Raw genomic sequence first — 56,194 nt, forward strand, 5'->3', positions numbered from 1 at the left:
TCCGCAATGCGGCGCCGTTCAGTTTTTTCAATGCGATGGGGAAGGCCCCGGCGCTGGTCGCGATCGGCATCATGGCCAACAGTGACGGCCGCATGAAGGACACGGCACGAAATATTCTCGACACCGGTGAATTCGTCGTCAATCTTGTGCCGCGGCTTGCTGCCGAGGCGATGAATCTGACGTCTGTCGATGCACCGGCCGATGTCGACGAATTGACGCTTGCGAAACTCGACACGCGACCCTCGCTCAAGGTGCGGCCAGCGCGGATCGCAATCAGTCCAGTTGCATTCGAATGCCGGCTTCATACTCCAATTCAATTTCCCAGCCAGCTGCTGGTGATCGGGGAGGTGGTGCAGGCGCACGTTGACGACAGCGTGATGCTCGACGCGTCGAGGCTCTATGTCGATACGCCAGCTATTTACCTGATAGGACGCATGCACGGGCGGGGAATTTACGCGACAACCGATTCCACGTTTGAAATGCCGCGTCCGGCACCATTCGTCGATCCACTGGAAACAGAAAAGGCGCGAGAGTGATTTCACTCCCGCGCCTCGAATAAATCGCGCCTTTTCCGGCCAATCGCCTCAGGCTCGATGGGGGATATCACGCGTCGATTCGAACAGGAACCATACGCGGCGTTCGGCTTCATCGATCCAGTTTTCGAGGAGGCTCGCGGTCGCCACGTCGCCATGTTCGTCGCAAAGATCATGGAGCTGGCGCAGTTCGTCGGCAAGCTGAAGATTATCGTCGCGAAGCTCAGCGAGCATGTCGTTCGGCGTTACAAAGTCGGCATCGTTATCCAGAATGCGCTTCTGGCTGTTGATCTGGCCGATCGAACGGATCGTCGTGCCACCAAGTTTGCGAGCGCGCTCAGCGATGTCATCTGTTGCCGCAAAGATCTGCTCGCTCTGCTCGTCGAGCAGCAGGTGATAATCGCGGAAATTCGGGCCCGACATGTGCCAGTGGAAGTTCTTCGTCTTGATGTAGAGCGCGAAGAAGTCCGCCAGAAGCGCCGACAATGCTCCCGAGATGTCTTTGATGGCGTTGTCGGAGAAGTGCGAAGGGGTATCGAGGGCAGCCTTGCGCCGGGACTTGGCAGTATCCGCTTTCATGTCTCTATGTTCCTTCATTTACGTTGCGGGGGGTGAACCTGACGGCAGTCGATCAGAAAGATCGAACCGCTGCTTTGATTGAAGTCATTGGGCGGCCTCCTCAGTAATGGTCTTGAGCAAGGACGCGATTTTCCCGACCGTGGTCTGTGCCACAAGAGTTAGCGCGTACCGGCTCGCGAGCCAATCTATACGCGGGTATGAAATCCAAGTTTTGGCGGTTTCGTCCTGCCAGACCAAAACCTTCAATGGCAGTTCCAGACCTATTGCCTGGTTGTCCTGCATCAGCAGCGTGCCGGTGGAAGGATTTCCGAAAAAGAGCACTTCAGTCGGGCGAAGTTCAAGGCCGACCTTGGCGGCGGCAGCAGCATGGTCGACCCGTGCCATGAGCGTCATGCCGTGGCCGGCGACCGCAGCGGCAAGCCGATCCGCTGTTTCTTTCGCGGGGTGGGAACTCGGGAGCGTGATCAGTCCTTCGACCATCATCCTGCAACGCTTCTTTCGACCCGCCGGACGGGCGCCACTGTTAACGCCGGGCGAGGTGTATTGTCCACCTTGTCCCGCCTAAATTCGTGCATTTAGAAAAATTGCGACAAATGCCACGGCTTAGGCCGGTATTCGATGACGGACACAAGGGCGTCGGTTATTCGTGTCAGGGCTTCAATATGGTTGCGAGGCGAGGATGACGCTACGCTATTTCACTTTACCGGCTGTGCCGACGATCTTGAGTGTTACCGCCGGTTATGTCGACACCGCGAGCTTTCTCGCATTGCATGGTCTTTTCACCTCGCACGTCACCGGCAACTTCGTGACGCTCGGCGCGTCATTGGTTCATGGCGCCTCGGATACCACAGCGAAGATTTTGGCACTTCCGCTCTTTTGTGTCGCCGTGTTCGCAACGCGCATTGCGCGGTTTCAAGTCGAGCAAAGCGGACTGCCGATTCTCGGCATCTGGCTCGCGACGCAGTTGGTACTAATGGCGATCGCCGGCGCACTCGCGTTGTGCTACGGGCCGTTCCCCGACGCGGACACCGCCCCGGCGATCTCTGTCGGCCTCATCCTGGTCGTCGCGATGGCCATCCAGAATGCGTTCCACCGCATTCATCTTTCCCAGTTTCCGCCGACGACCATCATGACCGGGACGACGACGCAGGCGATGCTTGATCTCGCCGATCTCTTTCACGGCGTTCCGGAGAATGAAAAGCTCGCGTTGCAGGCCAGGGTGACCAACCTCCTCAACGGCATCCTCGCTTTTGCTACTGGGTGCGCCGCGGCGGCGTTCATATATGCGTTCACAGCACAATGGGTGTTCGCCGGCGCGCCGATTCTGGCTGCGGCCACGATTGGCTTTTATATTCGCGAGAAAATGGCAGCGTCTAAACTGCAATAGAGTTTTGACGGGTTGCGGGAAGGTATCGCGGCCTATTCGTCCAGCATCGCCGAACGGACGGCTCGGATGATTTCCTCCGAGACAGGCGATCCCTTGGTCGATCGGGATAGCACGACCGCGCCGACCAGCATTGCAATTTGAGCAAGCGCGTCGTCGCGTGCCGCAGCCTTCTTTTTTCTCGACAGGAGTGGCGTCAGCCGCTCGACCATAGTGTTAAACCCAGCGACGAACGCCGATCGTATCTGACCTTTGGGATCCTCGCGCGCAATGTCCCCGCACATTGCGGCGGCAGGGCAGCCGAGACCGATCGCATCGCGATGGCTACGTGTCGTGTAACGTTTTATGAATTCCGTTCGCGCCGCTTTCTTGTCGACACCATTGCGTTCGTCGATGCCATCGTAAATGCCGCGCCGATCCTGGAACGCTCGTTCGCAGGCTTCCGCCACGAGCGCTTCCTTGGAATCAAAATGGCCGTAAAAGCCGCCGTGGGTCAGACCAGCCTCGGCCATCACAGCCGGAACGCTGACGCCGTCGATGCCGTGCTCAAGAAACAATTTCGATGCAGCGTTGAGGACATCTTCGCGATGTTGATCGGCTTCCTTGCGCGATACTCGCGGCATTCTCGTTCTCCTTTGGCCTAGGCTTGCGGCGGCACAACGTTTCGGTGCGCCATGACCAAGCAGGTCTCCGTCCCGTGAGCGACGAGGTTTTGGTCCGCGTCGAAGATTTTTCCCTCAGCACTCGCAATTCGGCCACCGAAACAGAGCAGGACGCCTTCGCAGCGCAGAGTGCCCGTGGATGCGAAGACAGGTCGTGCAAAATTGGCTTTGAGTTCCAGCGTCGTAAGCGTTTGTCCGGCAGGCAACATCGATTGAATAGCACATGCCATCGCCGTGTCGAGAAGCGTAGTGATCCATCCGCCGTGAACAGTGCCCATCGGATTATAGAATTGCTCAGACGGCGTTCCTTCGAAGACGACCCGGCCGGGGGAGACCTCGGTCGGCCGAATATCCGTGGTGGCGCTGAAAGGTGGCGCCACGAGCGTTCCATCTCGCATTGCAGCAATAAAATCGAGACCTGACATCGTTGCGGCGACCTCGGAAGGAACCAACCCGGTTACGATCGACTCTGCTGCTTTCATCCAATCATTCTCCGAGCGCGGACATTGAGGTGCGTCAACGCATGTCGTTGCGCAATCGTCCGGTTCTTCTTGCATTACGTACATCATATATTATGTCGGTCATCATAAATAGCCAAGGGCGGAGACTTTCATCATGGCCAGCGACCCAATTGTCATCGTGTCCGCAGTCCGAACCCCGTTGGGACGATTTTTGGGCGACCTTGCCCCGTTGCAGGCTTCGGAGCTCGGCGCTCACGCCATCCGGGCGGCTCTCGACCGCGCCCACCTTCCGCCGGAAAAGGTTGACGAGATTTTGTTCGGTAACGTGCTTATGGCCGGGCAAGGCCAGGCGCCTGCGCGTCAAGCAGCGCGCGCCGCAGGACTGCCGGACGCAACCGGCGCAACGACGATCAACAAGGTTTGCGGGTCGGGCATGAAAGCCACCTTCCTCGGCCACGACCTCTTAGCGGCGGGCTCGGCCGACGTCGTCGTTTCAGGCGGGATGGAATCCATGTCGAACGCGCCATATCTGCTGCCGAAAGCGCGGTCCGGGTTGCGCGCCGGTCATGCACAGGTGCTGGATCACATGCTGCTCGACGGTCTTGAGGACGCTTACGAAAAAGGCCGGAGCATGGGTGACTTCGGAGAAGCCACCGCAGAAGCATATCAATTCACGCGTGCCGATCAGGATGCATTCGCGATCGAAACACTGACCCGGGCTCGCGACGCAATTCAGTCGGGCGCTTTCAAGGCTGAGATCGCGCCGATCACGATCCTGTCGAAAGAGGGCGAAAAGGTCATTTCGAACGACGAAAACCCCCTCAAAGTTTCTCCTGACAAGGTGCCGAAGCTCAAGCCTGCGTTTCGGCCGAACGGAACGATCACGGCAGCAAGTTCTTCGGCAAATGCGGATGGCGCCGCGGCATTGGTGCTGACGCGTCGCTCGATCGCGGACCGAGAAGGTTTGCCGATTTTAGCGGAGATCCGCTCTCATGCGACGCATAGTCAGGAACCCGCGTGGTTCACGACAGCTCCGATCCCGGCGATCCGCAAGGTGCTCGCCAAAGCTGGCTGGGAGGCTCGCGACGTCGATCTTTACGAGATCAACGAAGCATTTGCAGCGGTCGCCATGGCCGCGCAGAAGGATCTTTCGATCCCGCGCGACAAGCTCAACGTCAATGGCGGCGCGTGTGCGCTCGGACATCCGATCGGCGCGACCGGCGCGCGGCTGATCGTGACGCTTCTTTACGCCATGGAGCGTCGAGGCGTGACGAAGGGCATTGCCTCGGCCTGTATCGGCGGAGGCGAAGCAACGGCGATCGCGATCGAGCGGACCGCTCACTAACGAGCCGTCCGCCCCGGTCGCGGCGAGGCCTTATCAAACGAGGCCAAGCCGCGACTGCAGTCTGTCGGTCGACGCCCGGAGCAAACGGTCGGTGACAATGCCGATAAAGGCGATTGCAAAGCCCGCGGTCAGGCCTCGGCCTGCATCTGCCTTCGCAAGTGCAATGAATACTTCCTGGCCGAGATCGCGCGTGCCGATCATGGCGCAGATGATGACCATGCTGAGCGCCAAGAGAACCGTCTGATTGATGCCGAGCATGATTTCCGGCAGCGCCAAAGGCAGCTGCACGCGCCAGAACATCTGGCGGGGCGTGCACCCCGAAACGGTCGCGGCTTCGATCAAGCTTTCGGGGATTTGCCGGATGCCATGGTTCGTATAGCGGATTGCCGGCACAATTGCGAAAAGGACCGTGGCAATCATGGCCGTCACGTCGCCGACGCGGAACAGCATGACGACCGGGATGATGAAGCAGAAGGACGGCAGGGTCTGCAACGTATCGAGGAGCGGTGTAATGAAAGCTGCGAAACGATCGCTGCGAGATGCGACGATACCAAGCGCGATGCCGAAGAGTGCTGCGATGATCGCCGACACTCCGCAGAGATAAAGCGTCGCCATCGATTTTTCCCAAAGCCCGGTGACGGCGCAGAACGATGTCATCAGGACCGTGAGTATCGCGAGGCGCGCTCCCGACAATCGATATCCGGCTAGCCCGACGAGAAGCACCATTCCGAGCCACGGAAAATCGACGAGAAAATCGCGGATCGGATTCAGGATATAGAGAAGCAGAAACGTCCGGAAGGCTTCGATGGCGTCGAAGAAGTGAATGTTGACCCAATCGACCGCTTCCTTCCAAAGCGGTGCCGTCGAGACCTTAATCGCGGCAGGAACAGCGGCGAAGGCAGGGACGAATGTGGCCAAGGCCGTCGTCACCGCCACAATGCCGAGGCCTAGCAGAAGCATCGGATTGCGCTGCGCGAAAGTCAGATCGTGATTGTGCGTCGCAGGCCGCTGGCGGGCTGCCGCCTGGCTCAGTCGATCGAGCACAATTGCGAGCGCGACGATCGCGAGACCCGCCTCCATGCCTTGTCCGATCTTCAATGCGCGCAGAGCGAGAAGCACATCGTAGCCGAGGCCGCCGGCGCCGATCATCGATGAGATGATGACCATGTTGAGCGCGAGCATGATCACCTGATTGACGCCGACCATGAGGGTCGCGCGTCCCGACGGCAACAACACCCGCCACAGCTTCTGGCGCGGCGTGCAGCCAACCATTTCGCCGAAGTCGTCAATCTCGTGTGGCACGCGCTTCAGCGCCAAAACCGTGGCGCGGACCATCGGCGGCATCGCGAACACAGCGGTTGCGAGCATGCCCGAGACCGGGCTGTTGCCGAACAGGAGCAGCATCGGAATAAGGTATGCGAACGTCGGCATCGTCTGCATCAAATCGAGCATCGGTTCGATGACTGATCGGTCGATGCTGGGCTTGCGGAACGCCAGAACGCCAAGGCCCAATCCGATGATCACGCAAAGCGGCACGCTGATCGCAATAAGCGCAAGCGTCAGCATCGCACTCGTCCACTGTCCGAAGAGCGCGATGTAGAGCATGCATCCGGCGGCAAGAGCCGAGAGCCGCCAGCCTCCAAATCGGTAGCCGGCGATTGCAAATGCTGCGCAAATACCGACCCACGACAGGCGCGGCAGCGTTACGGCATCGGGTCCAAAGCCGAACCTCCAACCCTTTGCAAGCAAGTTGATCGCCCATTGCAAAGGCACATTGAAGACGGCGGTAATGCCGCGCGTCAGCCACGTGAAATTAGACTTGAGCCACGCCATCGCGGCGGAGATCCAATCCGATATCGGAACAATTGCGCTCGAGGGATATTTCGCGGCCCAAGGCGCGACGCTCGGGATCAGATATAGGATTGCAACGATCGCAATTGCGCCGATCCACATGAGGGTCGGAGCGGAAACAGATGGGGTTCGTGCCGGCATACGCGTGTCCGCGACGGTCATGCGCGAGCCTCGCGCGAAGGATCGCGGTCGGCGAGAAGATCGATGACGTCGTCGGGCGTTACCTCTCCCAACGGTTTGCCGTCCGCGGCAGTGACCAGGAAGTTCTTGCGCGTGCCGACGATGCGGGCGGAAAACGTCGACACCTTGTCCGTTGCCAATACGGAGCCGCCGTAATCGGCAGATGGCGAAGTCGGCCGCATCAATCGCGCTGCCGACATGACCTTGGACCGCTGCACGTCGCGCGTAAACTCGGCGACATACTCGGTTGCGGGATGAAGAACGAGTTCCTCCGGCGTTCCGATCTGGATGATTTCTCCATCTTTCATGATGGCAACGCGGTCCGCCAAGCGGATGGCTTCATCGAAGTCATGCGTGATGAAGACGATGGTTTTCTTGAGAACGCTTTGAAGACGGAGCAGCTCGGCCTGCATCTCGCGGCGGATCAGCGGGTCGAGCGCGGAAAAGGGTTCATCGAGGAACCAGATCTCCGGTTCGACAGCGAGGCTGCGCGCGATGCCCACGCGCTGCTGCTGGCCGCCGGACAACTCGCGCGGATAAAACTGCTCGCGGCCGCCGAGACCGACGAGTTCGATGACCTTGCGAGCGCGCGCTTCACGCGTCTTGCGCTCGACGCCCTGTACCGACAGGGGGAAAGCAATGTTCTCCAGCACCGTCAAATGCGGAAGGAGCGCGAAATGCTGGAAGACCATTCCCATTCTGTGGCGCCGGATCTCGATCAACTCATCGGGCGAGGCTTTCAAAAGGTCGATGCCATCGAGTTCGATTGTTCCCCACGTCGGCTCGATCAGACGAGAAAGACAGCGAACAAGGGTCGACTTACCGGAGCCAGACAAGCCCATGACGATAAAATTCTCGCCGCGCTTCACTTCGAGAGACGCGTGCCGCACAGCTCCGACGAGCTTGGCTTTGCTCAGTTCTTCAGAGCTCGGCGCGCCGTTGTGCTTCGACATGAAGTGCTTGGCGCCGTCGCCGAAGACTTTCCAGACGTCTTTGCATAGCAGCTTGACCTGGCGATCGTCTTTGACAGGTTTGGCTTCATCGCGCAGAGGCGCTTGGGTATTCATCCTTGGTCGCTCCATTGCGCTATCGCGCGTCATGGACTGAAAATAAGCGGGAGCCGATAGCCATGGCGATGGCCGATCGGCTCCCGTCGAGTCTCACGTCATGATGCAAAGAAGGGCCAGCAAGTTTGCTATTTCGCCCATTCTTTCCATTTTGCTTCGTTGGCGTCGACCCAAGCGGCGGCAACGTCTTCGATCGACTTGCCTTCGAGATCAATTTGGCCGGACATCTTGTTCAGCTCGTCCGTGTCAATGGTGTAATTCTTCGCCACGTTGTACGCGACGGGCCACTTATCCTTGAGGCCCTTCCAAGAGTACTTCCAGATTTCGCCGTGCGGCTTGCCGCAATCGTATTTCTTGTCCGGATTCACGCCCCACTTGGGATCAGTGTAGCAAGCAGGCTCGTATTCGGGGAACTGGATCCATTCGCCCTTGTACTTGGCTGGCGCCCAGTGAGGCGAGTAGATCCAGAGAAGGATCGGTGCTTTGCGCTGATAAGCCGAATCCAGCTCGGCAAACATGGCGCCATCGGTGCCAGCGTGGACGACAACGAAGGGCAGACCGAGAGCTTCAACGCGCTCGTCGTCGAAACCTTCCCAAGTCACCGGGCCGCCGAGATACCGGCCTTTAGGCGCGGTGTCGGGCGTCGAGAAGGCTTCCGCGCACTTCGGATCCTTGAGCGCTTTCCAATCCGGCAAGCCAGGGCACTTTTCCTTCATGTATTCGGGAAACCACCATTCTTCCTTGGCTTTCGGGCCCAGCGCACCGAGCCGTTCCGTCTGGCCGGTGGCGTCGGAAGCCTTCATCGCTTCGCGCGCGGTCGTGTCCCAGTATTCGACGCCGATATCGATATCGCCGTTCGTCAGTCCGGTCGTCAGGCTCGAGAGATAGTCGGCCGTCGGGTATTCGACGTTGTATCCAAGCTTCGTCAGAATGCCGCCGAGGATCTTGGCGTTGAGGTTGACGCTCGTCCAATCGAACAGCGCGATCTTGATGGGATCGGTAAATTCTGGGGCGCCCGCCATGGCTTGGCTGAAAGTTGCGAGCGAGAGCATTGCCGCGCAAGTTCCACCGGCCAAAACTCGTTTGACGGCATCGTACATTGATAAGCCTCCAAGCCAACTTTGTTGAGGTCGACGTATCGAAATCGCTACGTCGAAACTTTCCTGTGAGTGATAATTTTTGAATTATGCTGCGAGTTCACGAAATCATTCAAGGCCAAATTCGCGGCAATTGGCGCAAATATAAGCAGCATCTTGGCGAACAATTGTTTCGCAATAACGCAAATGCGAGATCGCTTCGACGCTGCAAAGTTCTCGTCAGGCCCGGATAGCGCGCATGAAATTGCGATAGAAGCTTTCGGCGCCGGTCGCGAAATTCGCGGCAAATGGCTTCGCGGCTGCGGCCATGCGCGGCAGTGCACCATGGCCGTGCGTCCGCTCCAATGCCTCAGCATAAGCGGGTATTTTCCCCCAGTCGTCGATCGTGCTGTCTTCGACCTCGACATGGTATTGCATGCTCCAGGCAGTCTTGCCGACGCGCATCGCCTGACAGGGACAGATATCGGACTTCGCGAGGATGACAGCGTCGTCAGGCGGCTGCGCGACGCGAACGGAATGCCATTGCACCGCCTTGAACTCCGTCGGTAGCGTGGCAAACACCGGATCATTCTTGGCGGCCGGCGTCAATTCGACGTCGAGAATTCCAATTTCCGGCGGGCGCTGAGGACCGCAGGTCCCGCCCAATGCATCAGCGAGCAACTGATGACCGAGACAGAGCCCGACAAAGGGTCTTTCGAGATCGCGAACCCAGTGGCGGATCGCTCGCTTTTCATCGACGAGCCACGGATGGCCTTCGATGTCCCAGACATCCATCGGGCCGCCCATGACCCAAAGCGCATCGTAATTATCGAGCGGTGGTATCGCTTCGCCCGCGTCGAGTTCGACAGCGTCCCACGATATGCCATCGGCAGCGAAGAACTTGCGAAAGATGCCCGGATGTTCGCTTGCAACGTGCTGAAATACTAGAAAGCGCACGTCCTCCCCCTTTCGTGCTTGCCCAAAGACGCCTCACCATACCGGGAAGAAAAAAAGTTTCCCAGAAGCGGGGCGATTTTTGTGCCGGTTGGAGGCTGAGCTATATCGCTTCGTGAGATTCGATCGCTAGCGCTCGGAAACGAACTTGGCGCCTCAATTTCCTCAGAAAACGCGGATTTCATCAATAGATTCAGTTGTGTCGTACAACTGTCATGTCCTTCGGTGATGGTGCCGGCAGGCGCTCTTCGGACCATCGTTGGGCTCCCCGGCCGGTTCGTTTTTTCCGATAGGAAGAGCGGATCGTCGCGACCGCGATCGTCGAAGCGGCCCCGCCGCCGAGCGGCGTTCAAACAAAAATTCGGAGGTCCTATGCTTGATGACGTCCGCTCCGAAAATCCGCCTTGCGATCCGCTGAGTTCGCGCGCCGCATTTCCCGATACGCGCATCGGCCAGTTCCGGCAGATCCTGCTGTGGCCGGTGGAGCTTGTCCCGCTTCACCCAGAGGCCGCCGATCATAACTTTGCAGCCGTTCTCTCGAGCCTTGGAGCGGACAATCCGTGGAAGGTCGTCGACGATGAATTCACCGGCGATCCAAAGAATTTCCAGGAGCGGCACTACAATGAGTTTGTCACGTTCCTGCCGCCGGTACAGCGGTTTCTCTACGGCAGCAATCCGAGCAAGACCGTCGGCTCGGTCTCGTCCGAAAGCCCGGTGACGACTTTCCGGCGCACCGATATCGCAACATTGCGCGTCGTTCTTACGCCCGGCGCCAAGGCTATCGACCTCAAAGTCGAGCATATCGATCTCTATTTCTTCTTCGAAATCGACGTCGTGATCTTGGCGCTGGAGATCTCAACCAACGACATCGGCCTCGCCGATGTGCAGGATGTGATGTTCCGTCTGGGCCGAACGCACCCGGCATACTGGGAGAAGGGCACGGACGTCGCCGGTCATTGTCCGGCAAAGGTCGAATTCCTCTCGGAACAAAGCGTCGTCGTCGTCGCGTCAGATTACGAGGACCGCGACAGGTTTCTCACGCACGTCTGTGCGAAACGGGCGGCGCGTGTGGCGGCACATTGGCAATATCTGCTCTTTCCATTGGTTCCGCATCATTCCGATCTTCCAGGCATGCTGCGCTACAAGCAGCTCGAATATTACCGGATGCCGCAGATGGCCTTCATCGCCGTGCAGCCCGACAGCGAACTGACGCGCGCTGACTATGTCCGGCTTGCCTTTGCGTCAGGGCCGGGCAGCTGCCAGGAACTTCCATTTTCCGATCGCCATCTGGAAGATTTCGAGAAGCGCTATTGCTACGATCGATATTTCGGAAAACATAACGAAATCGAGTGGCCGCAGAGCCGTTACATGTCGTGCGGGCATGCGCTCGTCGTGACAGGAAGCGCCGAAAATCCTTTCTTCGTCGACCCCAATCATGGATGTCTCAACAGTTTCCGGCACGAGCACTTCCTCGTGTTCCTGATCGCGCATTTCCACAAGGCTTCGCTTTTGATGTTCTCCGATCGCCTGACGGCCGCCATGAGCCGGCTCGACGCGCACAGCAAAAGTGCCAGCATTGCGTTCCGCATGGCATCGCGGCGCGCCTTGCAGACATTTTTGCGGTTCACGCATCGCTATTGGTTCTATTCCGTCAGCAACCAGACGCAGGCTCATGATCTGTTTGCGCTGTGCCGCACGCATCTGGATATCGACCGGCTTTACAACGACATCCGGCAGGAAATCCAGGAGATGAGCGAGTTCCTGGAAAACGAGGCGATGCGGCGGCAGAACGACACGGTCACGCGGCTGACAGTAGTCACGACGCTTGGTCTCGTCGCGACGACCGTTACCGGCTTCCTCGGCATGAACCTTCTCGACTGGGCAAATCAATCGACGGAATGGCGCTTGCTGGCGTTCACTGCGGTACTCGTGCCGACAGTCATTCTGACACTCATCGCTGTTGCGAACTCGCGTGTGCTGTCGGACATTATGGAATCTCTTTCCGATGGGTCGGCGCGTTGGCTACCTCGCTTGCGACGCAAGCCGAAAATTTAGGCATGTGATGTCGGCCGAACGTCACTTAGCCCATGTACTTGCTTGCGTCATCGCATCTGAAACTCAACGGGGGCAACAGCGGCCATGGTGCTGAACAGGTATGTTTTGTGGGCCTTGGTCGTTGTTATCTTCGGTGATGCCGGCCCGGTGCTCGCCGACACGCAGAAACATAACGTCATCCTCTTCGTTCCAGACGGCTTGCGGCAAAAGCTCGTGACCCCCGATACGGCGCCGACATTTGCGGAGATCCGCGACAAAGGCGTCAACTTCATCAACAGCCACTCGCTGTTCCCAACCTTCACGATGCCAAATTCCAGCGGCATGGCGACCGGACATTATCTCGGCGATACCGGCGTTTTCGGCAACGTCCTCTATGCGGGCTTTCCGATAAAGACAGCGAAATCGGCGCGACTGAGCTTCATCGAGAACGACGGCATTCTCGGTGACATCGATGATCACTTCGCGGGGAATTTCATCGACGAAGAAACCATTCTGCATGTTGCGCATCGTACGGGATTCAATACAGCTGCCATCGGCAAAATCGGACCGACGCTGGTTTTCGATCACACTTCGCGAGGCGGAGGGGAAAGCGTCATCGTCGACGACGCGACGGGAACACCCGCCGGCATTCCGCTCGCTTCATGGGTGAGCGAGGGCCTCAAGACTCAAGGGTTGCCGGAAGAGACGCCTTCTCGGCTGACAAACAAGGACCATGGCGATTACAAGACGCCCGGGACCAAGGATGCAAATGTCGTCCAGCAAAGCTACTTCGCGCAGGTCCTGACGAGAGTCGTGCTTCCAAAATTCAAAACCGATGGGAAGCCATTCGTTATCGTGTTCTGGTCACGCGATCCGGACGGAACCCAGCACAACCAAGGAGACAGTTTCCTGAGATTGGAACCCGGCATCAACGGTCCGACGTCGCTGGCCGCCATCCGCAACGCGGATTCCAATCTTGCGACGATCCGACGGACTTTGGACCAACTCGGGCTTTCGGATACGACCAACATCATTATTTCATCTGATCACGGCTTCTCGACGATTTCGAAGCAAAGCCAGACAAGCCCAGCTGCGACGCGGAGTTATGCGAATGTCCCGCCGGCACTGCTGCCGCCCGGTTTTCTTGCGATCGATCTTGCAACCGCGCTCGCTCTGTCTCTTTACGATCCAGACAATGACAATGCGAAAGTCGAGACCGGCCAACATCCGGCTGACGGCAACGGCTATATCGGGGACGACGCGAACGCACCCAAGGTGATCGTCGCGGCGAACGGAGGTTCCGATCTCATCTATATCCCGGGCGGCGACCCGGTGCTGGCGCAGAAGACGGTCGACGCGCTGCATGCTCAGGACTACGTCAGCGGCATTTTCGTCGATGACGCTCTCGGCAGTTTTGCGGGCACGCTTCCGCTCAGCGCAATAAATCTCAAAGGCGCGGCGAAAATGTTGCGGCCCTCGATTGTCGTAAACTTCAAGAGCTTTTCGACAGGCTGTTCGGAGCCAACGATGTGCGCTGTCGAGGTCGCCGATACGGAGCTGCAGCAAGGCCAAGGCATGCACGGCAGTTTCAATCGCGGCGACACGCTCAACTTCATGGCTGCGTTCGGCCCGGATTTCAAACAGGGCTTCGTCGACGAGGCGCCTGCGAGCAACGCCGATATCGGCAAGACGATTGCAGCGATTCTTGGCATGCTGCCGGAAAGTCACGGCAAACTTGCCGGCCGGCCGCTTGTCGAAGCTTTTCCCAACGGCGCCATGCCGTCGTGGGAGCGCAAAACCCTGGTATCCGCGCCATCGGCGACGGGGCTGCGCACGATCCTCAACTATCAGGTTTCAGGCAACACGAAATACTTCGACGCCGCGGGCTTTCCGGGCCGAACTGTCGGGCTTGTGTCCGATACGAACACGGACCGGATCCAGTAGGCGAAGGTTCGAAGTCACGACGTCGCTTCAAATGATTTTGGTCGTGACTGCCAACGGTCGGCTGGTATCCGGCAGGCTGGTTTCGTTGTGGGATTTCGCGACGCTCATATCGTTGCCGCGCCAAACGAAGGTATTTCCCACCCAGCCTTCAACCCAGAGAACAGGCAGCAGGAAATCGCGCAGCATCCAAGCGAACGGGGAATACCACCTGAAGTGCCATCCCGCCACGCGAGACAGAAGAGTTTCCGCCCCGAACCACCCCGCAAGAAGACCGGAGAGAGCCAGCATTGGATCGATATCGGAAGCCGCAGCTGCTGTAACGGCCGCGACCGCCGGCAGAGCACACCCGGCGAAGATTTCGGGAGCATAGAAAATCGGGAAGGTTGCGCGCCGCAATCTTGCCCAACGCACTTGCCGATCCCACACCTGCGCTCTTGTCCGCGGCCCCAAGGGCTGTTCAAAAGGCCGATCAACGAGACGGACATCGAGACCATGAGAGCGCACGATCTTTGTGGCTGCCGCGTCTTCGGCAATTTCAGCACCTAGCGCTTCTATGCCGCCTGCGTCGTCGAGAATGTCGCGGCGCCAAAGCATCGACTTGCCCTGCGCGAAGCCGAAGCCGATCGTGTCGGCGGCGCTTTGCCAACGCGCCTGATAGGTGTTGAGGAATGCACATTCGAGTTCGGCCCAGAAGCCGATCGGACGGCTGCCCACGGGCGGAGAGCAGACAAGACCAACGCCCGGTTTGAAGCTTTGAAACAGATCGTCGAGATAATTCGGCGGCATCAGCACATTGTTGTCGGCGAGAACGATCCACTTATGACGCGCGGCGCTCCAACCTTTGACGATGTTGTTGAGCTTGGGATTGCTGGTCGGCCTGTCGTCGCCGATCAGCAGGCGGGCGCGAACATCGGGATATTCGGCCATCAGGCGGCGAACGAAGGGTATGGCTCTATCGTCTTCGCGCGCGGCGCAGAAGATGATCTCATATTCACGTGCATCGAGCTCAAAGGTTGAGCGCAGCGTCATTTCGTCGAAATGATCGAGCCCGCAAACCGGGCGCACGATGCTGACAGGTTCGACTGCGACCGCGGGCGATCGCTTTGCAGGTGCTGAGACGCGGTAGAGCGCCAGGGCGATCGTCAAAAGATGCGTGGTGGCCGCAAGAGCGCAAAAGATGAGAGCTGCCGTCGTCACGAGATCGGCCATAGCTCCTCCGTCGACATCGATGATCCTGCTGCATTCCAGGATTCAATGAAATATCGACGACAGTTGCGCGACAGCTTTGCGACACACGACAGAAATGCCGGAATTTCGCGGGTGATCCACATTTGATTGGAACAGAAAACGTTCCGCCGGGATGCCGAATCAGGGCTTCGGCGGCGCGGATTTTAAATGCCGGGCCGCGTTCGTCAGCAAATAGGCGCCGATAAAAGCTGCAAGCGTGAGGCCGGCGACTGAGGGCAAGCCGTCGTTCAAGTTTGCCATGGTCAAGAGTTCATAGGCGATGGCCGCCCCAATCAGGCCGCCCAGCGCCGCGACGGCCGTGTTGAAGACGCCGCGGAGCGACAGCCCGTAGAGAATACCAACGATGAGACCCGGATACATCGCCGGCCAAAAGTGATCATCCATATTTCCCTCGCCTAAATGCGTTTCTGCGCTGGTTAACATCGCGCCACGGCAATGGGGTTGATACCAGTCAATGACGATGCTGGGGAGGGAACAGCGTTTGGCATCACGGACAAAAAAAGACCGGTGGTTCGCTTGAACCGCCGGTCTCAGTTCCTGATCGCTGATAAGGCGAGCAGGTCCAGGGACTAATATTCGTGGCAAATGTTCTCAGGAATAGCGGCTAAAAGTCGGGCGATGGCCCGACAGGCGCCAATTCCAAACTGGGTTCCAACCGCTGCTGTTCGTCTCTGGATGCGATGACGACCAACCGTGGTCCTTTGTGCTCCGACACGACCTGCGAAGCGGTGGTTTTTGCGCCCCGTTGCGGCCTGGCCGGGGGGCGGCGCCTGTTCGTCATTGCGAGAACACCTCCGCGCGCACAGCATTGCGGCTTCGACGGCGGCTCGAGAGATGCGCCGCGGCGGCACGCTCAGCCAAAAGCGCGTTGGCGAATCGGCGGCCCTCAAGTGCGTTGTAAGTATCAAGGGCTGCGTGAAAGAGGTAGTCGCGTTCTCCTTCTTCGCGGATGATGAGGCCGGCCTGATCGTCGCCGACTTCGATAACGTATGATTTGGACATTATTCCTTCTTGCCGGCAAATGCCGACATCCTCTGATGATCGCGTTGTGAGTGAAAAAGTTGCGTGATGGCGCCAGTGTTCTCAGCAGCAACAGCAGCAAGGACACATCGCGGCAGCGCGGTTCATCGGACGAGAAAATCGAGGATCTGAAGTTTTAGTGTTCATAGCGGTCTCCGTTTGCGGAGCCCACGAGTGCGTCGTGGAGCTTAGCGTTTGATGACGCGGCGCAAGTCTCATCGAAATCACCGCGGACGGCACGGCATGTGCCGACAAGAGCCATCAAGCCTGCATCGACCTTTGAGATCAAATAAGAAGAAGTTCGTTGCTTAGAACCTAGTGCTCATCGGCGACGACAAATTCAACGGGCTCGATGCTCTCCCAGCACCGGATTCACCCAATTGGTGCTGGCATTAGGGCGTTGAAATTGCGGGCATTATCCGCAAAATTCAACGCCCTGAGACCAAGTGTGCCGGATCAAGGCACTGGCGAGGTCGGGGGTTTGGTGGGATACCGTCTGCTGCCAGATATTGGGGGCGGATGCGATGAAGATTTGCATGATCGGTGCAGGCTACGTGGGGCTCGTCTCCGCCGCGTGCTTTTCCGATTTCGGATGGGTGGTTACCTGTGTCGACAAGGATCCGGATCGGCTGGCGGATCTGAAAGCCGGTCGGTCACCGATTTACGAGCCCGGCCTCGAAGCGCTGATGGATCGCAACATCAAGGCGGGGCGGCTGCTTTTCACTGACAAGCTCGGACCGGCGGTGGCCGACGCCGACGTCGTATTCCTTGCGGTCGGCACACCGATGCGGCGCGGCGACGGCTATGCGGACCTGTCTTATGTGTTCTCCGCAGTCGAGGACGCGGCCCCGCATTTCCAAGATTTCACCGTTGTGACGACGAAATCGACCGTGCCGGTGGGGACAAGCCGCGAGATCGAACGGCGGCTGAAGGCGAAGCGGCCCGATGCCGACGTCGCGGTGTGCTCCAATCCGGAATTCCTGCGCGAGGGTTCGGCGATCCAGGATTTCACGCATCCCGACCGCGTCCTGGTCGGAACCGACGACGAACGCGCGCGTGAGGTGATGGCGCGGCTCTATAAGCCGCTGGCGCTGCGCGGTTCACCCGTCATGTTCGTCGAACGCGAGTCGGCCGAACTCGCGAAATATGCGGCGAATGCCTTCCTGGCTCTCAAGATCAGCTTCATCAACGAGATCGCCGATCTGTGCGAGAATTTGGGCGCCGACGTTCAGGAGGTTGCATCTGCCATCGGGCGGGACCGGCGCATTGGCGACAAGTTCCTGCATCCGGGGCCGGGATACGGTGGTTCGTGCTTCCCCAAGGACGTCTCGGCTCTGATCCGGACGGCGCGCGAGGCAAAATCGCCGGTTTCGATCATCGAACAGGTCGAGCGGGTCAATCATGAGCGGAAGCTTGCGATGGCAATCCGCATCGAAGAAGCCGCTGGCGGGTCGGTGCGCGGTAAGACGATTGCCGTACTGGGTCTGACGTTCAAACCTAATACTGACGACATGCGGGATGCGCCGAGCCTCGTCATCGTTCCGATGCTGCAGGAACGCGGTGCCACCATTCGAGCCTGCGATCCTCAGGGCCGTCGCCAGGCCGAACCACTGCTTCCCGGGCTCACATGGTGCGAAAACGCCAACGAAGCGGCTGAGGGCGCTGACATTCTGGTCGTCCTAACGGAGTGGAATGAATTCCGAGCCCTCGACCTTGAAGGCATCAGGAACCTGATGGGGGGCAGGACGGTCGTCGATTTGAGAAACGCGTTCGATGCCGATAGGGCCCGCGACCTCGGCTTCGACTATTCGGGAATCGGACGGGGGAAGGCCGCACCCGGCGAGCTTGACGCTAAAAACCGCGCTGGCCGCCCCGGCGCTCATCCGGTTCAGGCGGCGAAATAGCGCTCGTCGCCTGCCTGCGCGTGGAGTTGTAGATCGCCGGGATACCGGTGGCCGAGACATCGCGCTGAAAAGCCAGAATATTCAGCGGCTGCGATTTTTCCTCCCTCAATCATTGCCCGATGACGACCTCGCGCAAGCTTCGCATAGGAAGCTCAGCCCAAAGCGCGAGGGTTTCTTCTTCATGGCAGCGACGAAAACCACTGCAGGCAGTGGCATCGAACTTGGTCTGGGTCAGCGCGATGCCGGCTTGGCAGTCGGCGTCGTCGGCATCCTCACTATTCTGTTTCTGCCGCTGCCGGCGTTCATGATGGACATCGGGCTGGCGTTTTCGATCGCGCTGTCGATCATCATCCTCATGGTCGCGTTGTGGATACGTCGGCCGCTGGAATTTTCTGCCTTCCCGACCATCCTGCTGATCGCAACACTGCTGCGATTGTCGCTCAATGTCGCGACGACGCGACTTATCCTGTCGCAAGGCGCGGAGGGGCCGACAGCCGCCGGGCACGTCATCGCCGGCTTTGCCCAGTTCGTCATGGGCGGAAACTTCGTTATCGGCATCATCGTTTTCATTATTCTGGTAACCGTCAACTTCGTCGTCATCACGAAAGGTGCGACGCGTATCGCAGAAGTGGGCGCCCGTTTCACCCTCGACTCGCTGCCCGGCAAGCAGATGGCGGTCGATGCCGATCTCTCGTCTGGTTCGATCGACGAGAAGGAAGCCATCCGACGCCGCAAGGAACTCGAGGAAGAAAGCCAATTTTTCGGCGCGATGGACGGTGCGTCGAAGTTCGTGCGCGGCGACGCAATTGCAGGTCTTATCATTACAGCCGTCAATATTTTCGGCGGCATCATCATCGGCGTGACGCAGCACGACTTGCCCTTCGATCAGGCAGTCGACGTTTTCGTCAAGCTGTCGGTCGGCGACGGCCTCGTCACGCAAATGCCCGCACTTATCGTTTCGCTGGCTGCCGGTCTTCTCGTATCGAAAGGTGGTACGACCGGATCGACTGAAGGCGTCATCGTCAGCCAGCTCGGAAACTATCCGCGCGCGCTGATGGTCGCCGGCGGCGTCATGTCCATTCTCGCGCTCGCTCCTGGTTTACCACTCCTTCCGTTTGCAGCGATCGGCGGCATCCTGACCTATGCCAGCGTTGGACTTCTGCGTCAGAAGGCCGAAAGCGAACGTGAGGCGGAGCTTGCGAAAAAGTCGACGCAGGCACCCGCGGCGGAAGACCAATCGCGGCAATCCATCCGCGACCAGCTGAAAACCACGGAAATCGAGATCTGCTTCGGCAAGCAAATCTCGACGGTTCTGATGCGGCCGACGAGCGATCTGCCTCAGCGGGTCGCCAAGATGCGGCGGAAGTTCGCGAAGCAATACGGGTTCGTAGTTCCTGAAATCAGGCTGTCCGAAGATCTTTCCGTTCCAACCAAGAGCTATCAGATCAAGGTGCACGGGACCGTTGTTGCGAGCGCAGAGCTGAGGCTCGGAGACGTGCTCGTCGTTGTTGGCGACGGTCCGAAGCCAGAAGCGCCGGGTGATGAGACGCGCGAGCCCGCATTCGGCATGAAAGCGCTCTGGGTACCCGATATCTTCACGAACGCCCTGAAGCGCGACGGCTTCGTACCCGTTGAAAATACCTCCGTCTTGCTCACGCACGTGGCGGAAGTGATCCGGAACAGCCTGGCGCAGCTCTTCTCGTATCGGGACCTGCGCGCCCTTCTGGAACGGCTCGATCCTGAATACCGCAAGCTGCTCGATGAAATCTGTCCGTCGCAGATTTCCTATTCCGGCCTGCAAAGCGTGCTGAAAATCCTGTTGGCTGAGCGCATTTCGATCCGGAACCTGCATCTTATTCTCGAAGCCGTCGCGGAAATCGCGCCTTTCACGCGAAAGGCCGAGCAGATTTCCGAGCATGTCCGCATGCGGCTTTCGACGCAGATCTGCGGCGACCTTAGCGAAGGCAACTATCTCAAGGTGGTCCGGCTCGGAAACAAGTGGGAGCTCGCGTTCCATCAGGCGCTCAGGCGCGACGGGAAGGGCGAGGTTGTGGAATTCGATATCGAGCCGCGCCTCATCGAGCAATTTGGCGCCGACCTTGCCCGCGTCGTGCAGCCCCTGATGGACGCGGGACATCAATTCGCTCTCGTGACGGCGGCCGAAACGCGGCCTTACGTTCACACCGTTACCGAACGGCTTTATGGAACGCTGCCGGTTCTGTCGCACCTCGAGATCAGCCGCGGCGTACAGATCCAGTCGCTCGGCTCGATCTCATGACGGAACTGACACATGCGACCCTGCTCGTTCCGTTTCTGATTTTCTGCAGGGTCGGCGCGTGCTTCATGTTGCTGCCGGGCATTTCGAGCGATCGCATCCCGGTTCAATTTCGTCTTTTCGCGGCGATTGGCGTCGCCCTGACGATCACGCCGCTTGTTTATGATGACGTGCGTCCTGCCGTCTCCGAGACGCCGAGCGACCTGCTCGGGGTCATCGCGATCGAGTCGCTGAGCGGCATTCTATTGGGCTTTCTCGTCCGCATTCTCTTTCTTGCGCTCGAATTTGCCGCGACCGCGATGGCGAACTTTGCCGGCTATGGATCGGTCTTTTCGCATTCCGTCGACAACAACGATCCCTCATCGCCGTTCAGCTCTATGGTGACGATGCCGGCGCTGGCGCTATTTTTCATTTCGGATCAGCACATCAACGTCATCCGCATGTTGCAGAAATCCTATGAGACGCTGAAGGTCGGGTCGGCGATTGCCGCACCTCCCAATCTGCAATTGATCGTCACGAATTTCGATACGACCTTCAAGCTGACTGCGCAGCTCGCGGCGGCACTCGTCGTGTATTCGATCACGGTCAACATGGCCTTCGGTTTTCTGAACAAAATGGTTCCGCAGATTCCCATTTACTTCGTTTCGACGCCGTTCGTCGTGCTCGGCGGCCTTTTCATTCTGCTTCAGATCGACAAGACCGTGCTTGAGATTTTCACCTCTCTCGTTGGGCAGGCCATTCAAAATCTCGGGCACCATGGCTAGGTCGTCGAAGAAACTCGGGCGCCTGGTCGATCTGTTCCGCGATTTGGAAACAACGGAACGGGCAAAGGTTGCCGAGTTGACGCGGCAAATCGGCGATCTTCGCGCGGCGCAGGAAGAGCTCCTGGCGAGTCTCCGCCAACCCAACGCCAAAAATCGAACCATTTCTCCCCCTGATGGCGCGGAGCATCGGCAATATGGATCGGCGGTTGCAGCGCCTCACAAGGGAGCACGAGACGGCCGTACAGCGTTATGCGCAGGCCAGCCGCCGCACCCACGGCGCTTCGTCCCTGCAATCGGACATTCGCGCCGAGGAAGAGCGAAAAGCCGAACAAAAGGATCTCGAGGCACTCATCGAATTTCGCCAATCCGTTGTCGCGCAAGGCCGGTGTAAGTCTAAGCGTTCAACCTGATTTCGTCGCCCTTAATCTATGACGAAACCGAATAATGCCGATCTCACCGACTACCAGCTCCGTCGATCAGGCGATATGGACCGCCCGCCAAACCGTTCGGCTGGGCGAGGAAAGCCGCACGCAATCTTCTGCAGTCGCGTCCCAAGTCCAATCCGGCGATGCGCAGCAGAGCAAGCTCAAGGAAGTCGGACAGCAGTTCGAAGCTCTTTATCTCCGCCAAATGCTGGAAGAATGGATGCCGAAGGATTCCGCGGAACTTTTCGGAGAAGGCACAGCGGGTTCGGTTTGGCGTTCGATGCTCGCAGACCAGATGGCGACGACTCTGTCCAAGTCGGGGACGATGGGAATTGCTCAACTTATAATGAAGCACGAGCCTGACGGCTCGAAAGGACAATAGATATGAGCGCTCCCGCGACGGAAGCCAAAACTCGATCGACTCAAGCTGCTGGCGTTGGCCTACCGCGCGGCAACCCGGTTGCGCAAAGCGGGCAGCGCAACGCTCCGCAGCATCGGCCGCTGGTCCACGATCCAGCGGCGGCACGCGCTGTCGTTATCGCAGTGTTACGGCGCATCGAGGGATATCTCGACGAAGAAACGGCTGCCCTCGACAAGTCTTCGAACTTCGACCTCAAAGCGTCGAACGATCGCAAAAGCCAGGGACTTGTCGATCTCAATCAAGCCATGCGCCGGCTGACCAGCGAAGACATCAACGACGATCTCAAAGCGCGCCTGCAGACCTTTCGCAACAAGCTCGCGATCAACCTGCGCAAAATCCGTCTGCACCTCGATGCCGTGAAAGAGATTACGGCAATGCTTTCCGAGGCCATTCAGAGCGCTGAGTCTGACGGCACCTACACGCGCAACATCGGACCATACCGGAGCGCTCTGTGATCCGATCGCTGCTCGTGGCTCTAATTGCTTGCCTCTCGACCATCGGCGGCTTCTACGGCGCGATGACCTGGAAAGCGAGTGCGAAGCCCGCGAACGGCGAAGAAAACCAAAGCAAGCTGCAGATGATGAAGACGCACATGATCAGCGTGCCTCTCCTCAGCAATGGCGAGGTTCTCGGCTATATCGTGACGCGCCTTCAGTTTGTCGTCGACACGGACCTGGCAAAACTAAGCACCGTCCAACCCGAAGTTTTCGTTTCCGATGAAGCCTTCCGGCAGATCTACGAAAAGGCGCCGGAAGACATGAAGAACGGCCACAAGCAGGTTCTCAAAGAGCTTGCCGCGAACGTCGCTGACGGCGCCAACAAACGCATCGGGCGCGCCGTCGTCAAAGACGTGATGGTCGATAGCTGGGCATATCTCTCCAAACAGGACATGATGAGGAAGCAATGACCTCAATCGATGGCGATTTCGGCTTTGAAGCCGTTTTCCGGAAATCCGCGGCCGAACTCAAATTGCGGCTAGAGCGCGATTCCGATCTACCGCGCAGTCCAGAACCGACGAAACATCGTGGCGGAATCGCCGCCATCTCGGTTTTCGGTGGGCTCGGAATATTGTCGCTCGCGATCTTCATCATCGGCTATTCAGCGCTGCAATCGGATACGCCTGAGATCTGGATTCACCGGCTCATGGCGCTTGCCATCGCGCAAAGCATCTTGATCAGCGCAGTCACGATGAAGATTTTGCCGATCATCGAGCGCCGCGGCTCCCTGATCAACGTCGGCCAATTTGCCGAGCGTGTTCGGCCCGAGAAGCCGGCGGCCCGCACTGCTGCGCCGGTGCGGTTCGAAACCGCGCCTCCGCCGCTGCCCGCGCCGCCCAAGCCGGTCGTCGGTGGTCAACTCGCGGGCCGCGAGTTTCTCGAATACCAAGATGGCTCTATTGAAATCGATACGCTGATCGGCCGGCGGCGCTTTGTGTCGCTCGACGCTGCCAGGGAATTCGTCGGATCGTAACGTCAGCCGGTCAACGGCCAGTTGTCGAATTCTTCAAACTCTCCGGTCGCATCGGAACATTCGCTGCGTTTGCCCGTCAGACGCTCGGAAACTTCAGCGAGCTTCACCGCACCGGCCGCGCGTGTCACATCGACCTTCCACTCGGGCGAGGCGTGGCCTGATAGCCCGTGCAGAAAATCAGCGACCGCTCCAAGGCTTTGACACAGCCGGTCCAGACTCTGCAATTCGTAGATCGAATGCGAACCGCCGAAAGCGCCGGCCACGACGAGATTGCCGACGAGATTTTGAAGATCGCCGGCGGCATCAGAAAGCATGCGCACCTCGTTGGATACCGTCAATAACACGTCGGTGACGGGCACGCTGGCGCTGTGCTGGTCGCGGTCCTTGGCACTGTTCATTGCTTGCATCCCCGGCGAATGTTCTAGAATAGCTCGAGTTCGCCGGCGTTCTCGACGACGGCTGCGGGCGGCAGTTTGACGGGCTGTTCGCTCTCCGTGGCACCGGTCAAAAGGATCTGGCGGGCGCGCCCTGAGACGGGCCAATACTGGATACGACGCCCCTGCGGGCCACCCGTGCTGCCGCCGATATGGGCAATGCCTTCCGCTTTCAGAAATCTCTGCGCGAAGTCGGCGTTGTTTTTGCCGATGTCGGAATGAGACCGGACTGTCCGAGCACCACCGAACAACTTTGCTTCCAAGCGATCGCGCCTCGCACCAGCCTTCAACAGGCCGTTGACGAGCAACTCCATCAGATGAACGCCCATTCGCTCGGCATCGGCGCTTTTTGCCCCAAGGTTGCCGGGAAGAAGGAAGTGGTTGATCCCACCGACGCCTGCGAGGGGATCACGAATACATGCCGCCACGCACGAGCCGAGGATCGTCGTCACCATGACGTCCCGGTCGGCGGTCACGAAGAATTCACCCTGAATGATATGGACGCGTTTTTCCGCGGTCTGTGCGGCCGTCATGTCAGCTTTCCGACGACGGCTTCGATGCAGGTCTTCAGTTGCGGCACCGAGAATGGCTTGGCGAGGAAGTTGTTGAGCCCCCACTTCTTGCCTTCATCGATCAGCGCTTTGTCGCCCTTGCCTGTCACCAGAATGAAGCCAACCTTGCTCGTCGGTGCATGCTGGCGCAACGCGCGCAGGAGCTGAATGCCGTCGATCTTCGGCATATTGAAATCCGAAATCACGAGATGGCAGGGCGCGGTCATCATCATCTTCAGACCTTCCTCGCCGTCCTTTGCTACCTTGAAGGACTTCAATCCGATCTGGTCGAGACCATCCGTCAGAAGCGCTCGGCTAACCGACGTGTCATCGACGACCAGAATCGACAATTGCTGCATTCCGGGCATATTCTTGCCTCCTAGTGCTTCTTGTTCTTGGACGTTTCTGAGATGATTGCCGCAGCCAAGCGGTCGAGTGGAAGTTGCTTTTCGACGGCGCCGATTTCGAAAGCTGCCTTGGGCATTCCGTAGACGATGCAGCTTCCTTCGCTCTGGCCGAAAGTCTTGGCGCCCGCCTTTCGCATCGACAGCATTCCGGCGGCCCCGTCTTTCCCCATGCCGGTCAGAATGACACCCACCGCTTGTCCTTTGCAGGAGTTTGCGACCGATTCGAAAAGGACGTCGACCGACGGACAGTGGCCGTTGACACGCGGACCCGTCTTCAGACGGCAATGCAAATCGGACGTAACCTCGAGGTGATTGTCGCCACCCGGCGCGAGATAGACGTTTCCAGGTTTGATTTTCGCCCGATCGGTCGCTTCCTGCACTTTTGGTGCGCACAGCCTGTCGAGTTTGTTGGCAAGGCTCTTCGTAAACGACGGCGGCATATGCTGAGTAATCACCGTCGGCGGGCAATTCTCGGGAAATCCGGAAAGCAGCGCCATCAGGGCTTCAACACCACCCGTCGATGCGCCGATGGCAACGAGGCGTCCATCGGGAACGTACCCATCGTGTAACACCGGCGCATGAACCGGCTCGCGCGAATGAACGTCAGCTTTCACCAATGGCCGAACACGTGCCGAGGCGGCGATCTTAACCTTGTAGGGCAGTTCCTCGAAGCTGTGCTCATTGCCGGGGCGTGGCTTCTCAATGCAATCGATGGCGCCGATTTCGAGCGCCTGAATCGTTTCTTCGGCACCGCGCCCCGTCAACGTCGACACCATGATGACCGGCATCGGGCGCAGCCGCATGATCTTTTCGAGAAATTCCAGCCCGCTCATGTTGGGCATTTCCACGTCGAGCGTCACGACGTCCGGATTGAGCGCCTTGATAGCCTGACGGGCTTGGAGCGGATCTTCGGCCTGCCCAACGACCTCGATCTCGGGATCTTTGGTGAGTGCGGTCGCGATCAGGCCACGCATCGTGGATGAGTCGTCGACGACAAGGACTTTGACCTTCTTCATGACGGCTTGCCGCCTTTCTTGCGATAGCTCGTGATCCCATCGGTCGAGAGCAGCGCATTGGCAGCGCCGGCGACGCGCTCGGAATGTCCAATGTAAAGCGCGCCATCGTCTCGGAGCAGGCGCGCCAATCGGGTCCAAATCGTGCTTTGGGTCTCACGATCGAAATAGATGACAACATTTCTGCAGAAGATCGCGTCGAACGGGCCGTTGAACGGCCAGGTGCCCATCAAGTTGAGCTCGCGGAACGATACGAGAGACCGTACGCTGTCGGCGATCTGCATAGCGGACGCACCTTTGCTCGGCACGGGAACGAACCATTTGGAGCGAAGATTCGACGGAATATCCTTCAGCTCTTCCTTTTGATAGCAACCTTCCTTGCCGCGTGCGACGACATGAGGATTGAGATCCGTGGCAAGAATGCGGATGTCGAGCGAAGCCGCCTCGGGGATGACTGATAAAACCGTCAACGCCATCGAATAAGGCTCTTGCCCTGTGGAGCAAGCGGCCGACCAAAGGCGGATGCGCTTGCCGCGTCGTGCTGATTCGGCGAGAGGCTGGATGATTTCGTTGCGCAGGTGCTCGAAGTGATGTGGCTCGCGGAAGAATCGCGTGACGTTCGTCGTCAGCGCCGCGATCATGCTATTGCGCTCTTCGTCGTCCTCCCTGATGGTTTCACAATAATCGGCGAACGTTGTGATTCCGAGGGCGCGCAGGCGCTTCGCGAGCCGTGAATATACGAGTGTCGCTTTCGAATGCGGGAGGTCGATTCCCGCTTCGTCTTTGGCGATGCGCGCAATCTCGCGGAAGTTCGCATCCGTGAACGCGAACTCGCCCGTTGCGATCGCTCCGATTTGCGCGCTTGTCGTCATGCGGCCGCCTTGGCGCTGATCGGCAGCACACAGTCAAGCGAGACAAGGCTGATCATACGCCCGTCGATCGCGTACACGCCCTTCACGAAGGTTTTCGCCAGGTCAGACGCGATATCCGGGGTCGGCTGCATCGCGGCTTGGGAAACAGTCAGAATGTCAGAGACGGCGTCGACAAGAAGGCCGACGACCTGCTGGTGAATCTGCACGACGATGATAACGCTGCGTGCGGTCGGCTCGGTCAGGCCGATGCCGAACCGCATCGCGAGATCAACGATCGGCAAGACGGCCCCGCGCAGGTTGATGACGCCACGAACATATTGCGGCGCATGCGGAAGCGGTGTTGCCTGGGTCCAGCCGCGAATTTCGCGCACGCCCATGATGTCGATGCAGAACTCCTGCGATCCAACGCGAAATGCAACGAATTCGAGGTTGGCGGAGTTCGCCGACGTGCTGGCATCCTGCATGTTGGTTATCCTCCTGTCCCATAGCGTAGGTCATCGCCTAGTTGTTCTTCGAACGATCCCGTGACCAATGCATCGACGTCGAGAATGAGGGCGACGCGACCATCGCCGAGGATCGTCGCGGCGGCGATTCCAGCCACCGTTCCGTAGTTCGCTTCTAGGCTCTTGATGACGACCTGGCGTTGATCCTGGATCGAATCGACGAGGAGCGCATTGCGGGCGCCCCCGCCTGTTTCGACCAAAATCGCAACGCTCCGTTCAGGTTCAGCGAGCGTTTCGCGAAATCCCAACTGGGTTCCGACATCGATCAGCGGAACGAATGTGTTGCGGATCGCCATGACGCGACCTTCCGCACCGAGCGCATGAATCTCGCCGGACTTCGGCTTCAATGTTTCGACGATGGCCGTCAAAGGCACGACGAGCGTCTGGCCGGCGACGGATACCGCCATGCCGTCGAGAACCGCGAGCGTCAGCGGGAGGCTCATCGAGAAGGTCGATCCCTGACCGGGCCGCGAGGAAATCGAAATTCGACCACCCAGGGATTGAATCGATCTCTTGACGACGTCCATTCCGACGCCGCGGCCGGAAATATTCGAGATTGTGGAAGCGGTCGAAAAACCCGGCAGGAAAAGTAGGTTATCGATGTCGCTGTCGGAAAGCTGGGCGTCGGGCGAGATCAGCCCCTTTTTGATCGCGGACGCGCGGACCTTGGGGCGGTCGATGCCAGCGCCATCATCCGAGATTTCGATCACAATCCGGCCGGATCGGTGTGCGGCGCTGAGGCGAACGGTTCCTTCCGCTGGCTTTCCAGCTGCAATACGAGCCTCCGGCGACTCCACACCGTGATCGACGGCGTTGCGGATCATATGAGTCAGTGGTTCGGCAAGGCGCTCGACAACGGTTTTATCAACTTCCGTCGCTTCACCGTCGGTTTTGAGTCGGACTTGCTTCCCGGTCGCATCCGCTACTTCGCGCACGATACGCGACATGCGTTGAAAAAGCGGCTTAACTGGCTGGGCGCGGATCGCCATCACGCTTTCCTGGATCTCGCGCGTCAGCTGCTCGAGTTCTTCCAGGCCGATGACGACCGACGACGAACCGGCGAAATTTGCTTCGATCACTCGCTGCGAGAGCATCGCCTGATTGATGACGAGTTCGCCGACGAGGTTGATCAAGCGGTCAACTCGGTCGAATTCGACGCGAATGGTCGTTTGTGCCGGGACGGCGACCGCCTTTGGCGACTCTGCGGCTTGCGCGGTTTGAGCGGGGGCTTCTGCGGCCGGCGGTTCTGGTGCGGACAGCGCTTCAGGTCCGGCGGCAAGAGATGTTTCCTCAGCCGGCGTTTCGGCGGCTGCCTGTGCGTTGCTACCGAGCGCTTGCGCAAGTAGGGCCGCTATATCGGCATCCGAAACATCCGCCTGACCGTCCGTTTCTATGCTGATGTCGGCCTCACCGTCGACAAACTCGAAGACCTCGCGAACGGCTTCGATGGGTTGTTCGGAAGACAACCGAATTTCCCACGAAAGATAGGACCCTTCCGGATCGGCGGCATCGAGTGCCGGAACCGCTGTCGAATCGCAATCCACTTCGATCGTGCCCAAGCGCGACAGCTCGCGTATGATCAAAGCGGCTTCGTTGGCGTTGGCATAAAGCTCGGGCTTCGGCGCGAAATGAATCCGATATTCGTGGAGCGGCGGCGCCACAGGCTCGGGCGCAATCTCCGGCATTTCGAAACTGATCACCGTGGGCTGAAAGTCGATAGCCTCCTCGACTTCTTCCTCACCGTCTATGATTGTCAGCGCTTTAACGTCAGCAGCCACACCGGCATAGGTGGATTCGTCGATCTCCCTGCCATCGCGCGACGCTTCAACGAGATCCGAAAGGACGTCGGCGGCTCGGAGCATCGGCTTCATCACGTCGGCTGTCGGCATCAGCTTGCCGCTGCGAACATGATCCAGAGCTGTCTCGAAAGTATGGGCGAATTGCACGAGCTCGGTCAGCTTGAATGCACCGGCACCGCCCTTGATCGAGTGCACTGCGCGGAACACCGCATTGACGGTTTCGGAATCGGTCGTTCCTTCATCCATCGCAAGCAGGCCGCGTTCCATTTCAGAAAGCTGCTCTTCGCACTCCTGAAAGAACGTCTGCCGGATGGCGGCCATCGTATCGACGGTCATTGGCATTCTCTTGAATTTATGCGGCGACGCGCCGGATTGCTGCAATCAGCTTGGTCGGTTCGAAAGGCTTCACGATCCAGCCTGTTGCGCCGGCTTCCTTAGCGCGCATTTTTTTCGCGGCGTCGCTCTCTGTCGTGAGAACGAGAATCGGGACGCGGCGATAGCGGCTGTCCTTTCGGACTGCTTCGATCAAGCCGAAGCCATCCATTTTCGGCATGTTAATGTCGGTCACGATCACGTCCGGCATTGCCGACTGCAGCACTTCGAGTCCGTGGACGCCATCTTCGGCTTGGAGGACATTGTAGCCCGCTTCGGCGAGCGCCATGCGCAGCATGTCCCGCATGGTTCTTGAATCATCGACCGTGAGTATCGTCTGAGTCATCCGATATGTCCTTCAACGAGGAGGTGTTCGCGTGAGAGGCCGACGAGCGCGAGCGTATCGAGGAATTCGCTTGTTGGATTTGCCACGACGTACTCTTGACCATCCGCCTGCCAGCTCCTGGCGGCGGCGATTAGAAGTTGCAGCGCTTGCATGCCCGTTCGACGGACTTGTCCGGCATCGACAACGAGCGGCGAGCCGCGTCGCGCCAGAAGCTGATCTTTGATGCCGCCGGCCGACGATGAGTTCGAGCGCTTCCGGAAGGACCAGAGTTGCCGATGTCTCCGGCATCTCCACCCCAGTCTCACGCCCGGCCACGACCTTCGCCGGCTTCGCATTCTTGGCATTTCGCTTCCCCACCTTCGCGGGGGCCTTGCGCGCCCCGCTGGCGATGGGCTTGCCGCGGCGGCTCTTGGCCTTGGCTCTCGCCATCAGAATTCCTCCCACCCTGCGTCTGTCGTCGCGGCGCTGCGGCGCGTTCCGCCCGCGGCAGCGACTTTTGATTTCGCCGGCGCGCGCGGCGTCGATTTCGGTTGCTCGCGGCGGGGCGCCATTTCTACGACCGTATCGTCGCCAGTGCGGAAGCGGGTCACGAGACGCACGAGTTCTCCGGTCTGCTGGGCGAGCGTCTGCGTTGCAGCCGTTGCCTCCTCGACCATCGCAGCGTTCTGCTGCGTGACCTGGTCCATTTCGTTGACGGCTGTATTGACCTGCTCGAGGCCATGGGCCTGCTCGTTGGCACTCGCGGCGATATCGGTGACGATGGTGTTGATTTCCGCGACCTGAGACACGATCCGCGTCAATGCGAGACCGGTTTCACCGACCAATTGGACGCCCTGCGCGACTTGACCGGTCGAGGCGGAGATCAGGCCCTTGATTTCCTTTGCCGCTTCTGCGGAGCGCTGCGCCAGCGCCCGCACTTCCGACGCTACCACCGCGAAACCGCGACCAGCATCGCCAGCCCGCGCAGCCTCGACGCCGGCATTCAGCGCAAGCAGGTTCGTCTGGAAGGCGATTTCGTCGATGACGCCGATGATCTGGCTGATCTGCTTCGACGAGGTCTCGATTCCGCTCATTGCGGCGATGGCCTTGCGAACGATTTCTCCGCTCTTTTCAGCGTCGGCTTTGGCGACCGACACCGTTTCGCGGGCGTGGGTTGCACCGTGCGCCGTCTTGTTGACGGTATCGGTGATTTCCTTGACCGCTGCGGCGGTCTCTTCGAGGCTTGCAGCCTGATTTTCCGTACGGCGAGACAGGTCGTCGGATGCTTGCGAGATCTCTTCGGTGCCGAGGCGGATGCTGGCGGCGCCCTTTTTCACAAGCTCGATCGTGCTTCTCAGCTGCGATGACGCCAAATTGAAGTCGCGCTTCAATTTCTCGAAGTCGGGCGCAAAGTCTACTTCGACGGAGGCCTGCAGATTGCCTTCGGCGAGTTCCGACAGAGCCACACCAAGCGCATCCACAACAAGATTGATTTGCTTTTCAGCCTCGATCTTGCCGGTCTGCGCGCTTTCAAGCTGACCCATCATCAAGTTCATCTGACTGACGATGGCTTCATATTCCGGCGTGACTTTTTCTGTGATGCGATGTTCAAAGTCGCCGCTCGCGATACGTTCGGCCGCCGAGGTAAACGCGTCCATGAAATGCTCGTGCTCACGAGCATAGTACGCACTCTGCTCTTCCTGCTGCTTTGCGGCATCGACCGCGGCGTCTGTCATCGACTTGTTTTCGACAAGAGCTTCCTTGAAGCGCGCCAGGGCATGCGCCATCTGGCCGTTTTCGTTCTGGTCGTTCATGAATGGGATTTCGACGCTCAAATCCTTGCGGCTGAGCTGGTCCATCGCACGAACGAGATCGGAAAGCCGAAGCGAAATTCCCTTCGAGATGAGTGCGACCATTACGATTGCGAGGATCGTCGCGGCGATGAGAAGCCCCATCGTCAGATAGAGGGATCGCCTGGCGGCGTCGGCATGAGCTTCAGCCAGTTGCTGGAAGACGCCATCGACTTCGGCGGCCGCCATCCCGATCAGGCTATTGGCCTCTCCGATCGAGACGTCCATGTCGGCGCCGAGCGCAGCCCGCTGATAGCCCGCGGCTTTCAGTTTCGATGCGATATCATCGAGTTTCGACATAAGCTGGGTGTTTAAATCGCCAAGCTTTCGTTTGATCTCGCCGGAGATATCGGCACCCATCAATTTGTTCAGCGCGGTACCGAGCTTGGCGCTCGTGCGACGCAATACGGCATAATCCATCGCCAAGTTGGCGGTGTCGGCCGCAGAGGAAGAGGCGAGCGATTGGCCGAGATCGATAACCGCCTGCTTCACGCCCCCGAGGCGCTGAACCAAAATGTCCTGCGCATAATAGCTGTCCGAGGAGGCGTCCGTCGCCATACCCGTTTGATCGGCGACTCGGTCTAGCAATTCGAGGCCTTTACGAACCCGCTCGCCCGCACTCTTAGCATTGTCGAAGGCCGCGACATTCGCGTCCAGTCCGAGCGCATTCATTCCGTCGGAGAGAGACGCGCCATTCGAATTCGAAACTTCGGAAGCGCCGTTCGGCATCTTCGCCCAAAGCTCCGATACCATTTTTGCACCGGCAATCTCGCGATCGACAACGTGAATCTGTTCAAGCTGATGGTCAGCATAGAGATAGAGCTGAACCAATGAGGGCACCAAAAATAGTGCGGCGATGAGCGCGAGCCTGCTAGGCATCGACCATTTGCTATTCACATATCCAATAATCATTGCTCTACCTGCTTCCTCGTGCTTCTCGGCGTTTTTTGCGCGATACGCTCTTTATTTCTGAGCGTGATGGCGTGGACGAAACGATTCGGGGGGTGGCGCGGCTCAATCTTTCAGGGACAACGGATCGACTCGTCGACGCGAAGCGCGCGACAAGAGTACAGAAATCCATCAAGCCGATAGAGAACACCGGGAGGAGCCGGATAACGACTATCGTAGCCCATGATATGTTCCTGCTTCGAAGAGCCTGGAACATGTCGGATCATTGCCGACACGGCTGCGCGGCATCATGCCTATGACTGAGAAATCAAGCCGCCGTTCGATCAAGTTATTCGGCAAAACTATCGAATTCGTTTACGATGCTAATTTAATTCTCGGTAATTAATTGCCGGCGGATTCGCCTTCCGATAATTCGCAATAAATGGCCCGAAGTTAAATTCCATTTATACTTATTTCCGGCACTTTAATCTTCGCCCGCAATCGGCTTCTTGATTCGTGCGGACTGGCTACTTTTTCGTCCACGACAATCGCCGCGGCGGCTTAATGTGCTCGACACCGACAACACCCCGCTCGAGGCGGACAAATCGGCTTCTAATGCTGAGGTCGTCGGCAGGAATTTCTATAAAAAATTCGCCGGTTAGCGCTTCGGGATTGGGCACCTTTATTTTGGCGCCGCCGTCGGAAAAATCCAGCAAGGTGCCTTCGACTCGCCGTCCGTCATCGAAAACGACGGTCGCCGGTTTAAATACGGTGCGCCTGCCGAATTTCCGTTGCTCTCTTGATCTCTCTATTGTCAATTTGCCCTCGATATTGTCGTCGCGAGTGTTCGTCTTATTACAGTGTGCCGGCGGTCATATAATGAAGCCGATTTAATAATATTTGTGTTGCAATACCATCTTTGAATGCAAATTTCTCCCACGCGCGATTCGGCCGCCATAGTGCCACCTCGCTCCGCATACAGACGACTTAGGAATAATATGATTCGCTTTAGGATCAGATAATCGGACCTTAAGACATTTAAGACGAATTATTGGAATAGATTGTCTGTGCCGTTCAAAGCTGCGCAGAGTTGCGCTGGCATCCGGCATCTCGCCGAATTCGGCAGGGCAGTGAGTTTAGGAGGCAGGCCCGCTCGAAATCTGCAACCAGCAGATCTCGTTCAATTTTTGGCCAAGACGTAGGCGGGCGGCACGATGGGGAGCTCGGCGGCTAAAGGAGCCAGGGACTTCAAGGTCGAAGAGCCTAACATGGGCGCGGCCGGCAAGACGAAATCGCGCAAGAAAAAGAAGTCTCCTGACCCGCGACTTGCCGTGAATGCCAAGGCTCTAGCATCCGCGCTCGATCAGTTAGGGATCGTGTCCATCACGGATCTTGAGGGCCATATCGTTCACGTCAACGATGCGTTTCTGCGGATAAGCAAATTTTCGCGAAAGGAACTCATCGGACAAAACCATTCGATTTTGAATTCCGGACATCATCCGCGGGAGTTCTGGGCTGCGGCTTACGAAGCGCTGAACCAAGGCAAGACCTGGCGGGCGCCGGTCAAAAATCGCGCGAAGGATGGGAGCGACTATTGGGTTGACGGGCTCATCTTGCCGCTCAAAGGCAAGGGGCAACGTGCCACCGGCTTCCTTTCGTTTCAGATCGACATAACAAACGCGGTCAATCTTCACATCGCCCTGCAAGAGCGCAACGCCTTGCTGCAGGCCGTCATCGACAGCTTCCCGGGAGGCTTGACCGTCTTCGATCGCGATTTCCGCATCGTCCTCATCAACGAAAAGCAAAAGCAGCTTCTCGAATATCCCGGCGAATTTTTCAATAACGGCTTGCCGACGCTTGAGGCACTTTATCGTTTCAATGCCAAGCACGGCGAATATGGACCGGGCGACGTCGAAGAGCAGGTCCGAACTCAACTCGAGCTTACGCGCAAGAGCGAGACGCGGATATTTGAACGACGGCGGCCGAACGGAACATATCTTGAGATTCGCGGCACGCCCCTTCCAGACGGCGGATTCGTCGTCGCTCAGCTCGATATTACTCAGCGCAAGCACGATCAGGAAACGATTGGACGAACTCGAGCATCAAGATTCGCTAACCGGACTTCCAAACCGGGCGTTGTTTCAGGATCGCCTGCGCTCCGGGCTTGCGCACGCAAAGGGCGGACCGGCGGTTGCCGTTCATTGCCTCGACATCGATCGTTTCAAATCGATCAACGATACGCTCGGACATCAAGTCGGCGATGCGCTGCTGGCGGCTGTCGGCGAGCGGCTGAAAGGTGAGCTGAGAGAGACGGATACCGTCGCGCGTATCGGCGGCGACGAATTTGCCATCATCCAGATGGCGCCGCCTTCCATCGAAGAGATTGAATCTCTCGCGAAGCGCATTATCGGGGCGTTTTCCGAACCATTCGTGATCGGCGACAATAGCATTTCAGTAGGAACCAGTATCGGCATTGCCGTGGGCCCCTCTGACGGCAACGATGCCGAACAGCTTCTGATGAATGCCGACACGGCCCTTTACCGAACTAAATCGGTCGGCCGGGGCAGCTTCGGCTTCTTCGAGCATTCGATGCACGAGCGGCTTCAAAAACGCCACCAGATCATCATGGGGTTGCACGAAGCGATTGCAAACGACAAGTTTGAACTGCATTACCAGCCGATCGTGAACGTCAAGACGCGCCGGATCGTCGGATGCGAGGCGCTCATTCGTTGGTCGCATCCGATTCGCGGTCTTGTTCCCGCGTCCGAGTTCATTCCGATTGCCGAGGAATGCGGGCTGATCGGTCAGATCGGCGAGTGGGTGCTGAAGCGCGCATGTGCCGAGGCAAGTCTTTGGCCGGATGATATCTGGGTCGCCGTCAATATTTCCCCGGCGCAATTCCGCGATCTCGACCTCGTCGAGAAAGTCATCAATGCTGCGAAGGCTATGCCGCTGTCTCGCGTGATCCTGGAGATCACCGAGACGCTCTTGATGAAGGATCGCGATGCGGCCTCCGTTACGCTCGAACGCCTGCGGAAAATGGGCGTTCGGTTCTCGATCGACGATTTTGGCACGGGGTTTTCTTCGCTCAGCTATCTCCAGGATTTCCCGTTCGACAAGATAAAGATCGATCGGTCTTTCGTGTCGGCAGCTGCGAACGTCAAGCGGTCCGCCACGCTGCGAAGATCGATCATTCAGCTCGGGTATAACCTCGGGATGACCAGCGTCGCGGAAGGCGTGGAGACGGAGCAGCAGCTCGAACTCCTCCGCGCCGAGGGCTGCGTCGAGGCACAAGGTTTTCTGTTTTCGCGCGCGGTTCCAGCCGCAAAACTCCGCACGCTTTTTGATAAACCCCTTTGAAGCCGACCCGGACACACACCATGGCAAGGACAGTTCAGAAAATCGCGGCGTCGTCTTCGGGATCAGATCGGATCCGCAATACCGGCGCGCCGGAGCCCGAGGATGGGCAAGCCCTCTTTGAAGCGCTCGTTTGCGAGTTTCACTGGACGGTTTTGCAAATCGCGGCGATCGCGAACTGCATCGATGCGAGCGCTTCCCGCAAGCGCGCCTGGATGCTGCGCTCCTGTACCAATCTGCTTCCGGTTCAATCGGCCATCGTTACGACGGCGCTCGCGTCATGGCAGGAAATCGGCTTGCCGCCAAAGCTCTCTTTATCCATCGGCAAGGTGTATAGCGATCTCACCGACGCGAAGCGTCTGACGATCCCGGTCATTCTGGACGCCGGCGCTTTCACAGGCCCAGCGGTATCGCTTTCAAAGCTGGAACAGCTTTCGGCTCTGTGGCGTAGCCTTTCGGAGGATTGTGAGACTGCGATTTAAAGTCTGGAACCAGAGGCTCGCTGGCGCTTGGGCGGCCTTTATACGGGAAACTCGCTCGTCCTCGCAAAATTTCTGAAAGAAGCGATTTCGGGAACGCATGATTGCGTCAACCGAATTGGCGAGGTCGCAATTCCCGTTTTGCCACAGCGCCGGAGAATGCAACGCTATCCCTTCATGCAGCCGTGCGTGATCCGCGAGAAGAATATCGTTTCGATCGCCTTCGCGCGCGACATTTCGAGGAATGGCTTTGGACTCGATTGCGAACGGGATTTCGGGCTCAAAAAGAGCGTCACGGTGGAATTGCGCAACGGCCGCAGAATAAATGGAATTGTCGTATGGGCGCGCACCGGCCAGATCAATGTTCTGATCGATGAGCCGCTTTCCGCCAACGATCGACTTCTCGCGATCTGAAAATGTACTGACTCAGTCGTCCACGATGACCCGATTGCGACCGGCGGCCTTGGCTTCATAAAGCTTGGAGTTGGCTCGATCCAGGAAATCGCCATACTCTTCGCCCTTGCGCAGTTCTGCAATTCCGAACGACGCTGTCACCTTGCCGATGGGCTGACCGGTTCGATGGTGCATCCACTTCTTGCATTCAAGTTCGTTGCGAATCTGTTCGCCGAGATTTTTGGCGCCGGACAGTCGCGTCTGCGGAAGCACCACAATGAATTCTTCGCCGCCGTATCGCGCTGCGGTATCGCGGCCTTTGATATTCTTTGAGAGAAGTTCGGCAAAACGGCGCAAGATCTCATCGCCGACAGCGTGGCCGAAGGTGTCGTTGATCCGTTTGAAATGGTCGACGTCCGCCATGATGATGCTGAGCGGCTCATTGGCGCTCGCGGCTGCTTCCACTTCCTTTGGCAGATGGACATCAAGCCAATGGCGATTCTTCAACGACGTCACGGCATCCAATAAGCCGAGCCGGTGGCTGTCGCTCAAATTAATCCGCAATTTCTCGATTTGTCGTTGCGATTGCTGAAGCTTGCCGTTCAGTTCAGTGACCTCGTTCTGGACCTTCCTGTTTTCCTTGAGAAGGAATTGAATGATCGCCCGTATTTTTTCGGGGGAACTAGACGCCATTAGATTTTCGCCGGCCTGAGACAGCGATTCCGAATGAGTTCCGCTCAATTCCATGTGCTGCTTCACTAGCTGCATCAGGGACGACATTTCATCGTCAAGGTCTTTGCCGACTTTCTCCAGTCGCTCCGACAGACCCTCGTCGGCTTCCCTTTGCGTCAGCGTCTTTCGACCAAAGTATTGCCAGGCACCCCAAGCGAAGCTCATGCAACAGGCAGTGACCAAGCCGAACAATAATGCCAAGCCAAAAGGATGAGCCCCGAGGCGAACAATCCGCCCGCGCGAGTCGACTTCGGCAATTTGCCAGGAAATATCGGACCAATTCAGCAATGAGCTTAGACCCGCTTCGGAACGCATCGTGAGGCCCCACACGAGGTACGTGCAAACCATCGCGATGGCGCTCGCCAGCATAAGTATTGCCGACGGATGCAATTGCCTGAGTGCAGAAGTGCTCATGATCCTGCTCGGCTCGATTAGCAAAAACGTTCGCCCTTGGTGGTGGGCGGTACTAAAGTCTAACGGATTAGAAATACTTCAGAGCGAAACTCCGCTTCCTGGCATTCGCCAGGACGCACGTTCTTAAAGTCGCGAATAACGAGTGTCCGCCATTTGACACAGCGGATGCATTGAGGATCCCGAACACGAATCGGCTTTCAACGCAATGCTATTTAGTTTTATATCGACAACTACTTAGTCAATCTGCCTACGAAGCAACACAATGGAACGCCGATATCGGCGTATGAGCTTTATTTAAACCCGACCGCAATTTTCGTGAACAACTGTTCGGTAAAAACCTTCAAAAGACTGCCGCTGTAACTGCCGGTGAGCAAAAGTATAACAAAGCCGGCTATGATTTTTGGCACGAACGTCAGCGTCATTTCCTGGATCTGCGTCAAGGCTTGGACAAATGCAACGCCAACGCCGATCGCCATTGCAGAACAGACGACCGGTCCGGCCAAGACAATCGTCAACCAAATCGCTTGCTGCACGAGCTGGAGTGCGTCGCCCTCCGTCACGAGAGAGGATATCCGATTGAGACACCGGCGGTGATCGGGACTTCCTGGCCGTCGGTCAAAATCGCCGTCGATCCCGACGAATCGATCCGCACCGATTGAATGGTGCCCTCCGTCCCGTCGGTGCCCGTGATCGTCAGCCCAATCATCGTGCTCGCCTGAGAAATATTCGAATTGACCAGCAGCTGATCGAGCTTTGAATTGGTATTGATTCCCTGTTCGACATTCGAGAATTCGGCGATCTGAGACATGAACTCGCTTGAATCAGTTGGATTCAACGGGTCCTGGTTCTGCAACTGAGCGATCATGAGCTGCAGAAAATCATTGTAGTCGAGCGTCGGAGACGACTGACTACTCGTGGTCGTCGTCGTGGTGGTGCTCGAGCCGCTCCCTGACACTGTCGTCATGCGACCTCCTTGCTCCGTTCCGTTGTTGGTCTTCCCCCCGCCTCGAGTGGAAGCAATGTCCTTACTTTCTTCAGTGCGTCGAACGCGCGATCGCCATCGAGCAAATCGGCGGTATCCTTGAGACCCTTGGCCAGCATGGGGTCGGAGAGGCTTTCCAATAAATTGGAAACGGATTCCCGGGCCATAGTCCGCGCCTTCATATGAAGGGCTGGGTCCATGAGCATCATCTGAATCATAAAATACAGCTGTCGCAGCGGCGTCGTCGTGTCTTCGGGCTTCATGACGTGTTGTTCGAGCAGGAAGATCACGTCATTCATCAGCTCTATGCTGACCTTGCGATCGACGCGCAGCACTCCGCCGTTTATGAAGATCCGCTCGCCGGCACGCAGAGTTATTTTCAAGCCGCCCGACATCAAAGACCTTCCGCGATGACGTTTGAGACATCGATCAGCGCCGCGAAATTTCTGGACTTGCCCTTGCTGATCGCCTCGGCCTCTTTGAGCATCCAGATGCCGATTGAAATGAGCTTGGCCCGGACATCATCGGGTAGACCGTTTTCAGGCTTTGCCAAATCGTCGAGAAAAAAGCTCCACAACCTGTTCAGGAAAATGATGGCGTCGACGGCTTCACGGGAGTGGGGCCCTGCCTTTTCCGCCGAGCGCAGAAGGTTCACGGATTGCTCGATGGCCAGGCGCTCATTTTCGCGCTGCCTGGTACCGGAATCGCTCAGTGTTTCTTCATAAGAGAACTTATACATCTCTAGCCTTCCGCGATGCCGCCTGCCTCTAGCTGTTGAGGTAATCGAGAATACTGAGGTTATTGAGCTGGTTCGTCAGCGAATACGCCGCCTGCAATGCCGTTGAAATCTGAGACAACTGCGTCGTAACCGCTGCCGGATCGATCTGCTCGAGGTTATCGATCGATTTCGTGAGAAAGCTCACCTGCGAGTTGATCTGATCGTTGGCATCGGTAACGCGCTGCTGCGTTACACCTAGCCCTGATTGAACTTGCGTCAGGCTGCCGGTGACGTTTGCGGTAAGATCTCTCGCCTTCGAAATGATGGCCTGCTGCGTGCCGCTATTCAGGTTTGCAAAGCCGAGGCCCGATATCATTGCGAATGCTTCGGTCAGAGATTTGAACGTGCCGTTGGTCGCGGTTACCGATGTATCGATGATTTCGCTTCGCGAAATTCGGCTGCTCACGGACTTGCTCGAAGCGGCGGTCCACGTGCTCGACCAATTTGCGTCTGAGAAAACGTCGGCGAACTCGTTGTTGAGAAAATCCGTCATGTCGTCGGGAAGGATATTGGCTACCGCGGGGTCGTCCGGGCTGATGCCGAATTTGGCGACGAATGCCGCGGTCACCGCCTGCGCACCGGCCGAGGGAGGCGAGCCGAAGAAATCGTCCATCGGCTGCACGTCGGAATTGATGCCGGCAAAAAGGTATTGTCCGTCGAGCGAGGCGTTGAGCTGATCCTGCAATGTCTGCATTCCAGCACTGGCCGCCTGAATCAACGTATCTTGCGAGGTCCCGGCGGTTTGAGCGCTTATGAGACTGGACAGAAAATCGGATGCGCTCTTGGAAACCGTGTCCAATGCCGATTGAGAAGCGCTGAGTTTGTTGAGCACAAGATTGTTCGAGCCCTGGATCGCCTGGATCTGATCCATGTCCTGACGCATCGAAACACTAACGCCGGTCGTAGCGCCGAGTGTGACACCCACGTCGGCGTGCCTCCCGGTCGCAATCTCCTTTTGGGCGTCGATGAGCTGCTGCTGCAGGCGAGCCATCGAACGAAGCGTTTCGTTCGTGAGCGAGGCCGACGATATGAACGATGATGTGATCATGAGCTCGCTGCCTGCAGAAGCGTCTGGATCATATTGTCGACGGTATTGATGAGTTGCGACGACGCCTGGAACGTGCGTTCCAATGAGAGAAGGTTCGTCATTTCTTCGTCGAGATTGACGCCGGTATTTTGCGAAAGCGTCGTCGACGCGCGGTCCGCGATCGTCTGGCGTGATTCCGCTTCGTTGCTGGAGGATTGCCTGAGCGCTTCAAGCCAGGATACGGATGATTTGGCGTAATCTGTTACAGAGCCGGTCTGCTGGATTTGCGACGAGGAATCGAACGATCGACCAGCTGCAAGGCTCGAAATGAGCTGCTGAATCCGGTCGGTGTAGGACGCGCCGCCATCGGTATTATAAGTATAAGCCGAATTGCCCGGATCGGAGATGGCGCCATCTCTGATGAGTTCGACGTTACCGCCCTGGGTCGGATCGACGTTCGGATTGATCTTGATCGAGCCTGCGAGGCCGGGCACTACCGTTCCCGTCGCGGGAATGTTCGGTCCACCGCCATAGGTGAACAATCCTGCCGCAGCCGGCAGCGTCGGCGTCGCCGATTGATCGGTTTCGGCGAAGGCTTCTATCAGACCGCGCGCGGTTTCGTCGAGCTGGCTTTGATATGTCGGTGCGATGGTGTCACGAATCTCGACAAGCCCGGCGAGCTTACCGGAACTGATCGACATCGTGTGCTGGGTTCCCGCGATCGGCACGCCGTCGGCATAAACCGGAGAACCGACCGAATTCGCGGCAAGATTGGCCGACTGCTGAAACGTTACAGCGCGTGCGGTCTTGTCGAATAGCGTAACACCGCTGTCCGTATAGATCGCCATGTCACCGTTGTCGCGATTAACGGTTCGAATGCCGATTTCTGTCGACAGCTTCTTCAGCACGGCATCGCGGGCATCAAGGACGTCCGTGATGTCCGTTCCGTTTCCCGTCCCCGTCACCACCTGCTGGTTGAGGGTCTGAAACTGAGAAAGAAGATCGTTGATGTTCGCGACCGATGTGGCGATATCGCTATCGGCCTGGTTGCGAACATCCGTCACCGCCTGCGTCGCGGAGTTCAGCGAGTTCGCCAACTCCTGGGCCGCCGTTACCACGGTTGCGCCGACGGCGCTGTTCTGCGGCGTCGATGAATAGTTTTGAAGGGCGGTGTTGAGTTTTGAAATCAAGGCCGCGGGCGACGTATCGGAATCCGTGTCGCCCACGGTATTCTGCAGCTGATCGAGCGCCGTGTTGATGACCGATTGTGTCTGGCTGTTGGCGTTGGCGTTGAGGTAAGTATCCAGAAGCAGCTTGTTGGCCGTTCTGCTAATTCCAGCAACGCTTACGCCACCGCCGGGTCCGCTGACGAGATTGGCGACCTTGCGGGTCGAGTTTGTATTGTTTACGCGCGCGATGTTCTGCGAAACGATAGAAATCTGCTCGGAAATGGTCGAGAGACTTGAACTCGCGTTGCTGGTACTCTGGGTAAGCGTCATCAGCGGACCTTTTAATTTTTATGCTTCTCGCTCACCGGACTAGGTTCACGAGCACGTCCAAGAGTTCGGTACCGGTCTGAAACACTTTCGAATTCGCCGTGTAGTTTCGTTGCGCTTGGACCATCGTCGTCAGCTCCGAGGCAAGATCGACGGTGCTGCTTTCGAGCGCGCCGGACACAATCGCACCAAGACCGCCGGTGTTTCCGGTGCCCAACTGCAAATCGCCGGATTCCTTGTTCGTGGCATAAACGTTGCCGGAAATGGACGTGAGGTTGTCCGGGCTAGCGACGGTCGCGAGCGGAATTTTGAATGCGTCGACACGTGAGCCGTCGGCGTAGACTGCCGTCACGGTGCCGTCCTTGCTGATCTCAAGACGGTCAACTGCCGTCGGCGGGCTACCATTGGCGGTCGCCGTCTGCGGCGTGTAGTCGGCCGCCAGCTGGGTCATTTTGCTAATGTCGAGACTGAGCGTCGAGCCGTTGGGAATGTTGAGGCTCAGTGTTGGTCCGCCCGATGCCAGAGAACCGTCAGTCGGGTCGAACGTCAGCGTTTGGGTCGCCAACTGCGATCCGGTGGAGTACGGGAATCCTCCGTTGGTGGCTCCTGAAGCGTCATAAACGGTGACCTCCCAGGTGTTATCGGCGGTTTTGGCCGAATAGACATCGAGTGTCACCTGATGGCCGAGATTGTCGTAAGTCACGATCGACGTTTTGCCAGCGTAGGACGCCGTGGAAGCGTTTGCCGATGGCAGGTCGGCCGAGGCGGTCGCCGTCGCATCCGCGGGAAGGTTGACGTCGAACGTACCGCTCGTCGATGGCGTCGCCTTTAGACCCAGACCGCTCGTGCTGACCACCTGCAGGCCGGCCGCGCTGTTCATCACCGAGCTCGAGCTGCCGTCGAGGAGATTATATCCGAGCAGCTTGAAGCCGGCGGCATTGACCAGATCGCCGTTCGAATCCGCCACGAAATTGCCGGCGCGCGTGAGGAACGGCGTTCCAGCTGCGCTCTGGACCACGAAAAATCCTTCGCCACTGACGGCCAGGTCGGTCGCCGACTTCGTGTACGTGAAGTCACCCTGCTGCGATATCAGTCGGCGGGCGATCGTCGAAACGGAACCCGGAACATAGGCCGCCACGCTTCCTTCCGCGATCAGCGTTGCGAATTGGGTAGACGCTGCTTTGTAGCCAGTAGTGTTGATATTGGCGATATTGTCCGCGACCGTGCCCATCCGGTCAGACTGGACAGACATCCCCGAGACGCTCGTAGTCATTACACCGTAGAGACCCATCGACTTTCTCCTCGTCGCGAAAGCTGCTCGGCTCGATTAGATCATCCGTGCCTTGCGCGAGACTGGTAGGGGACTCTTCGACGAGCGGTGCGGTGTCGTCGGCGGCGAAGTCTTTCAAGCGATAGCCAAGAAAGCGCTGAGAATCGATCGGGTCGTAGCCGAGCTTTTGTTTCAAGCGTTTGCGCAGCCGGCTGATGTGGCTTTCGATGACGTTCTCGTGGATCTCGTCGTTGAAAATGCCATACACGCGGTTGAAGATCTGCGTCTTCGTGATGCGCGTGTTTCGGCTCAAGACCAGGCATTCCAGGATCCGCCGTTCGCGGCGCGGCAGAGGCAGGACCTCTCCGCTGACGATTGGATCGCGGCCGTCGAAAAAGATGCGGATGCCGGCGATATCGACACATTCGTCGACGGTTTGCATGCGGCGCCGGATGGCACCGCTGCGCGCCAGGATTTCCCGGACATGAAACGGCTTGGCGAGGACATCGTCGAAGCCGAGCGAAAACAGATCGAGCGTTTCGCTCAGGGCTCTGGCTTCGATCAGCCCCATGAGAGGGGCTCGACAGCGCGATCTAATTCGCGCCGAGATCTGCCGCCGGTTCGCGACCGCGCCGATGAGAAATCCTTCGATAACTCCGACGTCGCCTTCGTTGATGAGTTCGAACCACTCGAAGAATTCGGCTGGCTCAACTGCAGTTGCCGCTACTCCTTCGCGCTCAAAGCACGCGACGTAACCCCCTGCGACCGTCGAACGGTCGTCAAGCACAACGAACATGATGTCCCCCAAGCCCCGCAATCATTGGCATTGAAGGAAATACAGTGATTTACGCGACTTATTAACAACTATTTCATTATTGCATGACGCTGAAATGCCACGCCAAATCAAAAGTCAAGACTGTTTCCTTGCTTCTACACCAATCTGGAAATTCCCGGACATAGCTTGGGTTTTTCCATTCGTCAGGCATCCCCTGCCTATGCCTGGAGGCAATGGCGATATATATAAATCGGCATATTCAATTCGATAGATTCCGATCTATTTCAACATCATTGCATAAACCAACATCTGCTTATTTGAAATTGCTTGGCGCTTAATAAACATTTAATTCGCCAATTCGGGCTTATGGTTCCGTCGACACGCGATCAAATTAAGCAAAGTGTCGTCGGGTGCGTAGATGAGGCAGACCAAACTTCGAAGGTTCATAAATCGCTTTCAAGCCGAGGTCTTGATTCCAGAAGACGTTTCTTCCGACGAACGGCGAAACGAACAACGGCATGAAACGCGTCAGCACGTTGCTATCCAGTTTCGCGGCCTGCGTTTGATTTGCGATCTCGACGACCTGTCGGAGTCAGGGGCTAAAATCAGCGTCGGCGACGGAATTGTCCCCAATAAGGGCGAAAGTGTAACGCTGACGCTGTTTGACGGCACGACGATCGAAGGTGAAGTTTCGTGGCTCGAGGACAAGCATCTCGGCGTCGAATTTCGGCACCCGATCCCCGACGTCGATGAGCGACTCGATTGCGAGAATCTCGGGCGAGCATTTTTTGGCAAAGCGGTAACCCTGCAGAAGGCGAACCGGCGGAACTGATCGCGCGAGGAAGGTCAGCGTAATGCAAGCTGCGCGCCCTATGTTTTTGAAATAAATTTCTCCTTTAGCAGTTGCGATAACGAATGCCATCCGGGACGCCGCTACCGTCCAGCTTCGACTTGCTCATCGAAGAACTGTTCGGCACGGATAAACGGCCGGCTGGAGTGCCGCTGCCCAATCGTTTTTCCATCAATAGCCTGGAAGCCGCCTGGGCGTTGGCCTCGAATGCACGAGGTGGGCACCCGAACGGTAACCTCCGGCGGGATCCTTACGCTTCCGAAAGCGCCAGCGCCGATGGCACGGAGCCGATGCTTGATCCTAACAGAATCTTATTGGAACTCGGCCTGGCGTCGAACTTCTCAGAAGCCGATATCGCAACGCTGCGACGAGAGTTCGCGCTGAGGAACCATCCAGACCGCGTTAATCCCGAGTTAAGACAGCTTGCCACCCAACGCATGATGATCGCCAACGATCTTATGGATCGATATCTCGCAAGGCTCCGCGAAGGCGGCGGGTGAACCGGCATCGAAATAGCTAAAATGCGAAATGCTTCGTTGGCGATGTTCCTACCAATGTCATGTACTCTCATCGTTGCCGCCGGGTCTCACCGGTCGGAATGCGATGGGGTTCCCGGATGGACGAAGTAAACGCCGAGCTCGCGATGCTGCGCCTACGCATGGCAGGCATCGGCGCGCAACTTGACAGCAACTGGTCGGAAACGCTCGAAGCGCAGCGACATCTCGATCGCGACACGGATGAATGCGCCTACTGGCACGCCGGGTATTATCAAGCTCTGGCCGACGTCGTCAGTCTCATGTCGAAATCGGAAATCAGCGACGACATCGTGGGCACGTCCAAGCCGTTTCTGGCGGTCGGCTAGGATGCAGAAAGTTTCCACTCGGCATGAACTGGTGGAACATTTCGCATTCTTTTTCGAAGGCTCGTTGCTGTTCGACAAAGTGGCGAAACTTGAACTGTGATGCGGTTCCGATGTGCTCGCGGAGCTTGGCTTTGAGATCTTCCCCGGCGCTGCCAACGTAAGTGATCGCAAAGCGCCCGAGGTGATCGGTAAAGCCTAGCGCGTATGCGCCAGGGCAATGATCGACCAACTCTTCGTCGATGGCGTCGGCCGCGAGTGGGAATGGGCCGCGCAACCCCGTTCCTGTCAGTTCCTGCTGCATCGTTCAAGACAACCTAGATATAAACTGCGTTGCCGGAGCCGGCGATCCCGACATCGACGGGCATGGATTGCGGATCGGACTGTTTCTGGCGTTGCCGCGCCTGATCCGACGACGAACCGTCGCGCCGCTGCATCTCGCCGTCCTGCCGCCCGGAGAAGCCCGAACGCGCCTGATCGCCATCGCGCGTTTGAGAGCCATTTGCCTGCCAACCGCTGGAGTTCGACGAACCGCTCGCCGACGCATCGGTTATTTTCATGCTCGAAATATCGTAGCCGGCATCTTTCAAACCGCGCTCCAAATTCTGCCGATCGTCAATCAGCAGTTTCGCGGTCGAAGCCTTCGACGCCTCGGCTTCGATGCTGAGCGAATTAGATTTGAGACTGAGGCGCAGCTTGACCGCGCCGAGATCGGGCGGTGACAACGTGAGATCGAGCGTCTTCATAACTGGCGCGGCTGTTGAGCGAGCGGGAAGATCCACAGTCGAGGCGCTATTGCCCGCATCCGCATTGGCGGTTGCCAGACCTGCGATGACGCCGTCACGAACCTGGTTCGTCACGCCTGCCGATGACGGCTGCAGATTCGAGTTCAACGAGAAGATCTTATCAAGCGTTGAGGACGGATCGGCCTTCTCGAGCTTGTGCTCAGGAGGCAATACGGGCGTCTGACTTTGGTTCTGAGTGCCCGGATTATTCCCTCCGCCGCTGTCTGCAAACGCAGAATTGGGCATTTGAACCGATTGAGGCAGCGTCATCGATTGAGTTGCGGCCTTAACCTCAGCATCGCCAGTCGGTTTGCCAACCGAGATTTGGTCCTTCGACACGTTCGCCTTGGCAGCGGATGCCTGCAGAATCATCGGGGCATCCGCTTGAAGAGCTGCGAGTTTGGAAGTGGTTGCCGTCAGCGCAGTATCGGCGAAGTTCCAATGCGTTTCGCGGCGATCAACCGTTATCGGCGTCGCCTCGCTCTCTTCATCCGACGTAACCGGCAGTTGATCGGAGGACGTGTCGTCGGTAGATGGCTGCGCTTTCAGCTCGCCGTCGTTAGTGAACAGCCGCTCTTTCGCACTCATCAGTGCCAGAATGCTCTTTTGCGGCAGCAGCGATGTCGGACGAGACACACTTTGTGTCTGCGACTCGGCCGTGGTTGTCTTGTCGAGGGGCAAAGCGGGGGCGTTACTTGCGGCGATCGATGCCAGCGCGGTATCGGTCGGGAGGCTCGTTGCTCCGGTGGGCTTTGCGCCGGCGCCGTCGGTTTGATCCTGGCCCATACTGTCGAACGTATCCTCGAACGAGCTATCGTCGTCGGACTTCGCATCGCCGTGCTCTCGCTTCGCAGCCTTCTCGGTTTTATCAACGCGGGGCTCGGACGTATCGGTTTCGCGGGGAGACGAATTTTGCGACGTCTCATCAGGCAGAGATTTTTCATCACCGGACTGCTTAAGATGGCCACGGTGAGTCACCGTGGCTTTCCCGGATACAGATTGCAGGAGAGCTTCGACTCCGCTGGGCGTCGCCTTTCCAACTGCTACCGTCATTCCTTGCTCCCAGAAATAATCGAATCTGCTTCTTTCAAAATTTTATCCGCCCTAGTCAGCGCAATCTCTGCCTTGATCGCGCTTGATCCTTGAGGCTTTGGCGACGACTGCGCTTTGCCTGTCGCATTCGCCGTGTCGGCCGAGGGCTGTGCTCCTGAATTGACTACCGACTTGGCGATGAAATCTGCGGCGTCCCGCATCTCGGTGTCTTCTTCCGAAAGACGATCGGCCGTGATCTGATCCAACGCCTTGAGCGCACTTCCGGCGGCGTCGGACGGGGCATCGGCTGCGGCCGCATAGAGCTTCGCTTTTTCCAGATTTTCCGGCGAAGCCTCTTGCGTTGCCAGAACTTTGACCGCTGCGGCTTTGGCTAGTTTGAGGCGGCCCTGAAGCAAAGCTTCGCCGGCAAGATCGACAAAGAGTCCTGAAGATGCGTCCCCTTCGCTCGCTGGGAATGAGGCAGCAAGCAGATTGACGATCGATTCGCCATCGAACCCAGGGTGCTTTGCCACAGCTTGGGAGAAATCTCTGAAAAGCTTCCAGGCGTAAATTGAGCGGCCAAATTCGCGGACGTAGCTCGTCGTCAGCGTCATGGCGCGTTGCGTATCGCCGGCATCGAGAAGGAGGGGGATTTCACGCCGTGCGGAGGCTTCGTCTATAGCCGTGTGCGGCGCGGCCAAGCGCGCTTCATCGAGAAGGCCGATGGCTTTAGCGCGATCGTTATCGAGATACAGCGATGCCCGTGCGAGAGCGAACGGTCCGACCAGACTGACGTCGAGCGAGCGCGGATCGATATCCTCCAATTCCTCGCGCGCTTTTTTCTGCAATCCTTCAGCGAAGCTCATGATGCCGGTCGCCAAACGCCGGTCGGCCTCGCCAAGCGAATCGAGTTCTATGAGCGGCCTTAAAACCTGAGCGTCACCGCCGCTCAATACATACAGCAGGCTTGTGCGGACGTTGACGTAGTCTCGCTTCTCCTCTTCCGTGAAGTCGCGAATTTCGCGTGCGATATCATTTAAGAGACGCTGTTGGTCGGCAAGCACACCTCGATCACCGCGTATGATCCGGTCCTGAACGGCGCCGAGTTGCTCGACCAGCCGAAGCGTGTGCTTTCTGGCCTGTTCCTCCTCGCTGGCGCTTTCCGAATAGCTCGGCACGCCATGGGCGGAAGCCGATGCGGCGTCCTGCGCCGATTTTCCGTAGATAGAAGCAGGCTTGAAATAGACGACGAAGCCGGCTGAGGCGCCGGCCAGAACGACGAACAACGCTGCAGCGATCAGCGCGATCCGCTTCATTTTTTGTCCTCTTTTATGAGGATATCGATCCGTCGGTTGGCAGCCGCCAATGTGTCTGAGGGTACTTTCGGATCGCGATCGGCACGGCCTTCGATCGCCACCACGCGCGCTTCGTCGACCCCGCCGCGCAGCAGCATGTAATAAGCCATTTGCGCTCGCGCCGCAGAGAGGCGCCAATTGTCGTAAATGCGGCTCTTGTAAGGGCGCGAGTCGGTATGACCTCGAACAATGATATTGCCGCTCTTGCCGCTCAAAAGGTGGCCGAGCTTCTCCATGACGAGGACAAGTTCGGGACGCGGCTTCGCCGAGCCGACTTCGAACATGCCGAAATCGGCATTATCCAGAAGGCTGACGAGTATTCCTTCCTGCGTCGCCTTTACCTCGATCATCGGCAAATCGTGTGAGACGGTGGCGACGGCGCTGCTGATCTGCTCGTTGAGTTTTTTTGCTTCCTCGTCTTTATCGTGGGTTTTATCTTCTTTCTTCGCCTGGTCCAAAGTCGCGGGCGTCGGCTTTTCGGTCGTGTCTTCCTGCGACTTCGGTTTATCAGCCACCCCGCTCGGCGAAGGTTTCGTTGCAAGCCGTTGCTGGTCTTTCGTGACCGGCTGCTCGCTTCCGGCAGGCAAGGCGCGCGCCGCAGGTGATGGCTGAGGAGGCACTACCGGTGCCGCTTCAGGCGCGGGTTTCAAAGTTACAGCAGACTTTCCCGCGCGGCGGTTGATGCGGTCAAAAGGGTCGCTGATATTGCCGTCCGAAGAGCTGGCAGCTGTGCTTGGTTGGCTGCCGCGAGCCTCGTCGGCCAACTTCTCGAGCAAATTGCCGGGATTGTCGAAAAGCGCCAGTTCCTTCATATCCTCTGCGCTTTTACCGCCCGAACCAGCGCTCGGCTTGTGAGACGCGTCGTCCTTGGCTTCGCCGCTGCGCTCCTTGTTGTCCCGCTCAGCCTGCTGCTTTGCCTTGTCGTCGACGACCTGCTTTTCGAAACCTTTTTTACTTTTTTCTTCGGAAGGTCTCGACAAAGACTCGTCTAGGTCCTCAAGACCTTTGGGCGCTGCGTAGCGATCGGTCAGGCGGACAGGATTGAAATATGCGGCAACCTGCACGATCGTCTTCTTATCAGCGGCGTTGATCAGCCACATGACGAGAAAGAACGCCATCATGGCTGTCATGAAGTCCGCGTAGGCGATCTTCCAGACACCACCATGATGCGCCTCATCAGTATTGCGGCGGCGGCGGACGATAACCAGCGGCTGCGATGAAACGTCTTCCTGACCGTTGCTCATATTGCCGCCGTCTCAAGCTCGGCGATCCATGCCGAAATGTTGACTTCAATCACAGTGTCTTCGATGTGAGCTCGAACGTCGGCGCTCGAACTTTCCGAGTAGCCGATCTGAAGAGCATCTGTCGGCAGTCGCTCGCGAAGATGCTGAACAATCTCGGCTGGCGCCTCGATGTGAATTTTTGCGCCTTCCGACATCGCCCTCGAGATGGCTCGTTCGAGATCCTCCAGCGCGCGACCTCGCAATCGATCGGTAAGCCACGGCTTCAGTAGGCTGGCGACACGCGCCTCTATGCTGTGCCCGATTGACTTTGCCGCGCTGTCCAGACGGGCAATGAGCACGTCGGCGAACGCTTCTTCCCAGCTCTGCTTTTCGGTCGCAAGTTCTTCGGCGTGCCGAACTCCGGCTTCGTTCAAGAGAATCTCGGCGTCGGCTTCCGCTTCAGCGCGGCCCTCCGCCTGCCCTTGCCGATGGCCGTCCTCGAATGCGGCCTTCAACTCGGCTTCATAGTCGCGCATATCGTTCGCCGAACCCGCAGGCCCGAAGTCCGACAAAAGAGAGAACGCCGAACTGTGACGCCGCCCCATCATCCGTTCTTAACCCAATGCTTCATAACCGCGGTGGCTTGATCTTCGTCGCGATCGATGATGGCTCCTAGCTTTTCGACCGGACCTAGCGCGAGCGAACGACCGAACGAAAGCCCCGTTCCGAAATCGCTTCCGGAACTTCCAATCCCGTCAAACGGATTCGCTCCAGGTTCCAGAAGCGGCGATGCCATTTCGGGCATGTCGATCGGCGCGGCGCCTGTTCCGGTGATTGCCGCCATCGGCGCTTCGAGCGCCGCAACGCCGCCTTCGATCGCGGGCGTGCCATTCGACAGCAGGGTCCGCATCACGGGACGGAAGCCCGCCATGATGATGATCGTGACGACGAGAAGAATTGTCAGCGACCGCATGCCGGTGCCGGCAAGGCTCATCAGCATCGAAGCCCATGCCGTCCCTGCGCTGCCCTCCGCTTCGAACGGCGTGGGTGCAAAATCGACGGCGGCAACGCTGATGTTATCTCCGCGCTTGGTGTCTATCCCGGCAGCGGATAATGCAATCTTCTCAATTTCGGCAACCTGCTTGTCGACGTCTTCGGGCTTCGCGTCCTTGCCCAGAGAGTCCATCAGGCGCTTCTTGTTGACGACAACGGACACCGAGATGTTTGCGATTTTATACCCTTCACTGGTCGATGACGCAGATTTCGAACTGATCTCGTAGTTCGTCGTCTCCTCTTTGCGGTCCTGGGCACGCTTTGTCTGGTCTTTGTTGCTCGTCTGCTCGTTCGGAATGTTTTCCTGGACGCTGACGTTCGATTTGCCGGAGGCGTCCTGCGAGCTTTGGGCTTCCTTGATAAAGCGCGTAGACCGTTCAACCTTGCTGTCGGGGTCGAACTTCGTTTCCGTCGTCTGCAGCTTGTCGATATTCAAGCGGGCGATGGCGCTAACTTCGAAGTTGTCGAGCCCCAGGTACGGCGACAGCGTCCTGCGGACACTATCCTGAATCTGCGTCGAGACGGTGCGCTCGAGGTCAAGCATCTGCACTGGTGCATCGCCGCCGGCAAGACCATTGCTCCCGCCAAGGATCGAGCCGTCGGTGCCGATCACCTGCACTTCATCCGGGTTCATTTCCGGAATTGCGGCGGCGACGAGGTGCTTGATGGCGGGGGCGGCGGTGGCGTCACCAGCGACGTCCGTTCTGATGACGACCGAAGCGGAAGGTGCTTCCTTCTTCACCTGCAGCGCGTTCTGGTTGGGCATGAAGATGTGGACGCGTGCCGCCCTTACACCCTTCAGATACTGAATAGTTCTCGACAACTCGCCTTCGAGCGCGCGAACTCTCGTCACCTCCTGCATGAACGAAGTAAGGCCGAGCGCGCCCAACTTATCGAAAAGTTCATAGCCTGCCGTCTGACTCCCAGGCAGGCCCTTTTCTGCCAGCAAAGCTCTTGCCTGACCGGTCTGTCCGATGGGGACGCTGATCTTGGTTCCGTCCATACTGCTCTCGAACGGAATGCCGGCCTCGGTAAGCGCGGTCCCCATACGGCTGATATCGGGAGGCGTGAGGCCAACGTAGAGCGTTTCGTAACTGGAACGGGATGCGAAATAGCTGCCTATCGTTATGAGCGCGAACACGAATAGCCCCGCCACGCCGAGCGCCATCAGACGCTGGCGGCCGAGGCCGAGCAAACTTCGGTACAAATTTTCGAACTGGCGCCAATCCATCTCGCAACCTTGCCGGCAAAGTTTCCGGCCAACGGTAGAGATGGAACCTTGTGCAAAGGTGACGGGCCGCTTCCGGAAGGGAGCGGCCCGCCAAGTCTCAGATGAAAGGGGCCCGGCTGCTAGAGTTGCCGGGTCCGGTTCATTAGCTACGGAAGAGCGACAGGATGTTCTGGCTCGACTGGTTGGCGATGCTCAGCGCCTGGACGCCAAGCTGCTGCTTGACTTGTAGAGCCTGCAGTCTGGTCGACTCTTCGTTCATGTCGGCGTCAACCAGCTGAGAAACGCCCGTGCTGATCGAGTCCATCAGAGACGACACGAAGTCGGTCTGCAGATCGATGCGCTTCTGGGCCGAGCCGAGGTTGGTCGCAGCGGTGGTCATCTGCTGATAAGCAGCGTCGACGCCCGCGATGTAGCCGTTCAGGATGTCCTGATCGCTGGCGCTGTCGGTCAGGCTGCTGATATCGATGCTCATGACCGACGTGCCGCCCGTCGTAACGATGGCACCCGTCGTGCTGCGCTGCGAATCGAGGATGCCGCCGGCGCCGGAAGCAGTCGAGGAGTCGAACAGGACCGACGAGGAGGTGTCGACGCTGATCGTGCCGACCGAAACGGTGCCCGTCGACGTACGAGAGAACGAAGAAACGATCGTCTTCGTCGCTGTGTAACCGCTGACAGACGAATCGACCGAAACCCAGTTTTCGCCCGAGAAGCTCGCAGAGTCGGCGATGCCCTTCAGCTGATCCTGGAGCTGCGTGATTTCCGACTGGATCTTCGAGCGGTCAACGCCCGGCGAAGCCGCCGCGACTAGCTTGTCCTTGATCTGACCGACGAGCGTGATGCTCTGGTTGATAGCGTTATAGGCGACGTCAACGGTGCCTTTGCCGAGGCCGAGCGCGTCCTGAACCGTCGAAAGCGCGTCGTTGTCCGACTTCATCGTCGTTGCGATCGACCAATAGGCGGCGTTATCAGAGGCGCTCGCAACCTTCAGGCCGGTCGAAATTCTGTTCTGCGTCGTCAGCAGGTCCTTGGAGGTCTGCTGCAGCGACTGCAGAGCCGTCATTGCGGAAATGTTTGTATTTATACTGCTCATGCCCATGTCCCTTGTCCTTTTACTCGGCACTAAACGCTACGGGGACATACCGGGTCTTCCGGCTTGACAGCTCGGCTTCATGCCTATGGCGCGGTTGTTGGCTGCCACTCCGTCATAGTGATGACGGATACCGGAGAGGTGTTTCTTAATAGTTAATAATTCGGCGCCGAATGTTAATTCTTCTGCTGGGGCCACTCGGGCGAGCGCCGTGGTGCCGCTCAGGTGAAGGACTTTACGAGCGCTCCGACGAGCAGGCTCCATCCGTCAACGAGAACGAAAAACAGCACCTTGAGCGGGAGCGCTACGACCGTCGGGGGCATCATCATCATACCCATGGCGGTCATGATCGTGGCCACCACAAGATCTATGACGAGGAACGGCAGCGTTATGAGAAAGCCGATCTCGAAGCCGCGGCGTAATTCCGAAACCATGAATGCAGGAACGAGGACGCGGAGATCGTCTGGCCCAGCCTTATTTTGATCGCCGAAGCGCTCGGCCGACATTTGTTCGAAAAGAGCCAGATCCTTGTCGCGGACGTTGGCTTTCATGAAGGTGCGGAAGGGCTCTGTCGTCCTTGTATAGCCATCCTGCTGGCTGATCTTGTTCTCGACCATCGGCTTGACGCCGTTGTCCCACGCCTGCTGGAAGGTCGGCGCCATCACGAACAACGTCATAAAAAGCGCAAGACTGACCAGAACGAGATTGTTGGGCGTCGTCTGCAGGCCGAGACCGGTGCGCAGGAACGAGAACGCGATCAGGAATCGCGTGAACGACGTGACCATCATCAATAAGCCCGGGGCGACCGAGAGTACGGTCATCACCACCAGGAGCTGGACAATCCGGCCTGATACGCTCGCGTCTCCAGCCGGGAAAAGCGTCTGGAAATCGATCGTCTGCGCGGACGCCGCTTGTACCGAGATCAACAGGACCGCACAGGCAGTGAGAAGCTTCCGAATCATTCGAATACCAATCCGCCGATCAACAAGCCGAGGACAGCCCCGCGGCCGCGGATCCGGGCGCGGTCATCGAGTTGCTCGCGCAAATTCTGGAAGCCTCGCACGCCCTCTATATCGGAGACGTTCAAGCCTTTGAGGTAAGCGATGACATCTTCCCGGACTTCCCCGATCAACGTGGTGCTTTCCGGCGTGCCGTGCGCGACTATGATAGAAACGTCCAGACGGGCGCGCACTTTCGGATCGGTGCCAAGATCGGTGATGACCGAGGGAATTGCCAATTCGATCGCGTCTGCCGGAAACCGCCCGGCGACGGGCGCAGCTGGAGGCGGAGGTGATGTGTCCTCGGCGTGCGTTGCGTCTGGCTGCGAAGGGGACGGTATCGCAAGGAACCCAAAGGCAGCGCCGCCTCCCGCGCCCAATAGAACGGCTGCGATGAGCGAAAGCAGGTAATTCCCGCCGCCTCCTCCGTCCTGCTTTTCTTTCTTTGCCTTGTTTTTCGCCACTTGATGTCCCCCGCCAGTCAAGATTTAGAACGGAGCGACGGTGTCGAGGATTTGCTGACCATATGCGGGCTGTTGAATTTCCATGACGCGGCCGCGGCCGCCGTAGGAAACTCGCGCTTCCGCGATTTTTTCATACGAGATGGTGTTGTCAGTCGCGATATCGCGCGGACGGATCACACCTTGGACGTTCAGGACACGAAGCTCATAGTTGACGCGCACTTCCTGCGAGCCTGAGATGACGAGATTGCCGTTCGGCAGAACCTGGCTGACAACAGCGCCGACGAGAAGATTGATCGTTTCCGAGCGGCCGACGGAGCCCTTGGAGTCGGTGGATGTCGTGCGGTCGAGATTGCCATCCAGCTTGCCGGAGCCCGAGGGCCCGGGTGCGCCAAAGCCGAAATTGAAATCGGCAGACGACGTCAAGCCGACGCTCGAATCGCGTGAGCGATTCAAATTGCTATCTAGCGACGCCTTGTCGTTTATTTGGATTTTAACTGTTACAACGTCGCCGACATGCATGGCGCGGGCGTCGCGAAAGAGATCTGCGCCGGCATCCTGCCATGTCGAATTCCCCGAATGATAAGCGACGGGAGTTACGGGCAGATTGATCGATGCCGTTCGCGATGGCGCAAGGCCGCTTCCAACAGGCGACATCGCAGGCTCGCGGCCCACTTCACGCAATTGATCGGCGCATGCCGTGAGCAATAGTGAAAGCGATGCGAATGCCCATGCTCGCCATGGAATTCTATTGCTGGGCATCGGCTTTACGCTCCCGCTGCATTGCGAGTTCACCAGCGCCGCTAATAATGGCCGACAGACGAGCCGCCTTGGCGACATCCATCTCCGCCAAGATTGGGCTCGCCACCTTGGGCGAAAGCTTCGAAATAATCGCCGATGAGGTCATTTCCTCCATCACCGCGAGCTGTGCCGCAGCAGAATCGGG

Annotated in this window: 59 protein-coding genes and 1 pseudogene (2 of these 60 running past the window's edge); 19 read left to right on the top strand and 41 right to left on the bottom strand. The window is 58.1% G+C overall.

The features are described 5' to 3' along the window. A protein-coding gene (locus QM780_RS13400) for a flavin reductase family protein (RefSeq protein ID WP_415070953.1) crosses the window boundary here: on the top strand, positions 1-536 show its 3' portion. The gene continues 109 nt to the left of window position 1, outside the view; 536 of the gene's 645 nt are visible here — the last part of the coding sequence; its start codon lies off the left edge, out of view; its stop codon occupies positions 534-536. A gap of 48 nt (positions 537-584) precedes the next feature. Here QM780_RS13400 and QM780_RS13405 read toward each other — a convergent pair whose 3' ends face one another. Next, the gene (locus QM780_RS13405; protein ID WP_415070954.1) at positions 585-1,112 is read right to left on the bottom strand and encodes a Dps family protein; all 528 of its coding nucleotides are present in this window, start codon (positions 1,110-1,112) and stop codon (positions 585-587) included. An 84-nt stretch (positions 1,113-1,196) separates the two neighbouring features. Beyond that, positions 1,197-1,595 (bottom strand): DUF302 domain-containing protein, encoded by a 399-nt coding sequence (locus tag QM780_RS13410; protein ID WP_415070955.1) that lies wholly within the window; start codon positions 1,593-1,595, stop codon positions 1,197-1,199. 196 nt (positions 1,596-1,791) lie between these two features. Here QM780_RS13410 and QM780_RS13415 point away from each other — a divergent pair, with 196 nt between their 5' ends. Then, positions 1,792-2,499: a DUF1275 family protein gene (locus tag QM780_RS13415; RefSeq protein ID WP_415070956.1), complete on the top strand. Its 708-nt coding sequence runs from the start codon at positions 1,792-1,794 to the stop codon at positions 2,497-2,499. Between the two features lie 32 nt (positions 2,500-2,531). On the opposite strand, the gene QM780_RS13420 is transcribed toward QM780_RS13415, so the two are convergent. Both QM780_RS13420 and QM780_RS13425 read right to left on the bottom strand, forming a co-directional pair. Beyond that, positions 2,532-3,119: a TetR/AcrR family transcriptional regulator gene (locus QM780_RS13420; RefSeq protein WP_415070957.1), complete on the bottom strand. Its 588-nt coding sequence runs from the start codon at positions 3,117-3,119 to the stop codon at positions 2,532-2,534. A gap of 17 nt (positions 3,120-3,136) precedes the next feature. Then, a complete protein-coding gene (locus tag QM780_RS13425) occupies positions 3,137-3,640 on the bottom strand; it encodes a PaaI family thioesterase (protein WP_415070958.1) in 504 nt (167 codons plus the stop codon). A 133-nt stretch (positions 3,641-3,773) separates the two neighbouring features. On the opposite strand from QM780_RS13425, the gene QM780_RS13430 reads away from it, so the two are divergent. Beyond that, positions 3,774-4,964: an acetyl-CoA C-acyltransferase gene (locus tag QM780_RS13430; protein WP_415070959.1), complete on the top strand. Its 1,191-nt coding sequence runs from the start codon at positions 3,774-3,776 to the stop codon at positions 4,962-4,964. Between the two features lie 33 nt (positions 4,965-4,997). Here the strand turns inward: QM780_RS13430 and QM780_RS13435 are convergent, their stop codons facing one another. From QM780_RS13435 to QM780_RS13450, 4 genes are all read right to left on the bottom strand, one after another. Further along, the gene (locus QM780_RS13435) at positions 4,998-6,977 is read right to left on the bottom strand and encodes an ABC transporter permease (protein ID WP_415070960.1); all 1,980 of its coding nucleotides are present in this window, start codon (positions 6,975-6,977) and stop codon (positions 4,998-5,000) included. Further along, positions 6,974-8,062 carry a quaternary amine ABC transporter ATP-binding protein gene (locus QM780_RS13440; RefSeq protein WP_415070961.1) on the bottom strand — a complete coding sequence of 363 codons (1,089 nt, stop codon included), beginning with the start codon at positions 8,060-8,062 and terminating at the stop codon, positions 6,974-6,976. Before QM780_RS13440 ends, QM780_RS13435 begins: the two co-directional genes overlap by 4 nt. Positions 8,063-8,190: 128 nt before the next feature. Further along, entirely contained in the window at positions 8,191-9,114 is a 924-nt protein-coding gene (locus tag QM780_RS13445; RefSeq protein ID WP_415072042.1) for an ABC transporter substrate-binding protein, read from the bottom strand. Positions 9,115-9,378: 264 nt separating this feature from the next. Then, the gene (locus QM780_RS13450; protein ID WP_415070962.1) at positions 9,379-10,095 is read right to left on the bottom strand and encodes a type 1 glutamine amidotransferase; all 717 of its coding nucleotides are present in this window, start codon (positions 10,093-10,095) and stop codon (positions 9,379-9,381) included. Positions 10,096-10,464: 369 nt separating this feature from the next. Here QM780_RS13450 and QM780_RS13455 point away from each other — a divergent pair, with 369 nt between their 5' ends. Beyond that, positions 10,465-12,147, top strand: coding sequence for a CorA family divalent cation transporter (locus QM780_RS13455; protein WP_415070963.1), 1,683 nt, complete (start codon positions 10,465-10,467; stop codon positions 12,145-12,147). 84 nt (positions 12,148-12,231) lie between these two features. Beyond that, positions 12,232-14,070: a nucleotide pyrophosphatase/phosphodiesterase family protein gene (locus QM780_RS13460; protein WP_415070964.1), complete on the top strand. Its 1,839-nt coding sequence runs from the start codon at positions 12,232-12,234 to the stop codon at positions 14,068-14,070. Between the two features lie 27 nt (positions 14,071-14,097). On the opposite strand, the gene QM780_RS13465 is transcribed toward QM780_RS13460, so the two are convergent. The 3 genes from QM780_RS13465 to QM780_RS13475 form a co-directional block, all read right to left on the bottom strand. Next, positions 14,098-15,279: a ceramide glucosyltransferase gene (locus QM780_RS13465; protein ID WP_415070965.1), complete on the bottom strand. Its 1,182-nt coding sequence runs from the start codon at positions 15,277-15,279 to the stop codon at positions 14,098-14,100. Positions 15,280-15,438: 159 nt separating this feature from the next. After that, entirely contained in the window at positions 15,439-15,702 is a 264-nt protein-coding gene (locus QM780_RS13470) for a hypothetical protein (protein ID WP_415070966.1), read from the bottom strand. Between the two features lie 393 nt (positions 15,703-16,095). Next, positions 16,096-16,320, bottom strand: coding sequence for a hypothetical protein (locus QM780_RS13475; protein WP_415070967.1), 225 nt, complete (start codon positions 16,318-16,320; stop codon positions 16,096-16,098). Between the two features lie 542 nt (positions 16,321-16,862). Here QM780_RS13475 and QM780_RS13480 point away from each other — a divergent pair. The 7 genes from QM780_RS13480 to QM780_RS13510 all read left to right on the top strand — a co-directional run bounded on the left by QM780_RS13480 (position 16,863) and on the right by QM780_RS13510 (position 23,597). Further along, positions 16,863-18,242 carry a UDP-glucose dehydrogenase family protein gene (locus QM780_RS13480; protein WP_415070968.1) on the top strand — a complete coding sequence of 460 codons (1,380 nt, stop codon included), beginning with the start codon at positions 16,863-16,865 and terminating at the stop codon, positions 18,240-18,242. Positions 18,243-18,423: 181 nt separating this feature from the next. Further along, the gene (gene flhA / locus QM780_RS13485; RefSeq protein ID WP_415070969.1) at positions 18,424-20,520 is read left to right on the top strand and encodes a flagellar biosynthesis protein FlhA; all 2,097 of its coding nucleotides are present in this window, start codon (positions 18,424-18,426) and stop codon (positions 20,518-20,520) included. Continuing rightward, positions 20,517-21,281 (top strand): flagellar biosynthetic protein FliR, encoded by a 765-nt coding sequence (locus QM780_RS13490; protein ID WP_415070970.1) that lies wholly within the window; start codon positions 20,517-20,519, stop codon positions 21,279-21,281. The genes flhA and QM780_RS13490 overlap by 4 nt, the downstream gene beginning before the upstream one ends. Before the next feature lie 444 nt (positions 21,282-21,725). Beyond that, positions 21,726-22,088, top strand: coding sequence for a rod-binding protein (locus tag QM780_RS13495; RefSeq protein WP_415070971.1), 363 nt, complete (start codon positions 21,726-21,728; stop codon positions 22,086-22,088). A gap of 2 nt (positions 22,089-22,090) precedes the next feature. Then, positions 22,091-22,582, top strand: a complete 492-nt coding sequence (locus QM780_RS13500) for a hypothetical protein (RefSeq protein ID WP_415070972.1) — start codon at positions 22,091-22,093, stop codon at positions 22,580-22,582. Beyond that, complete coding sequence (locus QM780_RS13505; protein WP_415070973.1) at positions 22,579-23,034, top strand: flagellar basal body-associated protein FliL; 456 nt, start codon at positions 22,579-22,581, stop codon at positions 23,032-23,034. The genes QM780_RS13500 and QM780_RS13505 overlap by 4 nt, the downstream gene beginning before the upstream one ends. Next, positions 23,031-23,597, top strand: coding sequence for a hypothetical protein (locus tag QM780_RS13510; RefSeq protein WP_415070974.1), 567 nt, complete (start codon positions 23,031-23,033; stop codon positions 23,595-23,597). Before QM780_RS13505 ends, QM780_RS13510 begins: the two co-directional genes overlap by 4 nt. A 2-nt stretch (positions 23,598-23,599) precedes the next feature. Here the strand turns inward: QM780_RS13510 and QM780_RS13515 are convergent, their stop codons facing one another. The 11 genes from QM780_RS13515 to QM780_RS13565 form a co-directional block, all read right to left on the bottom strand. Continuing rightward, positions 23,600-23,995 carry a hypothetical protein gene (locus tag QM780_RS13515; RefSeq protein WP_415070975.1) on the bottom strand — a complete coding sequence of 132 codons (396 nt, stop codon included), beginning with the start codon at positions 23,993-23,995 and terminating at the stop codon, positions 23,600-23,602. 23 nt (positions 23,996-24,018) lie between these two features. Beyond that, a complete protein-coding gene (locus QM780_RS13520; RefSeq protein WP_415070976.1) occupies positions 24,019-24,564 on the bottom strand; it encodes a chemotaxis protein CheD in 546 nt (181 codons plus the stop codon). Next, entirely contained in the window at positions 24,561-24,950 is a 390-nt protein-coding gene (locus QM780_RS13525) for a response regulator (RefSeq protein WP_415070977.1), read from the bottom strand. The genes QM780_RS13520 and QM780_RS13525 overlap by 4 nt, the downstream gene beginning before the upstream one ends. Before the next feature lie 11 nt (positions 24,951-24,961). Then, entirely contained in the window at positions 24,962-26,005 is a 1,044-nt protein-coding gene (locus QM780_RS13530) for a protein-glutamate methylesterase/protein-glutamine glutaminase (protein WP_415070978.1), read from the bottom strand. Further along, positions 26,002-26,874 carry a CheR family methyltransferase gene (locus QM780_RS13535; RefSeq protein ID WP_415070979.1) on the bottom strand — a complete coding sequence of 291 codons (873 nt, stop codon included), beginning with the start codon at positions 26,872-26,874 and terminating at the stop codon, positions 26,002-26,004. The genes QM780_RS13530 and QM780_RS13535 overlap by 4 nt, the downstream gene beginning before the upstream one ends. Continuing rightward, the gene (locus QM780_RS13540) at positions 26,871-27,338 is read right to left on the bottom strand and encodes a chemotaxis protein CheW (protein WP_415070980.1); all 468 of its coding nucleotides are present in this window, start codon (positions 27,336-27,338) and stop codon (positions 26,871-26,873) included. Before QM780_RS13540 ends, QM780_RS13535 begins: the two co-directional genes overlap by 4 nt. A gap of 5 nt (positions 27,339-27,343) precedes the next feature. Further along, positions 27,344-29,512 (bottom strand): chemotaxis protein CheA, encoded by a 2,169-nt coding sequence (locus QM780_RS13545; RefSeq protein ID WP_415070981.1) that lies wholly within the window; start codon positions 29,510-29,512, stop codon positions 27,344-27,346. Positions 29,513-29,528: 16 nt separating this feature from the next. Continuing rightward, positions 29,529-29,894 (bottom strand): response regulator, encoded by a 366-nt coding sequence (locus QM780_RS13550; protein ID WP_415070982.1) that lies wholly within the window; start codon positions 29,892-29,894, stop codon positions 29,529-29,531. Further along, positions 29,891-30,238 carry an STAS domain-containing protein gene (locus QM780_RS13555; protein ID WP_415070983.1) on the bottom strand — a complete coding sequence of 116 codons (348 nt, stop codon included), beginning with the start codon at positions 30,236-30,238 and terminating at the stop codon, positions 29,891-29,893. Before QM780_RS13555 ends, QM780_RS13550 begins: the two co-directional genes overlap by 4 nt. A gap of 84 nt (positions 30,239-30,322) precedes the next feature. Then, the gene (locus QM780_RS13560) at positions 30,323-32,602 is read right to left on the bottom strand and encodes a methyl-accepting chemotaxis protein (RefSeq protein ID WP_415070984.1); all 2,280 of its coding nucleotides are present in this window, start codon (positions 32,600-32,602) and stop codon (positions 30,323-30,325) included. Positions 32,603-33,138: 536 nt separating this feature from the next. Next, positions 33,139-33,429 (bottom strand): PilZ domain-containing protein, encoded by a 291-nt coding sequence (locus QM780_RS13565; protein WP_415070985.1) that lies wholly within the window; start codon positions 33,427-33,429, stop codon positions 33,139-33,141. Positions 33,430-33,879: 450 nt separating this feature from the next. Here QM780_RS13565 and QM780_RS13570 point away from each other — a divergent pair. The 4 genes and pseudogenes from QM780_RS13570 to QM780_RS13585 all read left to right on the top strand — a co-directional run. Further along, positions 33,880-34,629, top strand: a pseudogene (locus QM780_RS13570) (PAS domain-containing protein); the annotation flags it as partial. 67 nt (positions 34,630-34,696) lie between these two features. Next, positions 34,697-35,971, top strand: coding sequence for a putative bifunctional diguanylate cyclase/phosphodiesterase (locus tag QM780_RS13575; protein WP_415070986.1), 1,275 nt, complete (start codon positions 34,697-34,699; stop codon positions 35,969-35,971). Between the two features lie 20 nt (positions 35,972-35,991). Continuing rightward, positions 35,992-36,450 carry a hypothetical protein gene (locus QM780_RS13580; RefSeq protein ID WP_415070987.1) on the top strand — a complete coding sequence of 153 codons (459 nt, stop codon included), beginning with the start codon at positions 35,992-35,994 and terminating at the stop codon, positions 36,448-36,450. A 156-nt stretch (positions 36,451-36,606) separates the two neighbouring features. Further along, on the top strand, positions 36,607-36,861 hold the full coding sequence (locus QM780_RS13585) for a PilZ domain-containing protein (RefSeq protein WP_415070988.1): 255 nt from the start codon (positions 36,607-36,609) through the stop codon (positions 36,859-36,861). Between the two features lie 12 nt (positions 36,862-36,873). On the opposite strand, the gene QM780_RS13590 is transcribed toward QM780_RS13585, so the two are convergent. The 9 genes from QM780_RS13590 to QM780_RS13630 form a co-directional block, all read right to left on the bottom strand. Continuing rightward, positions 36,874-37,986 carry a diguanylate cyclase gene (locus QM780_RS13590; RefSeq protein ID WP_415070989.1) on the bottom strand — a complete coding sequence of 371 codons (1,113 nt, stop codon included), beginning with the start codon at positions 37,984-37,986 and terminating at the stop codon, positions 36,874-36,876. 290 nt (positions 37,987-38,276) lie between these two features. After that, positions 38,277-38,546: a flagellar biosynthesis protein FliQ gene (gene fliQ / locus QM780_RS13595; protein ID WP_415070990.1), complete on the bottom strand. Its 270-nt coding sequence runs from the start codon at positions 38,544-38,546 to the stop codon at positions 38,277-38,279. After that, positions 38,543-38,950, bottom strand: a complete 408-nt coding sequence (gene flgD / locus QM780_RS13600; RefSeq protein ID WP_415070991.1) for a flagellar hook assembly protein FlgD — start codon at positions 38,948-38,950, stop codon at positions 38,543-38,545. The genes fliQ and flgD overlap by 4 nt, the downstream gene beginning before the upstream one ends. After that, on the bottom strand, positions 38,947-39,363 hold the full coding sequence (gene flbT, locus QM780_RS13605) for a flagellar biosynthesis repressor FlbT (protein ID WP_415070992.1): 417 nt from the start codon (positions 39,361-39,363) through the stop codon (positions 38,947-38,949). Before flbT ends, flgD begins: the two co-directional genes overlap by 4 nt. Next, entirely contained in the window at positions 39,363-39,707 is a 345-nt protein-coding gene (gene flaF / locus QM780_RS13610) for a flagellar biosynthesis regulator FlaF (RefSeq protein WP_415070993.1), read from the bottom strand. Before flaF ends, flbT begins: the two co-directional genes overlap by 1 nt. A 28-nt stretch (positions 39,708-39,735) precedes the next feature. Then, positions 39,736-40,794, bottom strand: coding sequence for a flagellar hook-associated family protein (locus QM780_RS13615; protein ID WP_415070994.1), 1,059 nt, complete (start codon positions 40,792-40,794; stop codon positions 39,736-39,738). Next, positions 40,791-42,272, bottom strand: coding sequence for a flagellar hook-associated protein FlgK (flgK, locus tag QM780_RS13620; RefSeq protein ID WP_415070995.1), 1,482 nt, complete (start codon positions 42,270-42,272; stop codon positions 40,791-40,793). Before flgK ends, QM780_RS13615 begins: the two co-directional genes overlap by 4 nt. A gap of 31 nt (positions 42,273-42,303) precedes the next feature. After that, entirely contained in the window at positions 42,304-43,560 is a 1,257-nt protein-coding gene (locus QM780_RS13625; RefSeq protein ID WP_415070996.1) for a flagellar hook protein FlgE, read from the bottom strand. After that, a complete protein-coding gene (locus QM780_RS13630) occupies positions 43,505-44,335 on the bottom strand; it encodes a response regulator transcription factor (protein WP_415070997.1) in 831 nt (276 codons plus the stop codon). The genes QM780_RS13625 and QM780_RS13630 overlap by 56 nt, the downstream gene beginning before the upstream one ends. Positions 44,336-44,783: 448 nt before the next feature. On the opposite strand from QM780_RS13630, the gene QM780_RS13635 reads away from it, so the two are divergent. From QM780_RS13635 to QM780_RS13645, 3 genes are all read left to right on the top strand, one after another. Continuing rightward, complete coding sequence (locus QM780_RS13635) at positions 44,784-45,146, top strand: PilZ domain-containing protein (protein WP_415070998.1); 363 nt, start codon at positions 44,784-44,786, stop codon at positions 45,144-45,146. 83 nt (positions 45,147-45,229) lie between these two features. Continuing rightward, on the top strand, positions 45,230-45,664 hold the full coding sequence (locus QM780_RS13640; protein ID WP_415070999.1) for a molecular chaperone DnaJ: 435 nt from the start codon (positions 45,230-45,232) through the stop codon (positions 45,662-45,664). Positions 45,665-45,780: 116 nt separating this feature from the next. Beyond that, positions 45,781-46,026, top strand: coding sequence for a hypothetical protein (locus QM780_RS13645; protein WP_415071000.1), 246 nt, complete (start codon positions 45,781-45,783; stop codon positions 46,024-46,026). Positions 46,027-46,340: 314 nt separating this feature from the next. On the opposite strand, the gene QM780_RS13650 is transcribed toward QM780_RS13645, so the two are convergent. The 10 genes from QM780_RS13650 to QM780_RS13695 form a co-directional block, all read right to left on the bottom strand. After that, entirely contained in the window at positions 46,341-47,861 is a 1,521-nt protein-coding gene (locus tag QM780_RS13650; protein ID WP_415071001.1) for a flagellar hook-length control protein FliK, read from the bottom strand. Further along, a complete protein-coding gene (locus QM780_RS13655; RefSeq protein ID WP_415071002.1) occupies positions 47,858-49,156 on the bottom strand; it encodes a hypothetical protein in 1,299 nt (432 codons plus the stop codon). The genes QM780_RS13650 and QM780_RS13655 overlap by 4 nt, the downstream gene beginning before the upstream one ends. Further along, positions 49,153-50,439: a MotB family protein gene (locus tag QM780_RS13660; protein ID WP_415071003.1), complete on the bottom strand. Its 1,287-nt coding sequence runs from the start codon at positions 50,437-50,439 to the stop codon at positions 49,153-49,155. The genes QM780_RS13655 and QM780_RS13660 overlap by 4 nt, the downstream gene beginning before the upstream one ends. Next, positions 50,436-50,954 carry a hypothetical protein gene (locus QM780_RS13665; protein ID WP_415071004.1) on the bottom strand — a complete coding sequence of 173 codons (519 nt, stop codon included), beginning with the start codon at positions 50,952-50,954 and terminating at the stop codon, positions 50,436-50,438. The genes QM780_RS13660 and QM780_RS13665 overlap by 4 nt, the downstream gene beginning before the upstream one ends. Before the next feature lie 68 nt (positions 50,955-51,022). Next, positions 51,023-52,702: a flagellar basal-body MS-ring/collar protein FliF gene (gene fliF / locus QM780_RS13670; RefSeq protein ID WP_415071005.1), complete on the bottom strand. Its 1,680-nt coding sequence runs from the start codon at positions 52,700-52,702 to the stop codon at positions 51,023-51,025. Positions 52,703-52,844: 142 nt separating this feature from the next. Beyond that, the gene (locus QM780_RS13675; RefSeq protein ID WP_415071006.1) at positions 52,845-53,798 is read right to left on the bottom strand and encodes a flagellin; all 954 of its coding nucleotides are present in this window, start codon (positions 53,796-53,798) and stop codon (positions 52,845-52,847) included. A gap of 212 nt (positions 53,799-54,010) precedes the next feature. Further along, positions 54,011-54,751 (bottom strand): flagellar type III secretion system pore protein FliP, encoded by a 741-nt coding sequence (gene fliP, locus QM780_RS13680; protein ID WP_415071007.1) that lies wholly within the window; start codon positions 54,749-54,751, stop codon positions 54,011-54,013. Beyond that, on the bottom strand, positions 54,748-55,251 hold the full coding sequence (locus QM780_RS13685; protein ID WP_415071008.1) for a flagellar basal body-associated FliL family protein: 504 nt from the start codon (positions 55,249-55,251) through the stop codon (positions 54,748-54,750). The genes fliP and QM780_RS13685 overlap by 4 nt, the downstream gene beginning before the upstream one ends. A gap of 24 nt (positions 55,252-55,275) precedes the next feature. Then, entirely contained in the window at positions 55,276-56,010 is a 735-nt protein-coding gene (flgH, locus tag QM780_RS13690) for a flagellar basal body L-ring protein FlgH (protein WP_415071009.1), read from the bottom strand. Then, positions 55,997-56,194, bottom strand: the end of a protein-coding gene (locus QM780_RS13695; RefSeq protein ID WP_415071010.1) for a MotE family protein. It continues 525 nt past the right edge of the window; the window shows 198 of its 723 coding nt (coding positions 526-723); its start codon lies beyond the right edge, outside the window; it ends in the stop codon at positions 55,997-55,999. The genes flgH and QM780_RS13695 overlap by 14 nt, the downstream gene beginning before the upstream one ends.

It is taken from the genome of Hyphomicrobium sp., from assembly GCF_047600905.1.
Classification (GTDB): domain Bacteria; phylum Pseudomonadota; class Alphaproteobacteria; order Rhizobiales; family Hyphomicrobiaceae; genus Hyphomicrobium_B.

Coding starts and splice junctions, on each gene's coding strand:
- QM780_RS13405 (WP_415070954.1), bottom strand. CDS start 1,112: ATGAAAGCGGATACTGCCAAGTCCCGGCGCAAGGCTGCCCTCGATACC.
- QM780_RS13410 (WP_415070955.1), bottom strand. CDS start 1,595: ATGATGGTCGAAGGACTGATCACGCTCCCGAGTTCCCACCCCGCGAAA.
- QM780_RS13415 (WP_415070956.1), top strand. CDS start 1,792: ATGACGCTACGCTATTTCACTTTACCGGCTGTGCCGACGATCTTGAGT.
- QM780_RS13420 (WP_415070957.1), bottom strand. CDS start 3,119: ATGCCGCGAGTATCGCGCAAGGAAGCCGATCAACATCGCGAAGATGTC.
- QM780_RS13425 (WP_415070958.1), bottom strand. CDS start 3,640: ATGAAAGCAGCAGAGTCGATCGTAACCGGGTTGGTTCCTTCCGAGGTC.
- QM780_RS13430 (WP_415070959.1), top strand. CDS start 3,774: ATGGCCAGCGACCCAATTGTCATCGTGTCCGCAGTCCGAACCCCGTTG.
- QM780_RS13435 (WP_415070960.1), bottom strand. CDS start 6,977: ATGACCGTCGCGGACACGCGTATGCCGGCACGAACCCCATCTGTTTCC.
- QM780_RS13440 (WP_415070961.1), bottom strand. CDS start 8,062: ATGAATACCCAAGCGCCTCTGCGCGATGAAGCCAAACCTGTCAAAGAC.
- QM780_RS13445 (WP_415072042.1), bottom strand. CDS start 9,114: ATGCTCTCGCTCGCAACTTTCAGCCAAGCCATGGCGGGCGCCCCAGAA.
- QM780_RS13455 (WP_415070963.1), top strand. CDS start 10,465: ATGCTTGATGACGTCCGCTCCGAAAATCCGCCTTGCGATCCGCTGAGT.
- QM780_RS13460 (WP_415070964.1), top strand. CDS start 12,232: ATGGTGCTGAACAGGTATGTTTTGTGGGCCTTGGTCGTTGTTATCTTC.
- QM780_RS13465 (WP_415070965.1), bottom strand. CDS start 15,279: ATGGCCGATCTCGTGACGACGGCAGCTCTCATCTTTTGCGCTCTTGCG.
- QM780_RS13470 (WP_415070966.1), bottom strand. CDS start 15,702: ATGGATGATCACTTTTGGCCGGCGATGTATCCGGGTCTCATCGTTGGT.
- QM780_RS13475 (WP_415070967.1), bottom strand. CDS start 16,320: ATGTCCAAATCATACGTTATCGAAGTCGGCGACGATCAGGCCGGCCTC.
- QM780_RS13480 (WP_415070968.1), top strand. CDS start 16,863: ATGAAGATTTGCATGATCGGTGCAGGCTACGTGGGGCTCGTCTCCGCC.
- flhA (WP_415070969.1), top strand. CDS start 18,424: ATGGCAGCGACGAAAACCACTGCAGGCAGTGGCATCGAACTTGGTCTG.
- QM780_RS13490 (WP_415070970.1), top strand. CDS start 20,517: ATGACGGAACTGACACATGCGACCCTGCTCGTTCCGTTTCTGATTTTC.
- QM780_RS13495 (WP_415070971.1), top strand. CDS start 21,726: ATGCCGATCTCACCGACTACCAGCTCCGTCGATCAGGCGATATGGACC.
- QM780_RS13500 (WP_415070972.1), top strand. CDS start 22,091: ATGAGCGCTCCCGCGACGGAAGCCAAAACTCGATCGACTCAAGCTGCT.
- QM780_RS13510 (WP_415070974.1), top strand. CDS start 23,031: ATGACCTCAATCGATGGCGATTTCGGCTTTGAAGCCGTTTTCCGGAAA.
- QM780_RS13515 (WP_415070975.1), bottom strand. CDS start 23,995: ATGAACAGTGCCAAGGACCGCGACCAGCACAGCGCCAGCGTGCCCGTC.
- QM780_RS13520 (WP_415070976.1), bottom strand. CDS start 24,564: ATGACGGCCGCACAGACCGCGGAAAAACGCGTCCATATCATTCAGGGT.
- QM780_RS13525 (WP_415070977.1), bottom strand. CDS start 24,950: ATGCCCGGAATGCAGCAATTGTCGATTCTGGTCGTCGATGACACGTCG.
- QM780_RS13530 (WP_415070978.1), bottom strand. CDS start 26,005: ATGAAGAAGGTCAAAGTCCTTGTCGTCGACGACTCATCCACGATGCGT.
- QM780_RS13535 (WP_415070979.1), bottom strand. CDS start 26,874: ATGACGACAAGCGCGCAAATCGGAGCGATCGCAACGGGCGAGTTCGCG.
- QM780_RS13540 (WP_415070980.1), bottom strand. CDS start 27,338: ATGCAGGATGCCAGCACGTCGGCGAACTCCGCCAACCTCGAATTCGTT.
- QM780_RS13545 (WP_415070981.1), bottom strand. CDS start 29,512: ATGACCGTCGATACGATGGCCGCCATCCGGCAGACGTTCTTTCAGGAG.
- QM780_RS13550 (WP_415070982.1), bottom strand. CDS start 29,894: ATGACTCAGACGATACTCACGGTCGATGATTCAAGAACCATGCGGGAC.
- QM780_RS13555 (WP_415070983.1), bottom strand. CDS start 30,238: ATGCCAAGAATGCGAAGCCGGCGAAGGTCGTGGCCGGGCGTGAGACTG.
- QM780_RS13560 (WP_415070984.1), bottom strand. CDS start 32,602: ATGCCTAGCAGGCTCGCGCTCATCGCCGCACTATTTTTGGTGCCCTCA.
- QM780_RS13580 (WP_415070987.1), top strand. CDS start 35,992: ATGGCAAGGACAGTTCAGAAAATCGCGGCGTCGTCTTCGGGATCAGAT.
- QM780_RS13585 (WP_415070988.1), top strand. CDS start 36,607: ATGCAACGCTATCCCTTCATGCAGCCGTGCGTGATCCGCGAGAAGAAT.
- QM780_RS13590 (WP_415070989.1), bottom strand. CDS start 37,986: ATGAGCACTTCTGCACTCAGGCAATTGCATCCGTCGGCAATACTTATG.
- flgD (WP_415070991.1), bottom strand. CDS start 38,950: ATGACGACAGTGTCAGGGAGCGGCTCGAGCACCACCACGACGACGACC.
- flbT (WP_415070992.1), bottom strand. CDS start 39,363: ATGTCGGGCGGCTTGAAAATAACTCTGCGTGCCGGCGAGCGGATCTTC.
- flaF (WP_415070993.1), bottom strand. CDS start 39,707: ATGTATAAGTTCTCTTATGAAGAAACACTGAGCGATTCCGGTACCAGG.
- QM780_RS13615 (WP_415070994.1), bottom strand. CDS start 40,794: ATGATCACATCATCGTTCATATCGTCGGCCTCGCTCACGAACGAAACG.
- flgK (WP_415070995.1), bottom strand. CDS start 42,272: ATGACGCTTACCCAGAGTACCAGCAACGCGAGTTCAAGTCTCTCGACC.
- QM780_RS13625 (WP_415070996.1), bottom strand. CDS start 43,560: ATGGGTCTCTACGGTGTAATGACTACGAGCGTCTCGGGGATGTCTGTC.
- QM780_RS13630 (WP_415070997.1), bottom strand. CDS start 44,335: ATGTTCGTTGTGCTTGACGACCGTTCGACGGTCGCAGGGGGTTACGTC.
- QM780_RS13640 (WP_415070999.1), top strand. CDS start 45,230: ATGCCATCCGGGACGCCGCTACCGTCCAGCTTCGACTTGCTCATCGAA.
- QM780_RS13645 (WP_415071000.1), top strand. CDS start 45,781: ATGGACGAAGTAAACGCCGAGCTCGCGATGCTGCGCCTACGCATGGCA.
- QM780_RS13650 (WP_415071001.1), bottom strand. CDS start 47,861: ATGACGGTAGCAGTTGGAAAGGCGACGCCCAGCGGAGTCGAAGCTCTC.
- QM780_RS13655 (WP_415071002.1), bottom strand. CDS start 49,156: ATGAAGCGGATCGCGCTGATCGCTGCAGCGTTGTTCGTCGTTCTGGCC.
- QM780_RS13660 (WP_415071003.1), bottom strand. CDS start 50,439: ATGAGCAACGGTCAGGAAGACGTTTCATCGCAGCCGCTGGTTATCGTC.
- QM780_RS13665 (WP_415071004.1), bottom strand. CDS start 50,954: ATGCGCGACTATGAAGCCGAGTTGAAGGCCGCATTCGAGGACGGCCAT.
- fliF (WP_415071005.1), bottom strand. CDS start 52,702: ATGGATTGGCGCCAGTTCGAAAATTTGTACCGAAGTTTGCTCGGCCTC.
- QM780_RS13675 (WP_415071006.1), bottom strand. CDS start 53,798: ATGGGCATGAGCAGTATAAATACAAACATTTCCGCAATGACGGCTCTG.
- fliP (WP_415071007.1), bottom strand. CDS start 54,751: ATGATTCGGAAGCTTCTCACTGCCTGTGCGGTCCTGTTGATCTCGGTA.
- flgH (WP_415071009.1), bottom strand. CDS start 56,010: ATGCCCAGCAATAGAATTCCATGGCGAGCATGGGCATTCGCATCGCTT.